The organism is Scatolibacter rhodanostii (assembly GCF_900197595.1).
Classification (GTDB): domain Bacteria; phylum Bacillota; class Clostridia; order Oscillospirales; family Acutalibacteraceae; genus Scatolibacter; species Scatolibacter rhodanostii.
In genome coordinates this window covers 115,344-173,014 of the sequence record NZ_FZLO01000004.1, presented here as the reverse complement: position 1 = coordinate 173,014, position 57,671 = coordinate 115,344, and the positions used below count along the sequence as shown (strand labels likewise).

53 protein-coding genes, 1 tRNA gene and 1 riboswitch (2 of these 55 cut by a window edge) are annotated in these 57,671 nt (G+C 38.4%); of the genes, 40 read left to right on the top strand and 14 right to left on the bottom strand.

Annotation, left to right across the window (positions count from 1 at the left end; all coding sequences use genetic code 11):
- Positions 1-456 carry the 3' portion of an ABC transporter ATP-binding protein gene (locus CS931_RS09650; protein ID WP_099205576.1) on the top strand. The gene continues 483 nt to the left of window position 1, outside the view, so the window shows 456 of its 939 coding nt (coding positions 484-939); the start codon falls outside the window, past its left edge; it ends in the stop codon at positions 454-456.
- A 204-nt stretch (positions 457-660) separates the two neighbouring features.
- Here the strand turns inward: CS931_RS09650 and CS931_RS09645 are convergent, their stop codons facing one another.
- Both CS931_RS09645 and CS931_RS09640 read right to left on the bottom strand, forming a co-directional pair.
- Positions 661-1,194 (bottom strand): dihydrofolate reductase family protein, encoded by a 534-nt coding sequence (locus CS931_RS09645; RefSeq protein ID WP_099205575.1) that lies wholly within the window; start codon positions 1,192-1,194, stop codon positions 661-663.
- A 25-nt stretch (positions 1,195-1,219) separates the two neighbouring features.
- Positions 1,220-2,716: a glycoside hydrolase family 43 protein gene (locus CS931_RS09640; protein WP_099205574.1), complete on the bottom strand. Its 1,497-nt coding sequence runs from the start codon at positions 2,714-2,716 to the stop codon at positions 1,220-1,222.
- A 326-nt stretch (positions 2,717-3,042) separates the two neighbouring features.
- On the opposite strand from CS931_RS09640, the gene CS931_RS09635 reads away from it, so the two are divergent.
- Positions 3,043-4,974 carry a methyl-accepting chemotaxis protein gene (locus CS931_RS09635; protein ID WP_159459799.1) on the top strand — a complete coding sequence of 644 codons (1,932 nt, stop codon included), beginning with the start codon at positions 3,043-3,045 and terminating at the stop codon, positions 4,972-4,974.
- Between the two features lie 185 nt (positions 4,975-5,159).
- Here CS931_RS09635 and CS931_RS09630 read toward each other — a convergent pair whose 3' ends face one another.
- The 4 genes from CS931_RS09630 to rpsD all read right to left on the bottom strand — a co-directional run bounded on the left by CS931_RS09630 (position 5,160) and on the right by rpsD (position 8,864).
- Positions 5,160-5,900 carry an amino acid ABC transporter ATP-binding protein gene (locus tag CS931_RS09630; protein WP_099205572.1) on the bottom strand — a complete coding sequence of 247 codons (741 nt, stop codon included), beginning with the start codon at positions 5,898-5,900 and terminating at the stop codon, positions 5,160-5,162.
- Positions 5,901-5,918: 18 nt separating this feature from the next.
- Positions 5,919-6,689 (bottom strand): amino acid ABC transporter permease, encoded by a 771-nt coding sequence (locus CS931_RS09625; RefSeq protein WP_099205571.1) that lies wholly within the window; start codon positions 6,687-6,689, stop codon positions 5,919-5,921.
- Positions 6,690-6,784: 95 nt separating this feature from the next.
- Positions 6,785-7,615 (bottom strand): transporter substrate-binding domain-containing protein, encoded by an 831-nt coding sequence (locus tag CS931_RS09620; RefSeq protein ID WP_099205570.1) that lies wholly within the window; start codon positions 7,613-7,615, stop codon positions 6,785-6,787.
- Between the two features lie 112 nt (positions 7,616-7,727).
- Positions 7,728-7,911, bottom strand: a riboswitch (Lysine riboswitch).
- 353 nt (positions 7,912-8,264) lie between these two features.
- Positions 8,265-8,864, bottom strand: a complete 600-nt coding sequence (gene rpsD, locus CS931_RS09615) for a 30S ribosomal protein S4 (protein WP_099205569.1) — start codon at positions 8,862-8,864, stop codon at positions 8,265-8,267.
- 361 nt (positions 8,865-9,225) lie between these two features.
- Here rpsD and mnmA point away from each other — a divergent pair, with 361 nt between their 5' ends.
- Complete coding sequence (gene mnmA / locus CS931_RS09610) at positions 9,226-10,335, top strand: tRNA 2-thiouridine(34) synthase MnmA (protein WP_099205568.1); 1,110 nt, start codon at positions 9,226-9,228, stop codon at positions 10,333-10,335.
- A gap of 69 nt (positions 10,336-10,404) precedes the next feature.
- Here mnmA and CS931_RS09605 read toward each other — a convergent pair whose 3' ends face one another.
- Together CS931_RS09605 and yfbR are read right to left on the bottom strand one after the other, a co-directional pair.
- Positions 10,405-11,328, bottom strand: coding sequence for a YihY/virulence factor BrkB family protein (locus CS931_RS09605; RefSeq protein ID WP_159459798.1), 924 nt, complete (start codon positions 11,326-11,328; stop codon positions 10,405-10,407).
- Positions 11,329-11,449: 121 nt separating this feature from the next.
- Positions 11,450-12,031: a 5'-deoxynucleotidase gene (gene yfbR / locus CS931_RS09600; protein ID WP_099205566.1), complete on the bottom strand. Its 582-nt coding sequence runs from the start codon at positions 12,029-12,031 to the stop codon at positions 11,450-11,452.
- A gap of 357 nt (positions 12,032-12,388) precedes the next feature.
- On the opposite strand from yfbR, the gene CS931_RS09595 reads away from it, so the two are divergent.
- The 22 genes from CS931_RS09595 (at position 12,389) to CS931_RS09490 (ending at position 42,394) form a co-directional block, all read left to right on the top strand.
- Positions 12,389-14,941 (top strand): YfhO family protein, encoded by a 2,553-nt coding sequence (locus tag CS931_RS09595; RefSeq protein ID WP_242964965.1) that lies wholly within the window; start codon positions 12,389-12,391, stop codon positions 14,939-14,941.
- A gap of 14 nt (positions 14,942-14,955) precedes the next feature.
- Complete coding sequence (locus CS931_RS09590) at positions 14,956-15,927, top strand: glycosyltransferase family 2 protein (protein ID WP_099205565.1); 972 nt, start codon at positions 14,956-14,958, stop codon at positions 15,925-15,927.
- A gap of 422 nt (positions 15,928-16,349) precedes the next feature.
- On the top strand, positions 16,350-17,486 hold the full coding sequence (locus tag CS931_RS09580; protein ID WP_099205634.1) for a glycerate kinase family protein: 1,137 nt from the start codon (positions 16,350-16,352) through the stop codon (positions 17,484-17,486).
- A 36-nt stretch (positions 17,487-17,522) separates the two neighbouring features.
- Entirely contained in the window at positions 17,523-18,203 is a 681-nt protein-coding gene (locus tag CS931_RS09575; protein WP_159459797.1) for a GntR family transcriptional regulator, read from the top strand.
- 338 nt (positions 18,204-18,541) lie between these two features.
- Positions 18,542-19,201, top strand: coding sequence for a GntR family transcriptional regulator (locus CS931_RS09570; RefSeq protein ID WP_099205562.1), 660 nt, complete (start codon positions 18,542-18,544; stop codon positions 19,199-19,201).
- Between the two features lie 44 nt (positions 19,202-19,245).
- A complete protein-coding gene (locus CS931_RS09565) occupies positions 19,246-20,679 on the top strand; it encodes an ABC transporter substrate-binding protein (protein ID WP_099205561.1) in 1,434 nt (477 codons plus the stop codon).
- 198 nt (positions 20,680-20,877) lie between these two features.
- Positions 20,878-21,798, top strand: a complete 921-nt coding sequence (locus CS931_RS09560; RefSeq protein WP_099205560.1) for a carbohydrate ABC transporter permease — start codon at positions 20,878-20,880, stop codon at positions 21,796-21,798.
- A gap of 11 nt (positions 21,799-21,809) precedes the next feature.
- On the top strand, positions 21,810-22,637 hold the full coding sequence (locus CS931_RS09555; RefSeq protein ID WP_099205559.1) for a carbohydrate ABC transporter permease: 828 nt from the start codon (positions 21,810-21,812) through the stop codon (positions 22,635-22,637).
- Between the two features lie 37 nt (positions 22,638-22,674).
- On the top strand, positions 22,675-24,633 hold the full coding sequence (locus CS931_RS09550; protein ID WP_159459796.1) for a family 10 glycosylhydrolase: 1,959 nt from the start codon (positions 22,675-22,677) through the stop codon (positions 24,631-24,633).
- 12 nt (positions 24,634-24,645) lie between these two features.
- A complete protein-coding gene (gene garR, locus CS931_RS09545; RefSeq protein ID WP_099205557.1) occupies positions 24,646-25,524 on the top strand; it encodes a 2-hydroxy-3-oxopropionate reductase in 879 nt (292 codons plus the stop codon).
- Between the two features lie 24 nt (positions 25,525-25,548).
- Positions 25,549-27,678 carry an alpha-amylase family protein gene (locus CS931_RS09540; protein ID WP_099205556.1) on the top strand — a complete coding sequence of 710 codons (2,130 nt, stop codon included), beginning with the start codon at positions 25,549-25,551 and terminating at the stop codon, positions 27,676-27,678.
- A gap of 14 nt (positions 27,679-27,692) precedes the next feature.
- Complete coding sequence (locus CS931_RS09535; protein ID WP_099205555.1) at positions 27,693-29,717, top strand: family 10 glycosylhydrolase; 2,025 nt, start codon at positions 27,693-27,695, stop codon at positions 29,715-29,717.
- 36 nt (positions 29,718-29,753) lie between these two features.
- Complete coding sequence (locus CS931_RS09530; RefSeq protein WP_099205554.1) at positions 29,754-30,671, top strand: sugar phosphate isomerase/epimerase family protein; 918 nt, start codon at positions 29,754-29,756, stop codon at positions 30,669-30,671.
- A 5-nt stretch (positions 30,672-30,676) separates the two neighbouring features.
- On the top strand, positions 30,677-31,630 hold the full coding sequence (locus tag CS931_RS09525; protein ID WP_099205553.1) for a D-2-hydroxyacid dehydrogenase: 954 nt from the start codon (positions 30,677-30,679) through the stop codon (positions 31,628-31,630).
- 262 nt (positions 31,631-31,892) lie between these two features.
- Positions 31,893-32,069 (top strand): hypothetical protein, encoded by a 177-nt coding sequence (locus tag CS931_RS12695; RefSeq protein WP_159459795.1) that lies wholly within the window; start codon positions 31,893-31,895, stop codon positions 32,067-32,069.
- A 432-nt stretch (positions 32,070-32,501) separates the two neighbouring features.
- Positions 32,502-34,226 carry a sensor histidine kinase gene (locus CS931_RS09520; protein WP_099205552.1) on the top strand — a complete coding sequence of 575 codons (1,725 nt, stop codon included), beginning with the start codon at positions 32,502-32,504 and terminating at the stop codon, positions 34,224-34,226.
- A 3-nt stretch (positions 34,227-34,229) separates the two neighbouring features.
- Positions 34,230-35,252, top strand: a complete 1,023-nt coding sequence (locus tag CS931_RS09515) for a response regulator transcription factor (RefSeq protein WP_099205551.1) — start codon at positions 34,230-34,232, stop codon at positions 35,250-35,252.
- A gap of 184 nt (positions 35,253-35,436) precedes the next feature.
- Positions 35,437-37,146: a type 2 periplasmic-binding domain-containing protein gene (locus tag CS931_RS09510; RefSeq protein ID WP_099205550.1), complete on the top strand. Its 1,710-nt coding sequence runs from the start codon at positions 35,437-35,439 to the stop codon at positions 37,144-37,146.
- Between the two features lie 69 nt (positions 37,147-37,215).
- Positions 37,216-38,118 carry an ABC transporter permease gene (locus CS931_RS09505; RefSeq protein WP_306341541.1) on the top strand — a complete coding sequence of 301 codons (903 nt, stop codon included), beginning with the start codon at positions 37,216-37,218 and terminating at the stop codon, positions 38,116-38,118.
- Between the two features lie 18 nt (positions 38,119-38,136).
- Positions 38,137-39,069, top strand: a complete 933-nt coding sequence (locus CS931_RS09500; protein WP_242964964.1) for a carbohydrate ABC transporter permease — start codon at positions 38,137-38,139, stop codon at positions 39,067-39,069.
- A 27-nt stretch (positions 39,070-39,096) separates the two neighbouring features.
- A complete protein-coding gene (locus CS931_RS09495) occupies positions 39,097-41,112 on the top strand; it encodes a glycoside hydrolase family 31 protein (protein ID WP_099205548.1) in 2,016 nt (671 codons plus the stop codon).
- Positions 41,113-41,341: 229 nt separating this feature from the next.
- Positions 41,342-42,394: an NAD(P)-dependent alcohol dehydrogenase gene (locus tag CS931_RS09490; RefSeq protein ID WP_099205547.1), complete on the top strand. Its 1,053-nt coding sequence runs from the start codon at positions 41,342-41,344 to the stop codon at positions 42,392-42,394.
- A gap of 270 nt (positions 42,395-42,664) precedes the next feature.
- On the opposite strand, the gene CS931_RS09485 is transcribed toward CS931_RS09490, so the two are convergent.
- Positions 42,665-42,892 carry a DUF1643 domain-containing protein gene (locus CS931_RS09485; RefSeq protein ID WP_159459794.1) on the bottom strand — a complete coding sequence of 76 codons (228 nt, stop codon included), beginning with the start codon at positions 42,890-42,892 and terminating at the stop codon, positions 42,665-42,667.
- 22 nt (positions 42,893-42,914) lie between these two features.
- Here CS931_RS09485 and CS931_RS12690 point away from each other — a divergent pair, with 22 nt between their 5' ends.
- A complete protein-coding gene (locus tag CS931_RS12690; protein ID WP_159459793.1) occupies positions 42,915-43,085 on the top strand; it encodes a hypothetical protein in 171 nt (56 codons plus the stop codon).
- A gap of 85 nt (positions 43,086-43,170) precedes the next feature.
- On the top strand, positions 43,171-44,835 hold the full coding sequence (locus CS931_RS09480) for a recombinase family protein (RefSeq protein WP_099205545.1): 1,665 nt from the start codon (positions 43,171-43,173) through the stop codon (positions 44,833-44,835).
- Positions 44,836-44,992: 157 nt separating this feature from the next.
- On the opposite strand, the gene CS931_RS09475 is transcribed toward CS931_RS09480, so the two are convergent.
- The 5 genes from CS931_RS09475 to CS931_RS09455 form a co-directional block, all read right to left on the bottom strand.
- Positions 44,993-45,069: transfer RNA gene (locus tag CS931_RS09475), tRNA-Met, on the bottom strand.
- 129 nt (positions 45,070-45,198) lie between these two features.
- Positions 45,199-46,116 carry a thioredoxin-disulfide reductase gene (gene trxB / locus CS931_RS09470; RefSeq protein WP_099205544.1) on the bottom strand — a complete coding sequence of 306 codons (918 nt, stop codon included), beginning with the start codon at positions 46,114-46,116 and terminating at the stop codon, positions 45,199-45,201.
- Between the two features lie 64 nt (positions 46,117-46,180).
- A complete protein-coding gene (trxA, locus tag CS931_RS09465; protein ID WP_099205543.1) occupies positions 46,181-46,504 on the bottom strand; it encodes a thioredoxin in 324 nt (107 codons plus the stop codon).
- Positions 46,505-46,955: 451 nt separating this feature from the next.
- On the bottom strand, positions 46,956-47,219 hold the full coding sequence (locus CS931_RS09460; protein WP_099205542.1) for a DUF6171 family protein: 264 nt from the start codon (positions 47,217-47,219) through the stop codon (positions 46,956-46,958).
- Complete coding sequence (locus tag CS931_RS09455) at positions 47,216-48,691, bottom strand: alpha-N-arabinofuranosidase (RefSeq protein ID WP_099205541.1); 1,476 nt, start codon at positions 48,689-48,691, stop codon at positions 47,216-47,218. Before CS931_RS09455 ends, CS931_RS09460 begins: the two co-directional genes overlap by 4 nt.
- Positions 48,692-49,058: 367 nt before the next feature.
- Here CS931_RS09455 and CS931_RS13075 point away from each other — a divergent pair, with 367 nt between their 5' ends.
- From CS931_RS13075 to CS931_RS09400, 13 genes are all read left to right on the top strand, one after another.
- Positions 49,059-49,193 carry a hypothetical protein gene (locus CS931_RS13075; protein WP_278277665.1) on the top strand — a complete coding sequence of 45 codons (135 nt, stop codon included), beginning with the start codon at positions 49,059-49,061 and terminating at the stop codon, positions 49,191-49,193.
- Between the two features lie 97 nt (positions 49,194-49,290).
- Positions 49,291-49,560, top strand: coding sequence for a hypothetical protein (locus tag CS931_RS09450; RefSeq protein ID WP_099205540.1), 270 nt, complete (start codon positions 49,291-49,293; stop codon positions 49,558-49,560).
- Positions 49,561-49,649: 89 nt separating this feature from the next.
- A complete protein-coding gene (locus tag CS931_RS09445) occupies positions 49,650-50,447 on the top strand; it encodes a ParA family protein (protein ID WP_099205539.1) in 798 nt (265 codons plus the stop codon).
- Entirely contained in the window at positions 50,440-51,435 is a 996-nt protein-coding gene (locus CS931_RS09440; RefSeq protein WP_099205538.1) for a ParB/RepB/Spo0J family partition protein, read from the top strand. The genes CS931_RS09445 and CS931_RS09440 overlap by 8 nt, the downstream gene beginning before the upstream one ends.
- Entirely contained in the window at positions 51,432-51,707 is a 276-nt protein-coding gene (locus CS931_RS09435) for a septation protein SpoVG family protein (RefSeq protein WP_099205537.1), read from the top strand. Before CS931_RS09440 ends, CS931_RS09435 begins: the two co-directional genes overlap by 4 nt.
- A gap of 127 nt (positions 51,708-51,834) precedes the next feature.
- Positions 51,835-52,704, top strand: coding sequence for a sce7726 family protein (locus tag CS931_RS09430; RefSeq protein ID WP_099205536.1), 870 nt, complete (start codon positions 51,835-51,837; stop codon positions 52,702-52,704).
- A 6-nt stretch (positions 52,705-52,710) separates the two neighbouring features.
- Positions 52,711-53,634, top strand: a complete 924-nt coding sequence (locus CS931_RS09425) for a sce7725 family protein (RefSeq protein ID WP_099205535.1) — start codon at positions 52,711-52,713, stop codon at positions 53,632-53,634.
- The gene (locus CS931_RS09420) at positions 53,631-54,662 is read left to right on the top strand and encodes an RES family NAD+ phosphorylase (RefSeq protein ID WP_099205534.1); all 1,032 of its coding nucleotides are present in this window, start codon (positions 53,631-53,633) and stop codon (positions 54,660-54,662) included. The genes CS931_RS09425 and CS931_RS09420 overlap by 4 nt, the downstream gene beginning before the upstream one ends.
- 185 nt (positions 54,663-54,847) lie before the next feature.
- Positions 54,848-55,087, top strand: coding sequence for a septation protein SpoVG family protein (locus tag CS931_RS09415; RefSeq protein WP_099205533.1), 240 nt, complete (start codon positions 54,848-54,850; stop codon positions 55,085-55,087).
- 52 nt (positions 55,088-55,139) lie between these two features.
- Entirely contained in the window at positions 55,140-56,048 is a 909-nt protein-coding gene (locus CS931_RS09410) for a DUF6017 domain-containing protein (RefSeq protein WP_099205532.1), read from the top strand.
- Positions 56,049-56,060: 12 nt separating this feature from the next.
- On the top strand, positions 56,061-56,237 hold the full coding sequence (locus CS931_RS12685) for a hypothetical protein (protein WP_159459792.1): 177 nt from the start codon (positions 56,061-56,063) through the stop codon (positions 56,235-56,237).
- A 267-nt stretch (positions 56,238-56,504) separates the two neighbouring features.
- Positions 56,505-56,909, top strand: a complete 405-nt coding sequence (locus CS931_RS09405; RefSeq protein WP_099205531.1) for a hypothetical protein — start codon at positions 56,505-56,507, stop codon at positions 56,907-56,909.
- Positions 56,872-57,671: the 5' portion of a hypothetical protein gene (locus tag CS931_RS09400; RefSeq protein WP_099205530.1), read on the top strand. 427 nt of this gene lie beyond the right edge of the window; only the first 800 of its 1,227 coding nucleotides appear in the window; it begins with the start codon at positions 56,872-56,874; its stop codon lies beyond the right edge, outside the window. The genes CS931_RS09405 and CS931_RS09400 overlap by 38 nt, the downstream gene beginning before the upstream one ends.

Below are 57,671 nucleotides of genomic sequence, written 5' to 3'. Positions count from 1 at the left end.
CGTGTGGGTATTGCACGTGCATTGATTATGAACCCTAAACTGGTGATTGCAGACGAATGTATCAGTGCATTGGATGTTTCTATACAAGCACAGGTTGTCAACTTGATGAAAGACTTGCAAGTAGAAACCGGGACGACTTATCTATTTATTGCACATGACCTATCAATGGTTAAATATATTTCAGATCGTATCGGTGTTCTTCATTTGGGCCATTTAGTTGAAACAGGAACTACCGACGAGATTTTTGAAAACCCAGTTCACCCCTATACACAGAGCTTGCTTAGCGCTATTCCTCGTCCAAACCCACAATTGGAAAGACAAAGAGTGGCTAAGGGATATGATTATAAAGCAGAGGGTGTAGACTATACCAAGGGTGTTCGACATCATCTGGGGGGAGAACATTTTGTGTTAGCAACTCCTGAAGAGCTAGAGCGTTGGACAGCAAATCAAAAATAAGCTGATTTCTGATGAGTAAATCTAACAAAGATTTAAATAGATAGCAATAAAATACGCCTTTTGATTGGTAAGCGGATAGCCAATCAAAAGGCGTATTTTTTATTGTCTACAGAAAATGAGTGAAAATAAATCTACATATAGGTTAATAGGTTTTGTAGAGTAGCGGTGTCCTTATTTTACTTTTTGCTTTATAGTTGTAATTTTCTACGACAAAACCTCATAAGAAAGTTCTATGAATTGATTAAACTGACGTGTCTGCTTTAAAACAAGAGAGGATTCAAAATCATTTTTATGAAATAAAGGAATGCCGTCACCCAGTAATTTGGGGGCGATATTGAGGATGATTTCATCTACCAGTTTTTCTTTAAGAAAAGTATCAACCAGTTTTCCTCCGCCAACAAGCCAGATTTTTTTGCCGTTTCTCGCTTTTAAATCTTTTATTAACGGAATGATATCTTTACAGATAAAGCGTACATGTTCAGTATCCTCTTTGGGAGTTGAGGAAAAAACATAGCATTCCTTTCCTTGATAAGGAAAATTGCCGTTTTCCTGCTTAATAATCCAATCATAGGTGGTTCGTCCAATTAAAATAGTATCGATGGTTTGATAAAAACTAGAATAACCGTTATCACCTTCGCCTTCAACAGCAAATAGCCAATCTAAATTTTCATCTTTAGTAGCAATATATCCATCTAAACTGGCAGCAATATATAACACTATTTTACGGTCTTGTATCATAAAATCCTCCCTAAAATATACAGATTTAATTTGATTTTATTTCTTTGAGGCTGAAATAGGAATAATGGCTGGTTTTTTCTTCTGCAAATAATCCAATATAAGTGCCAGTAAAAGTCATGTGCATATTAGCTTCGGTGCAAAGACCAGCTGTGGCTGCATGACCAATATCAATCCATATATTTTCATGCTCGTAGTAGAATGAATATTTTTCAGGACCCGTCATTATTTTTAGTTTTACTGTACGAGTATAGGGCAGAGAAATACGTTTTACTTCAGCAGTAAAGCCGTGAACGGTACTGCGCAAGACAAGATAAGAACTGTTGTCGTCTGTTTCTAGGAAAAGGTCGTAGTGATAGAAGCGAGTGTAAAAAGCCGTAATCCCGCCTAGTCCTATTCCCTTGGATAGGGTAATCTCGGTTTCAGCTTCCATATGGAATTCTTTTTGCCTAATTCCAATAAAAGTAGGTTGGTTGTCATTGAGAGTTTCGCTGCTGGCTGTCAAAGATAGACCATTCCCTGTTTGATAAAGCGATAAGTCTGGATTTCTAACATAATTCCATTCTAAATTCAAGCTTTGAGTTTGGAAATTATCTTTAAAATCAAAGCAGACAGGTTCAGGTGTGCCGGGCAGAGGACCATTCATAGCCAATTCAATCGTGCCACCTTCTCCCACAATTGGCCAACCGTTATTGTCCCAGTGGATGGGAGCTAAAAAGGTTTCTCTGCCTAAATTGTGAAGCATGGCTTGTTTTAAAGGGCGAATACCTAAGCAAACAAGCCACCAATTACTTTTTTCATCTTCTACTATATCAGCGTGACCTGTTGCTTGAATAGGAGAATTGCCGTAATTGCGATGAGAAAGAATGGGATTATACGGACAGGGTTCAAAAGGCCCATAAGGTGAAGAGCTTCTTTGCATAGTCACCATGTGGCCAAATTCAGTGCCACCCTCGGCTATCATGAGATAATAGTATTTCCCAATCTTGTAAAGGTGAGGTGCTTCACAAAAACGTCCTCCACAACCGTAATTAAGAAGCGTGGTGGGGGTGAGTTTTTCACCGGTTTGCGGATTGATTTCACAAATACAGATACAAGCTTTACCGTTGGCGTCAGAACCAGTAGAAGTAAAATAGACTTTGCCGTCGTCAAAAAGCAAAGAGGGATCAATGCCGCCTTGATCAACCCAAATGGGCTCAGACCATTTTCCGTAGATATCATCGGTATAGACAAAGAAATTACCTTTGTCGGTAATGTTGGTGGTCACCATATAGAAAATGCCATCATAGTAGCGAATGGTGGGGGCATAAATTCCACCAGAGCAACGGCAATCTTTCAAATTTAATTGAGATTCACTGGAAAGACAATGGTTGATTAGCTCCCAGTTTACAAGGTTTTTGCTGTGGTAAATCGGCACGCCGGGAAAAAATTCGAAGGTAGATGTTACCAAATAAAAATCTTCACCAACTCGGCAGATACTGGGGTCGGGATTAAAGCCTTTAATAATTGGATTTTGGTAATTCATAAAGTACGGCCTCCTTCTCATGCACAATAAAGACTGGAATGGATTGTGATAAATCAAGTGTAAACTTATCAAATCAAAAAAATATAATTAATTTTAGTTAGATAATAAAAACTCTAACTTACATTATAACATGTATTTAATATATTTTCTCTATATTTGGTAATTTTTTTATATTAATTCACAAATGGTAATCAAAAAATAAAAATGTTATTTACGAAATATTTTCTGAAATACGATAATATAATATTGAAAAAATATGGGTAATTTGGTAAAATAATAACAGATTTTGTGTTTTCATGTCAGATGTCTTAAGAATAGAGGGTATCATGAAATATTTAAAAAACAAGTTGTTAATCTATACATCAGTTGTGCTGGTAATTACTGTGACACTGCTCACAGCAATTTCTTCTATACTTTATTTTCAAAGCACGATGAAAGAAGAAAGAGAGCTCTCATCTAATTTAGTTTCTGCTTATGCACAAGGAATAAACATTAAGATGGATGAATATCGTAACAGAATTCAAAGCTTGGCAAGCAGCAAAGATTTATCTTCTGGCTCAACAAAGTTGAAAGAGAAAGCACTTGCTGAAGAAACAGAAGAAAACGGTTTCCTCTATTTAGGTATAGCAGACGCTGAAGGGAATAACAGCCGCGGCGATGTACTGGCTGGACAAACTTTCTTTGAACAAGCCAAAAGCGGAACTCCTTATATCTCTAGTCCAATTACAAATGAAGCGGGTGAAGTGACTTTGTTTGTGGCAGCCCCTCTTGAAGGAAAAGAAGATGTTTTATACGGAGAATTTTCTTATGCTGTCTTGAGCACAATTTTGGATGAGATTAAAATTGGAGAAGGCGGTTATGCTTTTGCCATTGGAGCAGATGGTTTTACGGTTTTACATCCTGACATTGAAAGCGTGAAAGAACCCGTTAACTACTTTGAGCTGGCAGAAAAAGAGCCGAGTTATAAACCTACCGCAGAAATGTTTGGGAAAATGATAGAAGGACAAAGTGGTACAGCACAGAGCTACTATAAAGGAGTTCGCCGTTTGGTAGGATATACACCTTTAAATGGCGTGGAAGGCTGGTCGATTGCCGTCACAAGGCCCATTACACAGGTTGAACAGGGCTTGCGGTCTACCATGATGGTTTGTGTTGGTGTAGGTCTTATTTTGCTGATTATTACTTTTGTCATTACGCAGATTTTCGCCAAAAAAATTACGAACCCCATTGTAAAAGCGACAGAACGAATTGAACTTTTTGCAAAAGGCGATTTGCAGACAGAAGTAGAAAATTTGAATGGCAAAGATGAAAGCGCAAGACTCATGCAAGCTTTGCAGCATACCATTGGAACACTTAGGGAATATATTCATGATATTTCTTTTGTATTAAACGAGGTTGCAGAGAAAAATCTAACAGCACGCAGTGCAGTTGAGTACCAAGGTGATTTTGTTCCGATTCAAGGGGCTTTGAAACAAATAGTAGAATCGCTGAGTGTCACTTTGGACGGTATCTCTCAAGCCACAGTACAGGTACAGGCAGGGGCAGAGCAAGTAGCGCTGGGCGGCCAAAGTTTAGCGCAAAATTCTACAGAACAATCAGCCACGACCGAACAATTGCTGAACTCATTGGAGCTAGTATCAAGCAGTGTACAAGAAAATGCAGAGTATTCTGAGAAGATGCAGGAGATGACACAGGGTGCGTTGAGCGTGACGCAGCAAGGCAATAAGGATATGCAGAAAATGCAGGAATCAATGCAAAGTATTGATGCATTCTCTAAAAAGATTCAAGGTATTTTGCAGGTCATGGATGATATTTCTTTCCAGACCAATATTCTTGCCTTAAATGCGGCAGTAGAGGCTTCTCATGCCGGTGCAGCAGGCAAAGGATTTTCTGTGGTGGCAGATGAAGTTAGACAACTGGCGGCTAAAAGTGCAGATGCTGCAAAGAACACGGCAGAGTTGATTGAAAATACAATTCAGTCTGTTGGACAAGGCATGAAAAATGTGGAGCAAACAGCAGGTGCTTTTGAAAAGATAGTTGAGCAGACCACTATGGTGGATAACTTAGCGCAAAGAATGGCCATGTCTCTAGAAGAACAATCAAACCAAATCAATGAGCTAGACCAAGGCATGCGGGGAATTGCCGATGTTACACAGGCAAACTCTGCAACAGCAGAAGAAAGTGCGGCAACCAGTGAAGAACTGCTTAGCCAAGTGCAGAATTTAGAGCAAATGGTTTCTACCTTTAAAAGAGAATAATAAATGAACCCAAATAATAAAAAAGATTTTCTCCTGAAACTAGGAGAAAATCTTTTTTTGTAAGGGGAGAAATCTTTTATTACAGAGAAAATGGATAAGCAATTTGTGTGGCTTAATATAATAAAGAAATGGTTTAACCTGTTTTTAAAATAGAATCTGCGAGAAACTCAACTAATTTTGTAAAATCAGTTTTTTGTGAGAACACGGCTCAAAAATTCTCTGGTTCGTTCTTGTGTAGGCGTGTTAAAGATTTGATCTGGATGCCCTTCTTCAGCAATGACACCTTGATCCATAAAGACTACTCGGTCTGACACTTCTTTGGCAAAGCTCATTTCATGGGTAACAACTAGCATGGTAAGCCCAGATTCAGCCAGCTCTTTCATGATTTTAAGCACGTCACCAACCATTTCAGGGTCGAGAGCAGAGGTAGGTTCATCAAATAACATGACATCGGGTTCCATGGATAAGGCTCTTGCAATGGCCACACGTTGCTTCTGTCCACCTGACAATTGCTTGGGTTTGGCGTGAATGTAATCTTCCATGCCGACTGTTTTGAGATATTTTATAGCCGTTTCAGAAGCTTCTTTTTCAGAGCGGTGCAAGACTTTTTGCTGTCCCACCATACAGTTGCTAAGAACATCCAGATTGTTGAAAAGATTAAACTGCTGAAATACCATGCCAAGATGGGTGCGATAGGTGTAAACATCGTGTTTGTCGTCTAAAATATTTTCACCTTGATAGATGATTTCACCGCCGTCTGGTTTCTCCAAAAGATTCACGCAGCGGAGAAGTGTGGATTTTCCCGAACCAGAAGAGCCGATAATGCAAACAACTTCACCTTTTTGAACAGAAAAGTCGATGTCCTTTAGTACCTCATGGCTGCCAAAGGATTTACTCAAATGTTTGATTTCTATAATGTTTTCCATTTTAATGTCCTCCTTTGGTTATCCTTTTTTGCTGTTTTTCAAAGCATCTTCAGGTTTTTGTACTTGCATTTGATTGCCGCTCATGATGTAGTTATCTGGCCCGTCCATCTTTTTCTCAATAAACCGCAGAATTCTCGTGACCGTAAATGTCATCACAAAGTAGAGGACACAGGCAATACCAAAAGATTCATAATAACGGAAGTTATTTCCTGCCACAGATTTTGTGTTGAAGTAAAGTTCAGACACAGAAATAACATTTAAAACAGAGGTGTCTTTGATGTTAATCACAAATTCATTGCCGGTAGCAGGCAAGATGTTTCGAATGACCTGCGGTAAAATGATATTGGTCATAGTTTTGACGTGATTCATACCCACAGCAGCAGCTGCTTCGAACTGACCTTTGTCAATAGAAAGAATGCCGCCTCTGACAATTTCAGCCATATAAGCACCCGTATTAATGGATACAATTAAAATAGCGGCAAAGTTACGGTTCATGTCAATATTAAATGCTTCTGCCAAGCCGTAGTAGATAACCATAGCTTGAACAATCATAGGTGTACCGCGGAAAAACTCAATGTAGGCACTGAGAATGCCATTCACACATTTCAAAAAACGTCGTTTTGCCCCTTTTTTGTCGGGAATGGGAATTGTTTTGATAACACCAATCAATAGTCCGATAACAGAACCGATAATGGTACCAATCAGCGAAATATAAAGCGTAATGCCTGCCCCTCGTACAAAGGACATTCCATTTTGACTAACAATTTTTAGCAGCCATTCCAGGCTCATAATAAGTCCTCCTCCAATAAGTTAAAAACCGGCTGTAACAAGCAACCGGTTTTATAATCAATATCTTTGCTGTTTTTCTTTTACAAACTTAAGTCTTATTCCTGTGACACAGATGCAGGCTGATTTAGAATAGCATCATCCATGATTTTGCTGCGTTCTTCCTCTGAAATTCCAGACAAAATTTCGTTAATTTTATCGGCCATATCGCTTCCTTTTTTGATGCCCACAGCAATAGCAGTGTCATCGTCAGAAGTGACAAAGCCGTCTGTAAATTCGACCATAGCAAGATTGGCATTTGCAGCAGAAGCACTGACACCTTCAGGTCGTTCAGAAACATAGCCGTCAATTACGCCTGATTCCAAAGCTACTCGCATAGTAGGAAAGTTATCCATAGCAGTTTCTTTGGTTACACCCTCGATTTGGTCGATAACAGAATAGTGGAAGGTGTTGAGCTGAGCAGTAATTTTTGCACCGCTAAAGTCTTGAATACTGGTGGCATTTTCGTAGGCACTACCTTTTTTCACGACCATGACAAGGTGAGAAGTGTAGTAATTGTCAGTGAAATCAATACTTTCTTTTCTTTCGGCTGTGGGGGACATACCAGCGATGATGGCATCAATTTTGCCGGAGTTTAGTGCCGGAACCAAGCCGTCCCATTCTGTTTTCACAATAAGCAGTTCTTTGCCTAGGCCTTCAGCAATTTTCTTGGCGATTTCAACGTCATAACCACCGGCGTACTCTACGCTGCCATCAATTTTAACGCCGCCATTTTTGTCATCTGCTTGTGTCCAGTTAAAAGGGGCATAACCAGCTTCCATACCGACACGAAGTACATTGTCAGTTTTACTACTATTTTGAGAACAGCCAGCCAAAAGTGTCAAAGCTGTTAATGCAGCAAGAACAAATACCAATACTCTTTTTTTCATAAAATCTATCTCCGTTTACTATAAGATTAAAAGACCTGAAGCCTAAAAAGGCATAAATAAAAAGACCCCAAGGCAAACTCCAGGTCTTTCAAAAAGTCGCCCCACTTTATCCACAAGAGATAGCACAACTCAATAGCTTGGGAAGTCTATTGAGACAGTCCTGTGATTCTTCACCACAGACCCAGCTCTATAATATAGAGAGATATTATAAAACTTCGGCGATATTTCCTTCTCAAAAGCGTCATTGCTTCTCGGCTCAGCTCAAGACTGTTAAATACCGCGCCTCTACCTCACTGACAAAAGTGAGGTCTATCTTATTCATTTGTTACTCATAATACTACAACAAAGAGATTCATCTGTCAATTAGTAAAAACAAGAAAATCAAGAATATTTGTCAAAAACTTAGGGATTGCAGGATAATAGACTATATATTTTTCTATATTACCAATAGGTTTACATAATATTTGTATAAACTGAAAAACTAAACCAGATTCAAATGTTTTCAACTTATTATCATGTTATTGTGAAAAGTTATTTTTGGGCTAAATCTAAAATCTAACAAATATAAAAAAACCACCGGCAACACCGATGGTTTTTCATAACATCCATATAAGAAATAATAAAGTTTCGATATGAAACCGAAAAGCTATTATTTAGAGTACAACTCAACGATTAGACGTTCATTCAGCTCAAAGTCAATATCCTCTTTGGTAGGGATAGCAAGGACTTCTGCGCTGTGCTTGTCTCTGTTGACATTCAGCCATTTTGGCACAAGTGTTTTCTCTGTTTCAGCCAAAACGTCTTTAACGTGTGTAGAAGCAATAGATTTCTCACGAATAGAAATCACATCACCTGGTTTTACACGTACAGAAGCGATGTCAACTTTTTTGCCGTTTACAAGTACATGACCATGGCAGACAAACTGTCTGGCTTCTGCACGAGTTCTAGCAAAACCAATTCTGTAGATTGTGTTGTCAAGGCGTTGTTCGAGCAAAGAAAGAAGGTTTTCACCAGCCATGCCAGGCATTTTAGTAGCTTTTAGATACAGATTATGAAACTGTTTCTCAAGCAGGCCATAGATGAATTTTGCTTTTTGTTTTTCACGCAGCTGCAAACCATATTCACTTACTTTGCGGCGTGTGTTTACGTTCTTACCTTTTTTAGAAGGTTTTTTCGTAATGCCAAGCACAGAAGGTTCGATTCCCAGTGCACGGCACTTTTTCAGTACCGGAGTACGTTCTCTTGCCATTTTAAATAGCTCCTCTCAAATCTAAATCTGTCATTCAACAGATACTTGTCTTATTGTTATTAAACAAGCTTATTAAGTTTAGCATAAAACACAAAAATTTGCAAGAAAAATCTTGTTGAAAAAATCGACATACGCATAAAAAATCATAATTTGAAAAAATAAATTGAAAATTTGCTATATAATGCTTGTTTTTCGGTCAGCTCTACTCTTTTCTAAGTGCAGAAAATATGTTAAAATAAATAGTAGCAAAAATAGCAGTGAAAGACAAGTTAATTCGTAGCGTTGTTAAAACAAAAAACAGATTATAACATTTTAGATAAAATGAAATAGACAAGGATAGAATTGCGAAAGGATAAAGAAAATGACCAAAAAAGCGGTTATTGCCATGAGCGGAGGCGTAGACAGCTCAACAGCGGCCTTGCTGACGCAAGAGATGGGATACGAAACCATAGGCATTACATTAAAATTATACACCAACGAGGGCATTTGTCTGACAAAGACACGCACTTGCTGCTCGCTTGATGATGTTGAGGACGCACGAGCTGTGGCGGCCAAACTGGATATGCCCTTTTATGTGCTGAACTTCACTGATGATTTTGAAGAAAACGTTATCGAGCGATTTGTAGAAGCATATGAGTCGGGTTACACACCGAACCCCTGTATTGACTGCAATCGATATATCAAGTTTCAAAGCTTGCTGACTCGGGCAGAAAAATTAGGATTTGATTATATTGTGACAGGGCATTATTCCCGAATTGAGCAGGACAAAGTAACAGGCAGATATTTGCTGAAAAAAGGATTGGATGATACCAAAGACCAAAGTTATATGCTTTATACATTGACACAAGAACAACTGGCTAAAACGCTTTTTCCATTGGGCAATATGAGAAAAGAGCATGTGCGTGAAATTGCAGAAGAGCATGGACTTGTCAACGCCAGAAAACGAGATAGTCAAGATATTTGCTTTGTGCCTGACGGCGATTATGCAGGGTTCATTAAGCGGTATAAGGGAATAGAATTTAAACCGGGGAACTTTGTTGGTACAAACGGGCAAATCTATGGTCAGCATAAAGGAATTATTCATTATACGATTGGTCAACGAAAGGGTTTGGGAATTTCTTTTCCGCAGCCGATGTTTGTCGGTGGAATTGATACAGTCAAAAATGAAGTTTTGCTTTGTAAAGCCGAAGAGCTTTTCAGCACAGAACTCATAGCAAGAGATATCAATTTGATTTCTTGCGAAAGAATTGACGAACCGATGAGAGTGTTGGCAAAAGTTCGATATCGCCATAAAGAACAGCCGGCCACTGTGATTCAGACCGGTGAGGATGAAATTAAGATTGTGTTTGACGAGCCGCAAAGGGCCATTACTAATGGACAAGCAGTGGTAATGTATCAAGACGATGTAGTGGTCGGCGGCGGTATTATTAAAGAAACGCAGCCGGTGCGGGCAGATTATACAGGGGATTAGGCACAGGTTCTTCGTACAAAGCGGTTACAAAAGAAAAAAGGAAGCAAGCAGATTTTCGCTTGCTTCCTTTTACTTATAATCACTAGCCTCTGCTTTTTCTTTACAATTGTCTGTTGGGCTTGATTGTGTTTGTAAGGTAATTGTTTTTTTTGCTTTTTTACGTCTAGAAAAAAGAGATTTTATATCAGCAAAAACTGTATTTTTTTCAAGCCAAACAGAAACTTCTGCCCCTAAAAACAAGATGTACATACAGGTGTGAAGCCAAAACATCAATACAACTAAAGTAGCTAAACTCCCATAGACAACAGAAAAGTTAGAGAAATTGTTGACAAAAATGGAGAAGAAGAAAGAGAATAGCACCCAGCCCGCGGCACTAAAAATAGCTCCAAATAAATTATTGATAAAGCTGGCACTTTTTCTGGGAAAAGTGTTAAACATAGCAGAAAAAAAGACCACCAATAGGACAAAACCAAAAAGCGACTTAAAATTTATTAGAATAATCGCAATAAACGGCGGAGCTTTATCCAAAATATGCTGATATAAGGTAGAACCAAAAACCAGCGTGACGGCAGTAATCAGCAGGACAAGTGCAAAAGCTACGAGATAGAGAATAGACAGTAGTCGAAGCTTTAAAAAACTGCGCCTTTTTTCTACACTATAAATGGTATCTAAACCTTTGATGACGGCCACCATACCACTAGAGGCAGACCATAAAAAGGTGATAATTGAAACGGAGAGTATACTGGAAACCGGTGTACTTTCTGCTAAAATGCCCTGGATATATTGTGCAACACTTTCAGGGAAAATTTGAAGCATTTCGTTGATAAGAGTTGTACCTGAAAAGTGGATTTGCTGAAAAAGCGTTAGTAAAAAAGTGAAAAAGGGCAAGAAAGAAATAATAATAAAATAAGCGCTGTGGGCGGCGAGAGAATCTAACTGGTCTTTTTCCAGTCTGTCACCGAACCAGTACAGGTGTTTTTTGAGAATGTCCAAAATATTTACCTCCATAGGTTAAAAAGACAACCGATAGGTGAGATTTTAATTTGAGATTGGTGATTAAGAGTGATTCTTATTATACATAGAGAGGATAGACTGATTTTGTCGAGAAAAGCCGTCATTTTAACTTGTCCAAAGTTAAAAGATAGGAGGGGAGAAATTCTTGTAGGAAAAACTCAGCCTCTGGCAAACAAAAATCATGAATGGCCAGCAACAGAGAATGCTCAGCGTCATAGAATTCGGTGTTACCGCTCTTTTTTTCTTCCATGCATTTGGCAAGAGCGGAAAGCTTATCAGCGGCTTTGACTAACAAAAGATATTCTTTCTCGGTGTCACCGGGAGCCAACAAGGGCTCATAATCTTTTTGCAGTTCCTCTGGTAAAAGTTCTAAAAGACGATTGGCGGCAATTTTTTCTACTTCTTTATAGGCATTGCGAATGCCAGGGGAATGATATTTGACAGGGGTTGGCAAGTCTCCTGTGATAATCTCAGTGCAGTCATGAAATAAAGCAAGCATAGCGATGTGCTCACTAGGGTAGCTTTTTCCAAAGTACCGATTGCCAATTAAGGCAAGCGAGTGAGCAATCATAGCAGTATCAAGGCTATGTTCACTAATATTTTCAGCACGTGTGTTCTTCATCAAACCCCAGCGATTGATATATTTCATGCGATAAAGCATAGCAAAAAAATGATGAGGCATAGTCAGTTTTTATCCTTTTCTTTATATTAACCGAAATAAAGCACTATTTCTTAGGAAAGGTACAATTTCTTTATGAAAATCGTGAGAAAGAATTAAGAAATTTCCTTTATCCAACAAAAAATTTATGGTATAATAGAGTCCAACTATGTTGGACTCATTGGAAAAATGGATTGTCGGCACGAGGTGCCTCCTGCCGCAGATGTAAAGAGTGAAAAAGGGATATGATATTTTATCTATCATATCACAAAAAGTAAAACTTTGCATATTTTTGTTTTGCTAAGCTAAGGAACAAGGGCTAGCAAAATTAAATACGGATAAAAGTTGAGATAAAGTTTAAAAGTAAGGAAGGGTGAGAGTTTGAACTCCATTATGCCGAAATCGCCGAAACCCACATGGCGGGATAACTATTTTTTGAGGACTTTTTTAATAGCACTGATGCTTTCAAGTATTGTATTTGTACCCTTTATCTTCATTAATGGGGGACGTTTTTTATTTTACGGCGATTTTAATGTTCAGCAGGTTCCTTTTTATAAAATTGCACACGATGCGATTCGTGAGGGGAATATTGGATGGAATCATCTAACGGATTTGGGCGCTAATTTTATTGGCTCTTATTCTTTCTATCTGTTGGGCAGTCCGTTCTTTTGGCTGACCATTCCTTTTCCCTCTGAGTGGCTTCAATACTTGATGGGCCCTCTTTTTATGCTCAAATTTGCCTGCGCAGGGCTAACGGCCTATATTTATCTTCACCGATATGTGAAAAATCAAACCTATGCTATGATTGGTTCTATTCTTTATGCGTTTTCAGGTTTTTCACTTTACAATGTGTTTTTTAACCACTTTCATGAGGCCATTGTGTTTTTCCCTCTTATGCTAGCGGCACTAGACGAATATATGGAAACTCGCCGTCGGGGTGTGTTTGCATTGGCGGTAGCAGCTTGTGCTATCGTCAACTACTATTTCTTTGTCGGACAAGTTGTTTTTACGTTGATTTATTTTTTCTTACGGCTCATTTGCAAAAGCTGGAGAATTTCACTAAAAGATATTTTGCTTTTATTTTTAGAAGCTGTGTTGGGAGTAGCTCTTTCAGGTGTTATTCTTCTGCCGTCAATTTTCACGATTTTGCAAAATAATAGGGTTAATAGCCCCATTAACGGGTGGGATGCGGTATTCTATAATAAAACGCAACGCTATCTGCATATTTTGCAGAGCTTGTTCTTCCCGCCTGATTTGCCGGCACGTCCCAATTTTACGCCTGATTCAGGCTCAAAGTGGGCGTCTTTGGGTGCGTGGCTGCCGTTATTTGGCATGACAGGCGTAATAGGCTGGCTGCAAATTCGCCGCAAGCATTGGCTGAAAAAGTTTTTGTTTATTTTGTTTTTCATGGCACTTGTGCCGGGATTGAATGCTTCTTTTCAACTATTTAACAGTGCTTATTATGGCCGTTGGCTTTATATGCTGACACTGATGATGTCATTGGCTACTATTATGGCATTTGAATACCATCCGGTAGACTGGAAACGTGCTGTCACTTGGACTGGTGCTATTACTGCAGGAGTTGTATTAATTGTCGGATTCATACCTAAAATTGAAGAAGCTGAAGACGGCACAGAAAAAACTTATTCATTTGGTTTAATGGAATATCCAGATAGATTTTGGACCTATGCTGCAATTGCTTTTATCTGTTTGGCTATAACGGTATTTTTGCTTCAATGTTATAAGAATAAAGAGAAGCGATTTGCCAAAAATACCATTAGAATGGTTTCTCTTGTGGCTGTGCTGTATTCTGCTTATTTTATTGCAATTGGAAAAACACAGACCGCATCACCTTATACCCATATTATACCGTATGCACTGAACGGCGGCAAAGATGTGCAGATTAGCGATTTGCGTGATGATGCTGTGCGCACAGATTTTTATGAATCACTCGACAATTCAGCTATGTTCTGGGGCGTGCAATCGATTCAGGCTTTTCACAGTATTGTGCCGGGCTCGGTTATGGAGTTTTATGAAAGCATTGGTGTGCAAAGAGATGTGGCTTCACGACCGGAGACATCACATTATGCGCTGCGAGGCCTTACCTCTGTAAAATGGTTGTTTGATGAATCGACAGATACGGAGTATTTTGCGGGTGAAGCAAATGACGAACCCCAGATGCCGGGTTGGATTTATCACGGCTATGCCAACGGATTTGATATCTGGGAAAATGAGTATTATATCCCTATGGGGTTTACCTACGAGTATTATATTTCTCGTTCAGATTTCGATGCGCTTTCTGAGTCGCAAAGAGAACTTGTTATGCTGAAAGCCATTGTTTTAGAAGACTATCAAATTGAGAGATTGTCGGGAATCTTGAAGCCTTTGCCTCAGAAAGAAAAAGTATATACGCAAGAAGCTTACTTTGAAGATTGTCAGAAGAGGGCGAAAGAGTCTTGTTACTCTTTCCACTATACCAACACTGGTTTTACGGCAGAAATTCAATCTTCCCGTTCAAATTTGGTCTTTTTTAGCGTGCCATATGAAAGCGGCTGGTCTGCTGAAGTTAACGGAGAAAAGCAACTCATTGAGAAAACAAACGTTGGGTTTATGTCGGTACAAGTCCCTCAAGGCGAAAAAGTTGTGATTGAGTTTACCTATCAAACGCCGGGGTTAGTAGCAGGTGTAGTCTTAACACTTTCTGCGATGATTGCTTTGGTTGCTTACCTTGTGATGATGCGTCATCTAAACACCGGAAAGGGAAACCGAAAAAAGTTGTCGTCTAAAATATTGGAAAGACAATCGTTTGCGCAGTACAGAAAGAGAAAGAACGTAAATTTTTCAAGAGAGGGCGCAATGGTCCCTTTACAATATAAGTTGCCCGAACCGCAAAAAGCTTTTGCGGAGATAGAGAAATCCGATATAGATCAATAAAAGGGGAAAATCTGATGTCTGTTGTTTATTTTGTGATTCCTTGTTATAACGAACAAGAAGTGCTGCCTGAAACAGTGAAAGAGCTGTCAGCCAAATTTAATAGCATGTTGGCAAAAAATCTATTGGATGAAAGCAGCCGCATTCTTTTTGTAGATGACGGCAGTAGAGATCAAACATGGAATCTAATTGAAAAATATCACAAGGAGAATCCCTATATTGAGGGCGTTAAACTAGCCCACAATAGAGGACATCAATTTGCGTTGCTGGCCGGTTTAGAAACAGCCGCTGATCGCTGTGATTGCGCCATTAGCTTGGATGCAGATTTGCAGGATGACATTGAAGTATTAGACGAATTTATTGAGAAATATCAGGACGGCTGTGACGTGGTTTACGGTGTCAGAAAAGAGCGCAAGACAGATACGTTTTTTAAAAAGACAACAGCCGAGGGATATTATAAAATAATGAATCGGTTGGGTGTTGAATTGGTTTTTAACCATGCTGATTACCGCTTGATGAGTCGCCGCGCGCTGCATGCTTTGAGTGAATATAAAGAAGTCAATCTCTTTTTAAGAGGGGTTGTGCCGCTGATTGGTTTTCGCAGTGACTATGTCTACTACGGAAGAAAAGAGCGTTTTGCGGGAGAATCCAAATATCCTTTGCGCAAAATGATTTCATTTGCCATTGATGGCATTACGTCCTTTTCTGTTAAGCCTATGAAAATTATCTCCAGCCTAGGTATTTTGATTTCTGTTCTCAGTGTTTTTGGCCTGTTATATGCTCTTATTTCTTATTTCTCGGGAAATGCTGTGTCAGGTTGGACAGCAACAGTGGGGTCAATTTGGCTTTTGGGCGGATTGCAAATGCTTTCGATTGGTGTTGTTGGAGGATATGTCGGCAAAATTTATACAGAATCTAAAGGCAGACCGCGCTATTTAATCGAACAGTTTCTAGAAAGCCAGCCAGAATCAGAAGAAAATCAGCCATAAATGTCGGAATAAAAAATATAAATATGGTTTTCAATATTTTAACAAGAGGTATCTGCGCCAAGCAAATATCTCTTGTTTTTTACGATTTTATTTTGTGAGGGCAAAGAATGGGAAAATACAGGTATAGAAATAGGAAAACGAATACATAAGCAGTATTATTTTAAAGGGATTGTAAAAATGTCAGCTAACAATAAGACGAGAATAACTTTTTTTGTAACACGAAAACCATTGGTTAAGCTAAGCCGAAATGTTAGGACTATACTTTTACAGATTGAATAGTGTATAATCATTTTGTGGTAGTCATTTTTATACAATTTAATTTTCCGTTTTAAGAACATAATTTGGCCGCAAATTATGCAGAAAGGGGTTTCTTTTTTGCCGAAAGGCAAAGTTTGCTGCAAAGCAAACAGAAACATAATAAAATGAAAAAAATTGTTTTAATTCCCGATTCTTTTAAAGGAACGATGAGCTCTCTCAGAATTTGTGAAATTATGAGAGATCAGATTCTGCTGCATGACCCGCAAGCAGAAATAATAAGTGTGCCGGTAGCCGATGGAGGCGAGGGCAGTGTGGATTGTTTTTTATCTGCAATTGCTGGTGTAAAAATAACAAGTTCTGCTCAAAATCCATTAGGAGAGGAAATGCAGAGCTTCTATGGAGTAATTGATCATGGAAAAACGGCTGTCATTGAAATGGCCGCCTGTGCAGGACTCCCGTTAATAGAAGATCGCTTAAACCCTCTAGTCAGCTCCACCTATGGTGTGGGGATGCTGATGAAAAATGCCATAGAAAGCGGTGTTGACAAAATAATATTGGGTTTAGGAGGCAGTGCTACAAACGATGGTGGGTGCGGTGCTGCAGCTGCATTAGGAGTTCGCTTTTATAATTTTTCAAATCAAGAATTTATCCCTGCTGGAGGGACACTTACCGAAATAGACCGGATTGATGTATCCCAATTGGATGCGCGGTTAAATAAAATAGAACTGGTGGCAATGTGCGACATTGAAAGCCCCATGGCGGGTGAAAAAGGTGCTTCTTTCATGTTTGGCCCTCAAAAAGGTGCTACGGCAGAGATGCTTCCCTTTTTGGATGAGGGTGTGCGGCATTTGGGCGATATTATTCTGAGAGATTTAGGCAAAGACGTTAGAACGCTGCCAGGTGGAGGGGCGGCTGGCGCAATGGGTGCCGGTGTAGCGGCTTTTTTTGACGCTAAATTAAAACGTGGAATTGATGTAGTGCTAGATACTGTTCATTTTGAAGAAATTATACAGGACGCTGACCTGATTTTTACAGGTGAGGGTAAAATTGATGCACAGAGCCTGCAGGGGAAAGTCGTTATTGGGGTGGCAGAAAGAGCTCGCCTTGCTAACGTTCCTGTGATAGCGATTGTGGGTGATATTGCGGATCCTATAGAGGAGGCCTATCAAAAAGGTGTCACTGCTGTTTTCAGTATAAATCGAATGGCTATTCCTTTTTCTGAAGCACGGAAAAGAGCAGAAAAAGATTTATCTCTTACAGTAGGGAATTTGATGAGACAGTATAAAGGACTTGGTCTTTGAGTTTAGATAGAGAAGTTTTTAGGAGGAATGAGTAGGATGGATCACCCCGCAAGAATTATTCAGTCTTCAACAGCTGAAATGGTGGCGCAAAGAATACGAGATGGCATTATGAGCGGTCAGTTGAAATCTGGTGATAAACTCAAAGAAGTTGAGCTAAGTAAAAGCATGAGTGTTAGCCGAACACCTGTCAGAGAAGCCTTCCGTATTTTGCAGTCAGAAGGATTCGTAATTCATAATCCCCGAGTTGGAGTAGTGGTAGCTTCGATTGAGCCTGAAGATGTTGTGCATCTTTATCAGGTGAGAGCGGTGTTAGAAGAGCTTTCAGCCTATAATGCGGCCAGTAGAATTAAGCAAGAGCATATCGATGAGCTTCGCAGAATCAATCAAAAAATGCTGAGTTGTGCTGAAAATGACCCAGCGCGCGCGCGCGAGTATGATTTGGATTTTCACATAGCTTTAGCTAGACATGCCGGAAACCCTATTTTAGAAGAGCAGTTGGCGATTGTACACCGAAAAACACATATGATATTGAATTTTGTGCCTTTCCAGAAAAAGCGTATTCCTTATAGCTGTAAAGAGCATGATGACATTATTGCAGCACTGGAACAGCATGATGAGTTTGCGGCCAGAAAGTATATGGAAATCCATTTCCATAAGAGTACACATTCTTTGAAAAACAAGGTAATTGAATACAATTTGAAAAAGAACGACGGATGATGTCATAGGGGAAATAAAATATCAAAAGAAATACGGATTTTCGCAAATTAAACGCGAAAATCCGTATTTTGTATACAGTTTAAAGAAAGCAGCAATAAATTGGCAATTATGTAGAATATGAATTACAAATAAGAATTATAAAATAAAATTTAAAATTTTGTCCTAATATTAGTGCAAATTGACTATATATAATACATAATTTATATAAATATCATGAATATACAAGACAGTTTTTTTATGATAATATAAATTTGTTCTTAAAAATGGGAGAAAAAACAGCGGCCGTTTTTTCTGAAATCTCTGGATTTTGTATACAATTATAAAATCCGATAGGAGGAGTGATTGATACGCAGATAAATTCAGAGGAGGCAGCACCACCACAAAATACTATGGATAAGCATTTACCGATTGTACACACTTCCATTGCAGATATCGTATCAGACCGGTTGAAAACTTTTGTTATGGAGGGTTTGTTCTTACCAGGACAAAAACTAACCGAAACTGAACTTTGCGAGCAAATGGGAGTTAGTAGAACGACAATTCGAAAGGCATTTTCACTATTAGAAGCAGAAGGCTTTTTGGAGCGTATTCCTGGCTCAGGGATGATGGTACCTTCTTTGCCAGAAACAGAGAGAAATATTTTTCGCGAAGTGCTGGATTCTCTTTTTTATGCAGCACAACGAATGGCAAAGGGCAGAATTCCTGCTGAATCTGCACAAGAGATAGAAGAAAGTGCCAATCAAATTTTCTTGATTTGGGATGAGTTGGAACAAAGAGAGTTGGATGTTGAGGAGCTTTATCATCTACAAGAGTTAGATTTCAAGTTCCATAAACAGATTTTACAAGCAGCACAAAATCCACTTCTTTTGGAATGTGCCGAGTTGGTCATGGAAAAGCCGGGGGCTTTAGAATGTTATCAGCATGAAGATGCAGAAACCAGAAGAGAACACAGAAAAAATCATGAATCAATACTTTTGAGTCTGGGAATAAACGAATAAATTAGTTTGGTTTATTCCGTGTATAACAAGGAGGAATAAGTAGTATGAAACTAGCTAAAAGAATGATGGCTGTTCTATTGAGCCTTTCCTTAACACTTTCGTTGGCAGCATGCGGAGATTCTGCCCCGAAAGAATCATCATCAGGTACTTCTGAAAAAGAAGCTTCTGCAAATGTATCAGAAGTTGCAAATGATGAAGAACCCATCACTTTAAAATTAGTAGGACCTGGATTGTTTACCACAGTGGGAGAAACAGGTTCAATGGACTTGGTAACAGGTCTTGAAAGACCAGGTTATCAAGTCGTTGTAGAGCGTTGGAATGAGCTTCATCCCAATGTAAAGCTTGAAATTGAAACAAGTCCGTGGGATAACTGGAAAGCAGTTTTGCAGACAGCAGCACTTTCCAATGACGTTGATGTACTTCTTCATGGTTCTTCTATTACGGCCATTGCAGAGCCTATTGGAAAGTGGCTGGATGAAGACCCATCTTTAGACGGCAAGTTTAGTATGCTGGCTATGAGAAGAACAGAAGAAAACGGCGGAGATTTTTCAAAATATATTCCTTATGGATTGACCATTACGGCTAACCCGCTACTCATGGTTTTAGATAAAGAGATTTTTAATAACTATGGTGTGACACTGCCAGATGGAAACTGGTCTTTGGAAGATGTAAGAAAAGTAGCAGAGAGCACCACTGGTATTGACCCTGTCACAGGCAAGCAGACTTATGGCATTAGCATGCTTGGTGCAGGCAGCGCAAACAAAAATTATATCTGGGTTTCAAGAGCAATGGATGTACCAGCGATTGACTTTGGTCCGACACTTAAAGAAACCAAAGTGAATTACAATACACCAGAAACAGCAGCTGTTTTTGATTATATCAACAGCCTATATCCGTTTAGCAGCCCTGACTATCTTGAGGGCTTAGATATGGAAACCTCTGCAACGGCTGACAGTAATTTGGCGATGTTTATCACAGAATCTTCTTATGATGTGTATAACAAACTGCAAGCAGGCGATTTGCTTGATCGTTTTATGTTCTTACCGTTGCCAAATATTGAAAAAGGCGAAAATGCAGGCAATACTTCCAGCCACATGGGAGATTGGAACATGGCTGTTTGCAACACCAGTGAAAACAAAGAAATGGCTTGGGAGTTCATCAAGTTTATGGCGACAGATCCTGTTGTGCAAGAATGGTTGGTTGAGAGCAATAACATTCCGAACTATCTTGATGGTTTAAGTTATTTGGAAGAAGCCATGGAACCCGCTTACTATACAGCCATTGAGCAGGTTTTGAAACAACAGCCACTAGAATTTTCAGCTTCTACCAACGTTTATTATGATAGCGGAAATTTTGGAACACTGGCAAACGACTTGACAACGGTTATCAATGAAATCTTTGTAGGCAACATGACTTCACAGCAAGCCGCTGAATTTGTTCAGAAAAATGCAGATGATTTCATGAAGGGATTACAATAAACATAGCAAGACAATTTCACCGCAAAACAATATTTGATTCTTAAATCATTCGTTTTATGTGGCAGAAGACACGGATAACCCTAAGGATAAAACCGCAGGAGAACTTCACTGACAGTATAGAAACAGGAGAATAAATTGACATCAAACAAATTGGCTTGATGTCAATTTCCGTGTTATTTCATTCCGAAGGAGTTAAAGATGAAAACAAAAAAAATTACGAAAGAAAGACTGAAAACAGAGCTGGTATGGTACTCTTTTATTATCCTCAGCCTTGTAACCTTGCTGGTGCTGACCTATTTACCCATGCTCACTTCTGTGAAATATAGTTTTTATGATGTTTCTGTACTGGGATATGGGGAAACTTTCAGTGGATTCAAAAACTACAGTTTGATATTACAAAATCCGGCTTTTCACCGTTCTGTTGGAAACACAGTGGTGTTGGCCTTGATGAGTTTGCTGTCCATACCAATGGGCTTCGTTTTGGCCTCTCTTATTAATGGTCTGGGAAAAGGTAAGACGCAAAGCTTTTTTAGAGTGGGTTATTATCTGCCCAATATTGTCACGGGTGTAAGTGTTATTTTAGTTTTTCAGGTTGTGCTGAAATCAAATGAGGGACTGCTGAACAACGTATTATCCACTTTCACAACGCAACCTGTTTCTATTGGGTGGCTCTCAGACTCGAATTTTGCCAAATTCGGGGCAACGATCATTTCTGTATGGGGAAACTTGGGATATGCCATGCTGATCAATCTAGCGAATCTTCAGTCCATTCCATCAGAAATTTATGAGGCTGCCGAAGTAGATGGCGCCACACCGATTAAAGCGTGGATTCATATTACCATTCCGCAGATGGTACCTTGCTTCTCTTTCTTATTAATCACCAATATTATCGGTGGATTGGCTCGATTTACCGATTTGTTTATTTTAGGCGGCAACACATCGGCTGGCAGACCGGGCGGCACACTGCAAACTATATTGATGTTTATCTATCAATTCAGCTTTGAAACGCCGCAATATGGTATCGCTTCAGCAGGGGCTATGATTTTATTTGCGATTACGCTGGCGATTACAATGGTTAATTTAAAACTAACCGGTTTTTTCAAGAAAGATGAAAGGTAAGGGATATTGCGATGAAAATGAAGAAAGTAAGAAAAGGAATTACGATTTTTTTCTTAGTAATTTTGTTGGCGGTTATCTTAATACCGCTTTATTGGGCAGTCGTGCTTTCGTTTGATCGTGCAGCAACAACGACACTGCCTCCTTTTTCACTGACACCAAAAGAATTCAGTTTATTCAACTATGAATATGCGTTTAAAACGATACCTCTTGTGAGACTGTACATAAACACTATTATCGTAACAGTTACCAATACATTTATTTCTGTATTTACAGCAATGATGTGTGGATATGCCTTTGCTAAAGGTAAGTTTGCCCTAAAAAAAGTATGGTTCCTGTTTATGCTGGCTGTCATGATGATTCCCTTTGAATCACGCATGGTTCCCCTGTTCATTCAATATCGAAACTGGGGTTTGCTCGACACATGGGCACCGCTGATTTTTGGCAGTTTTGCCTATGTTTATGGCACTTTTTTTGCCAAGCAAAATATCGAGACCATTCCCGATTCGTTGCGAGAATCAGCCTTTTTAGATGGAGCAGGAGAATGGACAATTTTCTTGAGAATTATCATTCCTCTTTCAAAACCACTCATTGCTACACTTTCAATTTTGCAAGTACTTTCTAACTGGAATAACTATTTGTGGCCGCTTGTTACCATAAAAAGTACAGAAAAGCAATTGATTTCAGTCGGTGTGGCAATGTTCAATGCACAGCAAGATAATATTTATTATGGGCCTCGTATGGCGGTCGCCGTCATTAGTGCGATTCCTTTGACCATTATGTTTTTAATTCTACAGAAAAATATTGTACAGAGCATAGCAGTCAGCGGTATCAAACAATAAAATCAGCAAAAGGATGTTTTGGGAAGGAGAAAGGATTATGGGTTGGTGGCATTCTCGTGAACTAAGAATGATACAGAATAATTTGCGTGATATAGATGTGGGTATGGACGTGGAGCAGTATGTGAAGCGGTTAAAAGAATTTGGTGCAAATGCCTGCATGGTAGGTTGTGGAGGAATCACCTCTTTCTATCCAAGCCAGTTATCCTCTCAAACACCTAGTCCTTATTTGGCGGGAGATTTTTTTGGGGAGCTTATCAATAAATGTCATGAAGAGGATATTAAAGTCATCGCCCGCTTTGATTTTAGTAAGGCGCATGAAAGATTCTATCATACTCATCCGGAATGGTTTTCTGTTTCGGCAAGCGGTACACCGATTCGCTATCACGATACCGTTGCCACTTGTGTAAATGCACCGTATCAACAAGAAGAAAGTATTCGTATCTTAAACGAAGCACTGGATTTATATCCGGTAGATGGTGTGTTCTTCAATATGTTTGGCTATCAGACCTACGACTACACCGGTAACTATGTAGGGATTTGCCAGTGCGAAAGCTGTAAAAATAAGTTTCTAGCGCAGACAGACCACGTTTTACCCACTGAAGAAGAAACAGTAAATCCTGTTTTCCAAGAATATGTACACTTTAAAAAACAGACGGTCAATGAATTACTTAGAAAAATTCAAAGTTTTGTTCATAATAAACGTCCGGATGTGGCCGTGTGTACCTATAATCTTGATGGTGCGGACATGGTTCGCAACGAGTCAAATTCTGCAGTCGACCGTCCTCTTCCTTTTTGGATTTATAACAGCGAATATAATGTATCGGTAGTTCAAAATAGCTTTGTTGATAAGACAGCCAGCAATTGTGTGATTAATGCCGTTGACATTCCCTATCGCTTTATGGGTGTGTCCAAATATTTAAATCAAATGCGTCTGTACGGTAACATGGCGGCAGGGGGAACGCTTGACTGGTGTATTATCGGCTCTTTTGAAGATTATCCAGATCAGGAAAATTTTGATACCACAAAAGAAGTCTTTCACTTTCATAAACAGCATGTGGGTTATTTTAGCCGATTACAAAGCAGAGCTCAAATTCTTTTGGTGACTGAACGTGCTTTTGGCATACAAGCGGCAGAAAATCATGAGTGCTTGGGCATTTACAAAATGTTGAAAGAGGCGCACTTGCTGTTTGATTTAATCGAAGTTGGACAGTTAGAATCACAAAGTTTAGCAAAATATCAGTGGATTATTTTGCCGGGAATTAAAGAATTATCCACTAAGCAGCTAGAAGCTTTGCAAAACAGCAAAGCACATCTGCTGGCAACCGGTTTGGCACTGGAAGGACAGCCCGAACAAATTCAGGAACTTTTCGGTATTCAATTAACAGAAGAAGTAGAGTCTATTCGAGGGGCTTATTTGGGGACATATCCAAAAGAAATCTTCACATCTTTTGAAAAAAGAAATTGGGTCTATTTAGATTTACGGTATCGAAAAGCTGTGGCAGAAAAAGAAACGCAATCGGTTTTACCTTTTATTCCTCCGCAGCGATATGGGCCTCCTGAGCGCTGTTATGGTTATCATCTTTCGGAAGATTTTTCTGCTTTTGCTTACAAAGGAAATGCCTATTTTTCATGGATGCCCGGCACACTTTATTACCGTCAAGGCTATGAGGACTTCAAAAATATTGTGTTGAATTTTATGGAAAGCATTAAAAAGTTTGCATGTGAGGTAGAAAGCAATTTGCCCGAACAGACAGAAATGTTTTTTGATAGCGTAGGAGAAGGCAAGTATCTATTGCAAATTTTGAACCAAACAGGGTTTAATGGAACGACTTTTTTTGCACCAATACCTTTATCTGATATTGAAATTCGGTTTGCCAATAAAAAGATAGCAAAAGTCAAAAAATTGACTTTAACAGGAGAGAAAGCATATCCCTTTGTAAAAACACTGAAAATAGACAGACTAGGCATGTATGAAGCTTTTATCGTGGAAGAATAAGGAGGATTTATCATGAAAATTGGTTTTATAGGGCTGGGTATTATGGGTAAGCCCATGGCTAAAAACTTAATCAAAACCGGACATCAACTCGTGGTTTTTGATATTAATGAAGAGAGCGTCAGAGAATTGGAAAACGAAGGGGCTTTAGCTGTATCTTCAGCAAAAGAAGTAGCCGAAGAATCTTCTGTCATCATTACGATGCTGCCAAACTCACCTCACGTGAAAAAAGCAGTTTGCGAAGAAAATGGTGTGCTTGAGGGTGCAAAGTCTGGCAGTATATTAATCGATATGTCCTCTATTGCGCCAACAGCTTCACAAGAAATTGCACACGCCTGTTTAGCTAAAGGCGTGAAAATGCTAGATGCCCCTGTATCAGGTGGAGAGCCAAAGGCCGTTGACGGTACATTGTCTATTATGGTAGGCGGCCAAAAAGAAGATTTTGAAGCAAATAAAGAACTGTTGCTTTGTATGGGTGCTTCGGCCGTTTATTGCGGTGCAGTTGGGGCTGGCAACACCACAAAGCTTGCAAACCAAATCATTGTGGCACTTAACATTGCAGCAGTGGCAGAGGCGTTTACATTGGCCTCCAAAAGCGGAGTAGACCCACAGCTTGTGTTTGAAGCGATTTGCGGCGGCTTGGCGGGCTCAACAGTAATGAATGCAAAAATTCAGATGATGATTAAAAAGAATTATAAGCCTGGATTTAAGGTAGATTTGCACGTAAAAGATCTTTTGAATGCAATGGATACGGCTGATAAAACAAAAATACCGTTGCCGCTGACAGAGCAGGTCATGAAAATGCTGCAAGATTTGCAAGAAAATGGTTTTGGCTCAGACGATCACAGTGCACTGGCTCGCTATTATGAAAAAATTTCCGGAACAAGCATCTGACAGCTTTGCGTAAGGAGGAAAACCATGGCGGAAAAAATAAAACCTTGGTATGAAAATACATTTCGTTTTGCACAGACAAATTTTACAGAAGATGATCCAGCGTCTTTTGATGTTGACTTTTGGAGAGAGCAGTGGAAGAAAACAAAAGCGCAGGCAGTTGTGATTAATGGCGGAGGGATAGTGGCGTATTATCCCAGCCGCTATTTGCTGCATTATCAAGCTCAGTTTTTAAATGGTACGGACTTTTTCGCAGAAGTGGCAGCTGCGGCCAGAGAAGATGGCTTAAAAGTAATTGCCAGAATGGATACTAACCGTGCGGATAGTCGATTTTTGCAGGCATATCCGTCTTGGTTCTGCAAGGATAAACAGGGAAAATATATTGAAGCCGCTGGGCGTTATTATTCTTGTGTAAACAGCGGATATTACACCGAGTTTGTTCCAGATATATTAAGAGAAATCATAGAACGCTATCACCCAGAAGGCTTTACGGACAATAACTGGAAAGGCCTTGACAGAAAAACAATTTGTTATTGTGAGAACTGCCAAAGAAAATTCAGAGAAAAGTATGGCAGAGAATTGCCGGAAAAGCCTGATTGGAACGACGAAACATATCGGATATGGGTTAGATGGAACTATGAAATCAGACTGCAAATTTGGGACTATTTTAACGAAGTCGTGCAAGAAAAAGGCGGAAAAGACTGCGTATGGTGCGGTATGCTCAATGCCGACCAAATTGAGCAGGGCAATCGCTTTGTAGATATTAAAAAACTTTTGGGCAAAAGCAAGATAGTCTTTTGTGATCAACAAGGCAGAAAAGCAAACACAGGCATGGAAGAAAACGCAGTGAATGGGTCTTTGCTGAGATTGGCATCAGAAGAAGGTATGATTGTGCCCGAGAGCATGGCCAATTACGTGAGAGGAAGAAGAACCTTTCGTTTGTCCGCTAACCCCAAAGAAGAAACTCGACTTTGGATGATAGAAGGAATTGCCGGAGGAATTTCTCCGTGGTTTCATCATGTGGGTGCAAAAGGATATGACAGACGGCAATACGAAACGCCGGTCCCTGTTTTTCAGTGGCATGAAGCCAACGAAAAATATCTATATAAAAGGCAAGAAGTAGCACAAGTAGGTATTCTTTGGAGTCAGGAAAACACGGATTTTTATGGCAGGGAAAATCCAAAAGAACGCTGTGAACTGCCATGGATTGGTTTTACTAAAGCATTGACAAAGCATAGAATTCCTTTTCTTCCGATTCATGCAGATGATTTAAGAAAATATGCTAACAGAATTAACGTGCTCATTCTGCCGGATATTGCCATTTTAAGTGAACGGCAGACACAAAGCATAAAAGAGTTTTGTGAAGCCGGTGGCAGCTTGGTGCTTTCAGGACTAAGCGGTACGTTGTCGCAAGACGGTGAACCATTGCCAAATCCTAATTTATGGGAATTTTTGGGACTGCGTTTGCAAAAGGGATATCAAGGCCCTACGACAAATGATTCAGGAAATTGGGAAAAGTATGAAGCACACAGCTATATCAGGATTTCAGAAAACAGACACGACATTTTCAGTCGGTTTGAAGACACCGATATTTTGGCTTTTGGGGGCAGATATTGTACGGTAGAAAGTGTTGAATCACTGAAACCAATCGGAAGTTACATTCCTCCATTCCCGATTTTTCCGCCTGAATTCAGTTGGATTCGTGAAGAACAAAAAGAGTTGTCTTTACTTTGGGCAGGTGAATTGGCAGGGGGAGGAAGATGTGTTTATTTAGCAGGAGATTTTGACCGCTGTTATGGAAAAGACAGACTGCCTGATCATGGCGATTTGCTGGCAGACGTTGTAAACTGGGCAAATCGAGATGAACCTCTGCTTACTGTGTCAGGGCCTGGACACCTTGACTGCAAGTTGTATCGTCAGGGCGAGAAATTCATTTTACATCTGGTTAACTTGACGGGTGCCGACCCTGAACCCGGTTATATGCAGGAGATTATTCCATTAGGCCCCTATACGATTTCATTGCAGGTGGAAGATAAAAATATAACGACAGCGTTCCTAACGGTAGCGCAACAAACCATTCCAGTTAGAAGAAATGGGAACAGAATCTCATTTACCGTCGAGAATATAGCCATGCATGAAATGCTGGTTTTGCAGTGAAAGGGGAGAGTTCAGTGAACAAACTTTGGTGGCAAAAACCGATGCGTGTGATTCAAACGAATTTACAGGTGAAAGACACGCCCCTAATGAATCCTGATAAAATAGCAGAAGAAGTGTTGCAGCTTTGTGGTAATACGCTAGTTATGAATGTTGGGGGAATTTATGCATGGTATAAGAGTAAGATACCCTATCATCATATCAACGAATATCTGCCCAAAGATAGGGATATTCTGGCAGAAATAATTGAATCGTGCCATCTAAGAGGAATAAATGTGGTAGGCCGATTTGATTTCAGCAAAACAGATGATGTTGTCTATCAACAAAAGCCGTGGTGGTTTGTGCGCAATCAACAGGGCGAACCAACTATTTATGGAAAAGAACGACCTGGGGAGTGGAGCTTGCTTTACAGCACTTGTTTGAATAGCGGGTATCGAGGCGATGAATTTGCTGTTCCGGTAATTCATGAAGTGCTTTCCCACTATAATTTAGACGGAATCTTTCTAAATGCGCCTCACTATGAATTTTGCGGTTGTCAGACTTGTCAAGATAAGTATCAAAATAAATATGGGGAAAAAATTCCTGAGAAGCCTGAACTATTGAAGTCTGATTGGGCAACAGAATCAATACGGGAGTGCACAGAGAAAATTTACCGAGCCATTAAAGAAGAAAGAGAAGAACTCCCCCTGATTCTTTATTACAATCCTATCGGCAAAGAAGACTTAAGAGAACAGCTAGATTATTGTGATTTAATTTGTACGGAGTCACAAGATATTCTTTCTGCCGGACAAAACAATTTGCCGCCTATTTGGAAACCGGCGATGACCATGAAAGTGGGTCGTTCTTTGGAAGAAAATCTGCCTTTTGGCATTATTCATTCCTGCCCCGGTATGGATTGGCGGCATACAGGACTTCCAGAAGCAGAATATCAGTTTTGGATGTCACAAATTCCGGCAAATGGCGGTTACATTTGGCACTCTATTACTGGATTTAGTGATACAGTCCCCGATAAAAGCATTCTAAAAAACATAAAAGAAATCAATACTATGGCGTCTTTATCAGAAGAGATTATGCAAGAAGCAAAGATACTTTCTGATTCAGTATTGCTTTGGGACGGAAAAGAAAGTGGCACCGGTTGGTTTGAAGGGTTAACAGCAACCCAAAGACAGTTTGATGTTGTAAAGGTACATCAAGTGACAGAAGCAAAGCTGCAAAGTGCTCCGTCTATAATTGTTTCGGAGGGTTTTCAGACACAAGAAATTGGTGAAAAATTAATTTCTTACGTGAAGCAAGGCGGACGTCTTATTATAGAGGGGACAAACAAAGATTGTCTGCAACCGCTCATGTCCATTTTAGGTACAGAGGCAATACTAGAAACTAGCGAGAATCTGACAGCTGCTTATTTGAGAATGGAGAAAGCGAAACAAAATCTTTTTAAGGGATTGTCAGAGAAAGAGCTGCTGCCTTACCGTGGGAAAACAGCTTACATAAAGCCGTGCCAAAACGCAGAAGTTTTCGCCACTCTTGTGCCGCCGTTTGCTCCGCTAGATGCCGTGGGAGCACCACCCGAAAGAGCATCCATTCTATCACCCAAAACCGATATCCCATTGATTGTCACATCGAAATGCGGAAAAGGGGAAGTGTTGTTTCTGCCTTTTCAGCTTTCATGGTTGGTGCAGAAATATGGATTGCCGGAACACTTGACACTGATGAAAAACTGTGTAAACTGGGGAGTAAGTCAAAATCCTATAATAGAGGTGGAAGCACCTTATGGTTTGCAAGTTAGTGCGTTCCAAAAAGAAAGTGAAATTTTGTTGCACTTTGTGAACGGAGTTGGCAAACGACCTCTGACAGCCATTATACCCTTTCATCAATTGGCATTTTCTGTGCGATTGCCGGAAAACGCGAAAGATATATCAGTTTCATCTTGTTTGGCAGGTCAAAAAATTGCTGTTGAAAATAAGGATGGAAGATTGTTTTGTGTGTTAGAAAAGCTTGATGTATGGGATATGATAAGAATCTATTTTCATACCAAAAATTGATTTAATAGAAATAGTGATAAAAGGAGTTGAAAATCAATGCAAGAATCTATAAAAAGGTATTTTAATATTGGCATTGTGTCATTTATGGCTTTTCCCGCATTAGGAAAAGGAGAATGTCCTGAAACAGTGGATTGCCTCAAAAAAATAGCTGTTGATGACTATTTTGATGCGATAGAAATTAACTGGATTAAGGATAGTGAAATCAGAGAAGAGGCTGCCAAAATGCTGAAGGCTTCTCACATGCAGATTTGCTATGGTGCGCAGCCAAGACTTTTAACGACAGGACTGAATCCCAATCATATAGAAGAAAGTGAAAGACAGAAAGCGGAACAAACCTTGCTTGAGGCCATTGATGAAGCTGAATCGCTTGGTGCCAAGGGAATCGCTTTTCTTGCTGGAAAATGGGAAGAAGATACAAAAGATAAAGCATATGCGCAACTTATTAAAACCACTGAAAATCTTTGCCGATATGCGCAGACAAAAAATATGAGCATCGAGCTGGAAGTGTTTGATTATGATATTGCGAAGGCTTCTTTAATTGGCCCTGCACCATATGCGGCAAAGTTTGCGGCGGATATTCGTTCTAAGTTCAGCAATTTCGGCTTGCTGGTAGACTTGTCTCATATCCCCATGTGTTATGAGGACGGTAAATTTACTGTGCAGACCTTGCGTCCGTATATCACACACTTCCATATTGGTAACACGGTTTGTCAAGATAAAGCGGTGGAGGGATATGGAGATGAGCACCAGCGTTTTGGTTTTCCGGGAGGCTCAAATGACACAAAAGAAGTGCTTGATTTCTTACGGGTGCTAAAGCAAGAAGGCTTTTTTTGCGCTGAAAACCCTTATGTCCTCTCTTTTGAAGTTAAACCGTGGAAAGAGGAAGATTCAGAAATTATAATAGCAAATGCCAAGCGTGTCTTGAACCGAGCTTGGGCTATGTTGGAGGAGTGAAGCAGATGAAAATTGTAATTTTAGATGGATATACCGCTAATCCCGGTGATTTGAGCTGGGCAAAATTTGAGAAAATTGGCGAATTGACAGTGTATGATCGCACATCAGCGAATCAGATTGTAGAACGAATTGGTGACGCTGAGATTGTGTTGACCAATAAGACTGTTTTGGGAAAAGAAATCTTTAAGCAGACATCAAATTTGCGTTATGTAGGAGTGTTAGCAACAGGATTTAATGTTGTTGATGTTGCGGCTGCACGTGAATTTGATATTACAGTTACGAATATTCCCAGTTACAGTACAGAAGCAGTAGGGCAGCTAACAATTGCCCTTCTTCTCGAAATTTGTCATCACGTAGGTCATCATGACAGAGAGATTCATGAGGGACGCTGGGAAAATAGCGAGGATTTTTGTTTTTGGGACTACCCACTTATTGAGCTGAAAGGTAAAACAATAGGCATTATCGGCTTTGGAAAAATCGGTCAAAGTACAGGTAGAATTGCAAAAGCATTGGGCATGAATGTAATTGCCTGCGGCAGTCGGCCATCAGAAGAAGGAAAGACGATTGCAGAATATGTAGACGAAGAAGAATTGCTGAAGCGTTCAGATGTCATTAGCCTGCATTGTCCTCTAACAGAGCGTACCCAAGGTATTATTAACCAGAATAGTATTGGCAAAATGAAAGACGGCGTAATTCTGCTAAACACTTCTCGTGGTCCCCTGTTAGTGGAAGAAGAGGTAGCAGCCGCACTGAATAGTGGTAAAATATATGCCGCAGCGGTAGATGTGGTTTCGCAAGAACCCATTTTGACAACAAATCCACTTTTGAAAGCTAAAAATTGCGTGATGACTCCTCATATCGCATGGGCGCCTAAAGAAGCACGACAAAGACTGGTGAAAATAGCAGAAGAAAATGTAACAGCTTTTGTACAAGGTAATCCTCAAAATGTGGTGAACTAAGGCTAATTTGCTGTCCCGATAAATACATGGTAAAAATTTATTGAAATAAGGGGTATTCACAGTAGTGAGTGCCCCTTGTTTTATATTATAAAGACAATAATGAGAGAAAATCTTTATATCCCATGCAAAACTTATAAAAAAAGGTGAGTAAAAGTCGTGGAAGGTTTTCGAGGAAAAATAGTTTTTAAAATTTAATTTTAAGCATAAAAGAAGTTTATCAATTCCTGGTTTTAATAGCATAGTATGGTGAGAGGTGATTTTTATGTCTTGCTCATCTGCTAACAATTTAATTCTTTTGTCCGCATCATTTGCCATTGCAATATCTGAAAAGCTAACAGTTGATGAAGTGGCTACATTAAGTGATTTTTTTAATGCTGTCAGTGACAATCTTGCCATTATCGCAACACAACGCGATATTTGTCGTGATAAACTTACATAAAATTCAGTTAAGAAAAAGATTGTTTTGTAATGGCTTTTTACACAATCTTGATTATGTAGAGGTTACCGTTGTGGTAACCTCTTTAACTTATTTATAAGTTTTTTGTATAGTAACAAAAAAGATAAGAAAGCATAGCAAAAAAATAGAAAGTTGTTTATGTATTACCCACTAACGTTAAATAGAAGGCAATTTTAATACAAGTTTATTGTGAAAAGGGAAATCAACTAAATTGGATAACAGAATTATTTTGTCTACACCTAAAAAGAATGTGAGTTTTTATTTTTTGGAGAAGCAGACTAAAAAATAAATGGCAGAGCAAAAAGAATTTAAAATATAAACATTATGAATATAGGATATTTGCATAAATTTAATATACATGATACTATTTATTGATACAATATAAATACATAAATATTAATTTGGTGTAATATAATGAAAAAGTTTGCTTTTTTGCAGAAATTTAAAATCAATACACTTAGAAAACGTTTCTTTTTAATTGTGACGGTAGGCACGATGCTTAGTCTGACATTGGTAATTGCGGTATCGTACGTATCGCTAAAAGCGATTGAAAAAACGAAAATAGAAACATCCATGGTAGCAGACCTAAAAGAGATGAGCGATAACATGGATTCGGTTTACTATGCCTTGCTTCAAATTTCTCAGCAAATGATTTCAACAGGGAGTATCGGGCATAAGTATGATCAATATCTGACAGCCGAAATCCAGTATGATCGAATTGATTTATATAAACAGTTTTCAGAAAGTGTAAATATTGCTGTTTTTGGCAGTAAAAATATTACGCTGGTGACATATCTATCTTTTGATTCTGTCTCAGAAATTCCACCTAACTTGCTGTTTTCTAATTTCATGGTCAGTGAAAATTTTGACCCCAGAACGATTCCCTCACTGCTAAACACAGATCAGATTTATTTTCAAGCACTCCATACCAGTCATAACAGTGTAATGGAGAGAGATGTTTTGTCGGTCATGCGTCCCACTGTTTTTGAAAATGGAACACAAGCCTCTATTTATATTGAAGCTTATTCCGATATTTTGTCCTCCATAGAACATCGCTCTCAACTGCAAGAAACGCAATATGTGCTTTTACAGTTAGATCCTCAAAATACCGTTTGTTTTAGTAATTCTGAAGATTATCGGTTAGGTGAAACGATTGAACTGGCGTCGAATGAAGTGATACAAATTGAAAATTATATAGGAGTCACACAGAAAAGCGGTTTTGGGTATACCAATATTTTGTTAATGCCAGCCACAGACTATAAGCGTGAGATGAACAACTGGTTTTTTAGTATGGCAGTTGTGGTTTTGATTGCTTTGGGCATTTTGGTTAGTACCGCTACACTTCTTATTTGGCTAATTTATCATCCCCTAAGGACGCTGCAGAATGAAATGCAAAATTTCTCTGAAGGAGATTTTGTCATTGAAAAATATAACTTTGACATAGAAGAATTTGACAGCTTGTTTCACACATTTAATGTCATGAAGCGGCAGATTAAATCGTTGGTAGATGAAACGCAAGAACAGGAAAAAGTCAAGGCAAAATTAGAGCTTGAAAAACTCTATTATCAAATTAATCCTCATTTTTTAATGAATACACTTAACTCGGTGCATTGGCTGGCAGTAACCAACCATCAACCTGAAATTGATGCTTTTATCAATCGCTTAAATTATATTTTGGGATATAGTTTAGGGAAAGCCGATAGACGAGCCACCTTGCGCACAGAATTAAAGGCATTGAAAATGTATCTGGATTTGCAAAAGATGCGCTATGATTTTGACTATATTTTAGATATAGAAGAAGGACCATATTTAGACAAAGAAAGTGCCCGTTTTATTTTGCAACCCATTGCTGAAAATGCCGTTTGTCACAATATGGATGAATTTGGACATTTATGGGTGACAGTTAGAGAAACCCCCGAGTATATAAGCATAAAGATTAAAGACGATGGAAAAGGGTTTCAGATTACAGATGGAGCCGATTTAGGAACTCGCGAAAGCCGTAAAAATAAAGGAATTGGTTTGCAGTATGTAAAGATGTCATTGGAGGCTTTTTATCAAGGAAAAGCAGAAATTAAGATTCAGAGTCAAGATGGTGCAGGGACAGAGGTAGAATTAATTTTACCTCAAGGGAGGGAGTAAGCGATGTATCAGGTTCTAATTGTAGATGATGATAAACTGGCAAGAAAGGGGTTGATCTCCATTGTCCCTTGGAAAGAGTGCGGCCTTCAAGTGGCAGGTGATGTATCAAACGGTGTGATAGCACTGGACTTTATCGCGAATAATAAAGTGGACATGGTGGTGGTAGATCTTTCAATGCCGGCACTGTCAGGATTAGATTTTATTAAAGAAAGCAAAAAAAGATATCCTAACCTTAACTATGTAGTATTGAGTTTTCATGAGGGATTTGAATATGTACAAAGTGCGCTGCGCTTAGGTGCATTAGACTATATTTCAAAATTAAGGTTGGAACAGGAAGACTGCACGGAAGTGTTTTTTCGTGCCAAGGCTCTTTTAGATCGGGCACACCAAGAAGACATGGGACAAGAAGAGACAACATCAAATGAAGCCGTAGTTGATTCCATTTGTGAAAAAATTGAACAGCTCTATTGGGTTTACCATAAAGATGTTTTTGAAGAAATAATGGATACCATTCAGCGAGAACATATTACAGGAAAACCGCTCTACCGTATCATGATTAAAATGCTGAACATCATCAAGAATACATTTTCGATTGTTTTGGATGAACACTATTATGAAAAAACCGGGAATGAAGTGGAAGCAATTCGGAAAATTAATCGAGACCTATATGAACAAGTAGGCCAGATGCAAGATAATACCCGTCTAGAAATATTGATTTTAAAATCAATTATTTACATTCATCAACATTTGGTATCACATCATTTAAAGTCAGAAAAAATAGCCGATGCCGTAAACATTAGCAGAGGTTATTTTTCGATCAGTTTTAAAAAATTCACAGGATATACGGTCAGCAATTATATTCGCAAGGAACGGGTAAATTTAGCGAAAAAAATCATGAAAACCGAGAAGATGTCTGTATCAGAGCTAGCTTATCGAGTAGGCTACAAAGATGAAAAATACTTTTCGCGGATTTTTTATGAACAAGAAGGGGTCAGTTGTTCTGAATTTCGGAAACAAATGACCTGATTTAAGCAAGTTTTTTAATACAATTACAAATGGAGGGCGTTTGTTCAAAAAACGCCCTCCAATACTACTGTAATTGTTATACAAAAACATGATTAATATCAGTTGTTTTTATGTACTTTGCCATATTATAATGAGGGCAGTTCTTTAAGAGGAAACCCTAATAGTGAGGCAGAGGAGGAAGACAATGGCAAAGAAAACAATTTCGATTATCATGGCGATGCTGATGATGGCAGGGTTACTGGCAGGTTGTCAGGCAGAACCGGTTGATTCAAAATCACCCGATAATGAGAGCGTAGTAGGATATAATGTAGCGGTCAACAGTGAAGATCTGCCGTTTCAAAAGTTTGATGAGGTGGTAGAGGTGCATATCGGGCAAAGTGTTAGCGCAACCGATACCCTTCCTCAAGGGAAAAGCGTAGACAACAACCAGTACACAGATTATCTTCTCGAAAACTACAATATCAAGGTGATTTGTGACTGGACAGCGGCTTCTGGCAATGACTATGAACAGAAGGTTGCCTTGTGTATCGCCAGTAATACTCTGCCAGACGGCATGGCTGTAACCAGACAGTATATGTTAAAAGCGGCAAAATCAGATCAGCTCTATGACATAAAAGATTTATTTTCTCAATACGCTTCACCGCAAATTAAGAGTGTCATGGATTCTACTAACGGTCGTGCCTATGAAGATGTAACCTTTAACGACAAACAGGTAGCCATTCCAGCTGTTGAAGTAGAGACAGGCGGCGTACAGGTCTTAAATGTTCGCCAGGACTGGCTGGATGAATATAATCTAAAAGCACCGGAAACACTGGAAGATATTGAAAAAATAGCTCAGGTATTTTTAGAGAAAAAGCCAGCAGGCGATGAAACAATTGCCATTGCAGGACCGGACAAAAACGGAAAGCCATACAGCGATTTCTTAGATGCAGGAACCACTACATGCGGATTTGACCTTGCCTTCTCTGCTAATGATGCTTATCCTGGTTTTTGGCTTACGGATGAAAGTGGAGAGGTGACCTATGGTTCCTTGTCACAAAGTACCCGTGATACCGTAGAGTTGATGGCGAACTGGTATAAAAAAGGGTATATTGATCTGGAAATGGGAACAAGAGATTCTACAATTGAACTGATTAATTCAGGAGCAGTTGGCATGTATTTTGGAGCTTGGTGGATGAGTGGTTATGGAACAGGTGATGCTTACCGCAACAATCCAGATGCAAACTGGCAGTCTTACCCAATTTATACAAGTGACAAAAAATGGAATGTTAAAATGGGTTCTACCACGACAGGTTATACCATTATGAATAAAAACGCTTCTGAAGATCAGGTAAAAGCCATGATTATTATGTCAAATGCACTTTTGAGAGATGAGAGCACATTTGATGTATCAGAGCAACCGCTAGTATTTTGGCCGATTCGTAACCTAATGGCTCCTGCCGATGAATGCGAATATACATACAACGAATTAATTAAAGTCTTGAACGGAGAGACAAAGCCAGAAGATTACGCAAAAGAACTTAGTGCCTATAAACTTTTGGCAGACGACACCAGTGTGGTCAAAGAAACTGTTCCCGGCTATGAAAAAGGAAAGCAGCTGACTGTTCAAGATTTTAGTATGGAGAATTTTGGAAATTTCCAAAGAATGTACTCCTTGTTAATTGGTGACAGGCCTTACTCGACAACACCAGTTGAAAAGAAAGTATACAGTGCGGTGTATAGCCAGACTGAAACTATGGAAAGCAAATGGTCCAATCTAAAATCTATGGAAGAAGAAGTGATGATGAAAATTATCACAGGAAAATCGGATATTAGCGAGTTTGATTCATTTGTACAAAAATGGAAAGCCGAAGGCGGAGATGACATTACCAAAGAAGTGAAAGAAATAATGTGAGTTTAGGAGAAACAGCTGCTCTAAAACGGGCGGCTGTTCTCAAAATAAAACAAAGGGAGCGTGGGTATTTTGCGTCAATCAAAAAGAAAATCACGCACAATGTTAAGCTATCACATTATGATTTCTGCGGGAATGCTCTGGCTGATTTTTTTTAATATTGTGCCAATGTTTGGTATCGTCATGGCTTTTCAAGATTTCAATCCCGGTCTTGGCTTTTTACATTCCAAATTTGTGGGATTGGGGAATTTTGAATATTTATTTTCAATGAGTGATAGCCGCAGAGTTATTGCGAATACGTTTATTATTGCTGTATCAAAGTTAATTTTAAATGTAGTTGTACCCCTGACTTTTGCGCTTCTGCTGAATGAGGTAGGAAATCTTAAATTTAAAAAAGCCGTTCAGACAGTGGTGTATTTACCGCATTTTTTATCATGGGTAATTCTAGCCAGTGTTCTGTTGCAAATTTTTAGTTTAAAGGGTTCAATCAATGGTCTCTTATCTGTGTTTGGAATAGAAGGAAAAATTTGGTTTAGTGAAGATGTGTACTTTAGAAACCTGGTGATTGGATCAGATGTCTGGAAGGAATTTGGATTTAATGCAGTAATCTATCTTGCTGCCTTAACAGGAATTAGTCCGGAATTGTATGAAGCGGCCGCCATTGACGGTTGTGGAAAGCTGAAATCAATCTGGCATATTACCCTGCCCGGCATTGCGGGTACGGTGGTTTTATTAAGCGTTTTAGGGCTTGGAAATGTTTTGAATGCTGGGTTTGATCAGGTTTTCAATTTATACAGCCCTCTGGTCTATTCTACGGGAGATATTTTGGATACTTGGGTGTTTCGAATGGGTCTTGTCGATGTCCAATTTTCATTGGCAACCACAGCAGGTCTCTTTAAATCAGTGATTAGCTTTATTTTAGTGGTCACGTCTTATCTGGTTGCCTACAAAGTAGCTGATTATAAAGTCTTCTGATGCGAGCTAAAAAAATTTTTGAAAGAAGGGAAAGAGAAAGAGCTTGCTCTGTCTTTTGGTGAAGATATGGTTATCAGCAGAACAAAAGGCCGCAGAGTGTTTGTGGCGGCCAATACTTTAATTATGATTATATTATCGCTCAGCTGTTTATACCCTCTTTGGTATGCGTTGTGTCTATCTATTTCTGATAAAGCTGCGGCGAATTCGGGAGCAGTTACTGTATGGCCGGTAGGATTTTCACTTGATTCTTACCAACAGATTATGGGGGATTGGAAATTCTTTAATTCTTTTGGGATTTCTGTTCAGCGAACAGTTTTAGGGACAATTGTTACCATATTTGTTTTAATTATGTTTGCCTATCCATTATCTAAACCCACTTCGGAATATAAATATCGGGACATTATTATGTGGATTGTTATTTTTTGCATGATTTTTAGTGGGGGGACGATTCCGTGGTATATTACCATGATGAAATATGGCTTGATTGACAAAATTTGGGGATTGGTTCTCAGTGGAGGCATGCCAGTATTTAACCTGATTCTGTTGGTAAACTTCTATCGGGGAATTCCTAAAGAACTGGGAGAGGCCGCTGTGGTAGATGGAGCCGATTCATGGACAATTTTGTTTAGAATTATTGTACCATGCTCTATTCCGGTTTTGGCAACCATTATTCTTTTTACCAGTGTGGGATATTGGAATGAATTCTTTCAGGGATTGGTGCTGTCTAGCGGTGATACACATTATCCGCTCCAAACCTATATTAAACAAATGGTTGTCAACGTGCAAACCACCAATTTGTCGATGGATCAAATTGAAAAGCTAGATAAGCTATCGAATAAATCACTGGATGCAGCAAAAGTATTTATTGCGATGATTCCCATGCTAGTGGTTTACCCATTTTTGCAAAAATACTTTGTGACAGGAATTATGCTAGGGGCAGTAAAAGAATAAAGGTCTTTATAGAAGGAGGAGAATCAAATGGCTATATTAAAACAACAGCAAAATAAGTTGGTAATTATCAGCAATAATGAAAAAGTTTGGATTGAGGCGTGGGGAAAAGATTCTCTGCGTATTCGTTCTACCAAGCAACCCTCTATGCCGTTAGAGAACTGGGCATTGGAGGAAAAGGTAGAAAGTGAAAGTAAAATTACCATTCATGAATCAGGCGCTGTGATTCAAAACGGAAAAATTCAGGCGCAGGTCAGCAAAAGTGGTAAAATAACGTATTTGAATTCCCAAGGAAAAGTGTTGCTGGAAGAATTTGTGCGTAATCGCAGTGATTTTCATTCTCCTAAATGCAGTGCTTTAGATTTAGATGCAAGGGAACATCGACCTATTTTAGGCGGAGATTTTTCTACCACTGTTCGTTTTGAATCTGACCCGCAAGAGAAGTTATTTGGGATGGGACAATATCAGCAAACCATTTATAACTTAAAAGGCTGTGAATTGGAACTGGCACATCGAAACTCACAGGCAAGTGTTCCGTTTGTGTTATCTTCTTTGGGATATGGCTTTCTTTGGAACAACCCGGCTATTGGCAATGTGACTTTTGGCACCAATGTAACTTCTTGGCGCTCGATTTCTACAAAGGTAATCGATTATTGGATTACAGCTGGAGATACCCCCGCAGAAATTGAAGAAAATTATGCATCCGTTACCGGAACAGTTCCGATGATGCCTGATTATGCCATGGGATTCTGGCAATGTAAGCTGCGATATCAAACGCAAGAAGAACTCTTGAGTGTAGCAAGAGAATACAAAAAAAGAAATCTTCCCATTTCTGTGATTGTCATTGATTTCTTCCACTGGCCTTTAGAGGGAGAATGGAAATTTGATTTAGAATATTGGCCTGATCCCGATGCCATGGTAGCAGAGCTAAAAGAAATGGGTATTGAGCTAATGGTTTCTGTGTGGCCAACAGTGGATTACCAAAGTGAAAATTTCAAAGAAATGCGAGAAAAAGGACTCCTCATTAATTGCGATAGAGGGTTTCCCAATGGCCTGCGTATGTTGAATGACAGCTTGCATTATGATGCTACTAATCCAGAGGCCAGAAATTTTCTTTGGGCTAAGATTAAGCAAAATTATTATGATAAAGGCATTAAAGTTTTTTGGCTGGATGAAGCAGAGCCAGAATATAGTTTTTATGATTTTGACAACTACCGTTATCATCTAGGACCCAATGTACAAATTGGAAATATCTATCCCAAATGCTATGCTCAAACTTTTTATGAGGGAATGGAACAAGAGGGCCAAAAAAATATTTTAAATCTTTTGCGCTGTGCATGGGCAGGCTCACAAAAATATGGAGCATTGGTGTGGTCAGGGGATATCCATTCTAGTTTTAAGAGCATGCAAAATCAATTTGCAGCGGGTTTGCATATGGGTATCGCCGGCATTCCATGGTGGACAACTGATATAGGCGGATTCCATGGTGGAGACCCTAGTGATCCCGCGTTTAGAGAAGTGTTTGTCAGATGGTTCCAGTATGGCGCTTTTTGTCCGGTCATGCGTTTGCATGGAGATCGTGAACCTCATAGCAAGCCTATGAGTACTGTTGGAGGTGGACGATGCCCTTCAGGTGGCCCTAATGAGGTGTGGTCCTATGGAGAAAAAGTCTATGGAGTTTGCAAACAGTACATGACAATTCGTGAAAATCTAAAACCCTATATTACAGATTGCATGCAGCAGGCTCATGAAAAAGGTACACCGGTAATGAGTCCGCTCTTTTATGGATTCCCTGAAGATAAAGAATGCTGGGAAGATACAAAGTCGTATTTGTTTGGGTCCTCTTTGCTGGTGGCTCCGGTTCTATCAGCAGGGATGACGGCTAGAAAGGTATATCTGCCGGCAGGAAAGCAATGGATAGATGTATGGACCCGGCAAAAGTATGAAGGCGGACAACGTATCGAAGTGGATAGTCCCCTTGAAACTATACCAGTTTTCACCTGTGAAGAAAAATTAATTCAGTGTTTTGATACTTCAGACAAATAGAGAACAAAAGATACCTTCATTTTTTAGAAGGTATCTTTTTTACTTTGAGTTAGAAAGATATAAGATTAGGATATCAGTCTTTTGGCCAAATCGATAAAATCAAATATTGACCAGTATGTTCCAACTTAAACAAATGTTTTTTAGAAAATGCAAGGCCCTGACATTCTTTTAACTTATTCTATAATAAGTAATGGAATATCTATATAAAATACTCGGGAGGTTCTACAAAATGAAAGGCTTTGGAATGTTGGCCCTAAATAAAGCTGGTTGGATTGAAAAAGAAAAACCTATATGTGGTGCTTTGGATGCTATTGTGCATCCTACTGTACTTGCTCCTTGTTCTTCTGATACACATGTGCTGCATGGTGGTTCAGGTGAAAAAGAAAACTTGATTTTAGGTCATGAAGCAGTTGGTAAAGTGGTAGAAGTTGATTCACTTGTTAACAAATTTAAAGTGGGTGACACTGTTGTCGTTCCCTGCGTTACACCAAATTGGCTGGCAGAAGGAGTGCAAGGTGAATATAACGCACATGACGAAGGCTTTATGGGTAGCTTTAAGTTTTTGAATTCAAAGGACGGCACATTTGCTGATTATTTTCATGTCAATCATGCCGATGCTAATTTAGTTCTTTTGCCAGAGGGTGTCTCACCTGAAGCTGCTGTTATGACGGTTGACATGATGTCTACCGGTTTTCATGGGGTTGAAAATGCCAATGTTGAATTTGGTGATACTGTTGTAGTTATTGGTATTGGCCCTGTTGGTTTAATGGCTGTAGCTGGAGCTAAACTGAAAGGTGCTGGCAGAATTATTGCTGTCGGTACTCGTCCCAATTGTATTGCAGTTGCTAAAGAATATGGTGCAACGGATATTATCAGCTACAAAGATGGGGATATTGTACAGCAAATAATGGAATTAACTAAAGGAGGGGCCGACTCTGTCATTATTGCCGGTGGTAATCAAGATAGTTTCCGTCAAGCAATTGAAATGACAAAAGCTGGCGGTTATATCTCTAATGTCAATTTCTTTGATATACAAGAAGTTTTGTCCATGCCTGCTTTGTCTTGGGGTCTTGGTATGGCTAACAAAACTATTCGTGGTGGATTCTGCCCTGGTGGTGCATTAAGAATCCAGAAAATGCTTGATGTTGTTAAATATGGACGTGTGGATACTACCAAATTAATCACTCATCGTTTTAACGGTATTGAAAAAATTGAGGATGCATTCTATTTGATGGACGAAAAGCCCAAAGATTTGATTAAACCTGTCATTTTTATTGACTGATTTTAATTTTAAACTCTTGTCTAAAAATAAGAATTATCCAAGCTATGCTGTTTGCTCCATTCAACGGGGAGCTTTCAAAACCTAATATTTGACATTGAGAAAAAGAATCTTTATTAAGAGATTCTTTTTCTTTTGTTCAGAAAACCATTAATTCTTGACAAAAGTGGAAAACATATATAAGTATATGGGCTATGTTTGCAATAATTGTTTTATTTATGACTAAATTCAAAAAGAGTAAAGCTATATTTGTTGGTATTCGTATAGCTCTCCTTACACAGGAGGGCTATACGGCTGTAAAATCCAATTGTTGCGGATAGAAGGTGTGAGGGGATGAAGCATTTCTCTGTCAGTCATGTTAACAATGACTTGTAGTTTGTCTTGATAAGGCTTGAGAATATTCAGTACATCTTCTTCACGGTTCTGAAAGGCCTTGTTCATAGAAGCAATTCTGCCCCACGCTAAAATTGTGGTTTGAGTTCGCTGAACACTTTTGACCAAGATTTTAGGAAGGAGAAAAGGTGTGAATCAGTACATACAAGAAATAGTCTACCAAGCAAACCGAGTTCGCAGAAATAAATCGGTATTGGAAGACCGACAGGTGATATTGAGTGAAAAAAGAGCGATGAAAAGTGCAAGTTTGTTTTTCGGAGCAGCAACTCATTTGGTTGCCAAGATGATGAAAAGCCAGTAATGAATAAAAAAAGCTATCCAGAGATATTTTTCTGGATAGCTAAATATAAAATCAAATTTTGAGAAATGAGAAAGAGGTATTTTGTATGAAGAAGAAAAGTTTTGCTGTAGCCTATATGAGGTTTTCCAGTGAAAAACAGGCAGACGGATATAGCATTGAAGCACAAAAGGAAAAGATTGATGAGTATGCCGAAAAGAATCACATTGATATTTTAGAATATTTCATTGATGAAGCCAAAAAGGGTAGCAATGACCGAAGAGAAGGCTTTCAGAAGATGAAAGACTACATAGAGGAAGAAGAGTCCCTTTCCTACGTTTTGTGTCACAAGAGAGATAGAGTATTTCGAAGCAAGAGATTAATTTCTAACTTTGAGCTTTTCTTGGAAGATTTTGATATTGAACTCGTTGCCGTCAATCAAATCTACCAAAGCCGAAAAGAAAAAATCATCATGGAAAGCACAGAAGATATGCTGGCAGAGTTCTACCTCGCCAATCTAGCGGAAGAAACCATGAAAGGCTTGATGATTTCAGCGAAGCAGTGTCTTCACAATGGAGGGAAACCGCCCATTGGGTATGATGTAGGGAAAGATAAAAAATACATCATCAATGAAGCAGAAGCCAACATTGTTCGTGAATTGTTTGAGGAATACGCTTCAGGAAAAAGCATGGATGCTCTTCTAAAACATTGTCAGCAAAAAGGATATCTGACCAAATGGGGTAAGCCTTTTGGAAAGAATTCTTTCAACAGTATTCTAAAAAATGAGAAATACCGTGGGGTGTACGTTTGGAATCGAAGAGAATCCCGAAACAGTCATGGACGGTGTAATCATCACAGAAACAAATCCGATGACCAAATCATTCGGGTAGAGGGTGGAATACCTAGAATTGTCAGTGATGAACTGTTCTACAAGGTACAAGAGCGAATGAAGAAAAACAAAGAAAGTGCAGGAAGATTCACTGCTAAGCATGAATATCTTTTTAGCTCCAAAATCTTTTGTGGGAAATGTGGGCATGCTTACACGGGCAACACAAGGACGTCAGGCAAAGGGATTCCATATACTGGGTATCGATGTGGAGAACGTTGCAGAACGAATGCTTGTAGCAACAGGGAAATTGAGCGTACGCACTTAGAGAAGTATGTTTTAGAAAAGCTCAAGAATCATCTTTTCACCAAAGATGGTATGGTTCAAATTGCTAAACAGCTCAATGTTTTTCAGAAAGGCAAGCAAAGAAATGGTGAAGCAGAGTTAAAACTAGCCAAACAAAGGCTTTCCAATGTTGACAGAAAGATAAACAACGTCACCAATGCGATTACGCAAGGCATGTTCAACGAATCCATGCAAAGCAAAATGACAGAATTGGAAGAGTCCAAAACAGCGATACTGGAAGAAATCAAAGAACTTGAAAGCAGTCCAGAGGTCATTCCTGAAATCACACCAGAACAAATCAAAGAAACGCTTGAAAACTTCGAGGATTACATGCAAAACCATACCGAAACAGCAGAAGTCAAAGCATTCATTGAGCAGTACATCAAAAGAATAACCGTATATCCTGACTATGTAGAGGTCACCTTCGTGGTGACCTTTCCGACTGTTCAGAAAGTTTTTCCTGCACTAGAAATTACTGTCATTGCGACAAGAGGGGAAATAATGGGAAGAAGCAGAAGAATTGAAAGCTTCCTAAATGTAGCTAGTCAACATCATTTGAAGAGAATCTCCACCCAAATTGTCTTGCAGGAGCGACCATACTAACAAAGGTAAAAGGAGAAATAAAGATACATGAGAAACCGCAACCGTCTAGTCCATACCATATTGATTGATGTACGATAAGGCTAGGGGATTTCAGTAAAAAAAGAAGTCTGAACGCAAAAAAATAACGATCCTCTTCATAGAGAATCGCTATTCACTGTGGTTGCGGGAGCCAGATTTGAACTGACGACCTTCGGGTTATGAGCCCGACGAGCTACCAGACTGCTCCATCCCGCGATATATGCTTGATTCAGCTTTATTATTATACTACAAGAATAAAGAGAATGCAAGCATTTTTATTTTTTTATTTCCAAACTTTATTAGAATGAGGTAAATTAAACGTTTTAAGCCCATCTAAATAGAATTTTATTTATCTAGTTGAGCAACATATTCTTCCGCACAATAGGCTGCTACAGCGCCATCAGACGCAGCAGTGACAATTTGACGAAGCGGTTTTGCTCTTAAATCGCCAATAGCATAAACGCCATCAATATTTGTTTTGGTTGTTTCATCAGCCGTGCTGTACCCGCTTTTGTCAAGCTCAATTTGCCCTTTAAAGAGGTCTGTGTTTGGAATGTTGCCAACAGCAACAAAAAGGCCGTCAACCGCAAGCTCTGATTCAGTTTCATCAACACGATTAAAAATTCGGATGGAGGAAACTTTTTGCTCAGCTAAAATTTCTTTTACTTCACTGTTCCAAACAAATTCAACGTTTTCAGCACTTTCAAGTGGCTTTAGATAAGATTTAGAGGCACGCAGCGTATCACGGCGATGAATCAGGTAAACTTTTTTTGCAATTTTGGCCAAGTATACAGCATCCGCAGCAGCTGTATCACCGCCGCCAACTATCGCAACAGTCTTGTTGCGATAAAACATACCATCACAGGTGGCACAATAAGATACGCCCTTACCACGTAAGCTACGCTCGTTTGCTAGACCTAGTTCACGAGGATCTGCTCCCGTAGCAAGAATCACTGCTTTTGCTTCAACAACACCGTTACTGGTAATTGCTTTCTTGATAGATCCCTGTAAATCTAATTCCTTCACATCAGCAAAAATGGTTTGTGTGCCGAACCGTTCAGCACCTTTCTGCATTTGCAAAGCTAAATCAAATCCATTTATGCCTTCTGGAAATCCCGGATAGTTGTCAATTTGATCGGTAGTACCCATTTGACCACCGGGGGCCATTTTTTCTATTAAGGTCGTTTTGAGGTTTGCCCTGGCACAATACAAAGCTGCAGTATAACCAGCCGGGCCGCCTCCAATAATTAATATATCTTCCATGCGACTTCACCCTTTCATAAGGTAGATATTCATTTTTCCTTTCATATAAAAGGGAATAAGAATTTTATTTGCTGTTTTCTTCAATCATGGTAATCAGGTCGGCTTTTGGCTGAACACCGACAGATTGCGCAACGACTTCGCCGTCTTTAAAAAGAATCAAAGTAGGAATACTCATAACGCCAAATTGTTCAGCGAGTTCTGGGTTTTCGTCAATGTTAACCTTACCAACACGTACAGAATCGCTCATTTCAGCGGCGAGTTCATCCACGATGGGAGAGAGCATACGGCAAGGTCCGCACCAAGAAGCCCAAAAGTCGACCAAAAGAGGTTTATCTTCTTCTTGTAATTGATTGTTAAAGTTATCTTTTGTTAAAGTAATTAAATCCATAATAGTAGCTCCTTTATATATCAGTATTTTAATAAGTTCTTATATATATATTTTCCACATTTTAGAGCAAAATGCAAGCCCTAAACCGCTCTTTTTATTATTTTTACAAATTAGACATATTTTACAAGAACGACATCTTTATTATACCTGAAAAAATGATATCTAATCATGCGCTCTGCTAAAATAGATTTAATCTTCTATAATAACTTTTGCTGCTACGATATAATATAAAAACAATTAAAATATAGATTGACAATATTTTTAATAATTAATATTGTTTTTATTTTATTATACAACTTATTTTGACAAATATAATTCCTTTTTATAAATATAAATATGCTTAATCCTTAGAAATCATGTATCAGGATTGACATAAATTATAGCCATGTTTATCTTAAATAACGAAAGAAGCAGTTCTCTTTATTGACAAGAGAACTGCTTCTTTTATATGTTACCAAATTTCAGAACTTTGCGCACAATGAGATTGGCGTTTAATCGCACGTACCTCAACAAAACAACCGCAAAGTTCGCACATTCCGTTTACAAGATGATCGCAGCTACGGCAGCTGTCTAACCGTTTTTCATATTCATTACTTGATACTTTCTGTGATGCATCTAGGTTTTCGATATATTCATAGATGGTGTTAAAATACTCATCACTTGAAATATCTTTCAGCAGACATCGTCTGCAAAATTTCGGACTATCTGTGTTCATCCTTTTACAGTAATGGCGATTACGCTGCAAGGAGGCAAAGTGAAAGAAAGAGTATCGCCCTCTTTTTCAATAGCAGTGAAATCAACAATCTGCACTTTGTTAGGATCTTCAAAAGTATTATAGTCTTGAGCAGAGCCAGCCAAAATTCTAGCTGTGATATTACCAAGATTTACGCCCTCTAGTTTGCAAGAAACAGGAGCATCACTATCCAAAGAAAAGTTTGATGCGGTCACTAGGATAGAACCGTCATCTGCTTGAGAAGCAGTGCAGTGAAGTTTGGGGCAGGAGAATTCTTCAGTGCCAACCGTTTCATTTTCTACATAGCTATAAAGTAAGGTAGCGTCATGGTGACCTTTGTACAAATCAAATACGTGATAAGTGGGAGTTAAAACCATCTTATCTGCTTCTGTCAAGATAACAGACTGCAAAACATTAACAGTTTGTGCTAAGTTAGCCATAATAACACGGTCACTATGTTGGTTAAAGATGTTTAATGTTGCGGCGGCCACCATAGCATCACGCATGGTATTCTGCTGATAGAGGAATCCGGGGTTTGTGCCGGGTTCAACATCATACCAAGTACCCCATTCGTCCACGATAAGACCAACACGGTGGCTTGGATCATATTTATTCATAATTTGCACATGGTTAGAAATAATTTCATCCATTTTCATACTTTTAGCAAGGGTAGTGTAATATTCTTCGGCTGTGAAATCTGTTGCACTGCCTTTTTTCGGCCAGTTATGAGGAACGGTGTAGTAATGTAATGTAATAGCATCTGTATAGGTGCCTGCAATTTGCATCAGTTTATCGGTCCAGTTGTAGTCATCAGAGTTTGGGCCGCAAGCAATACGGAAAATCTGGTTGTCTCCGTAATTTCTTAAATAAGTTTGGAACTGACGATAAAGATCAGCATAAAACTCTGGGCGCATATTGCCGCCGCAGCCCCAGCTTTCATTACCAACGCCCCAATATTTGACTTTCCACGCATCTTTTTTTCCATTCGTTTCACGCAGTGCAGCCATGGGAGAAGTGCCGTCAAAAGTGAGGTACTCAACCCACTCACTCATTTCTTGCACAGAGCCACTGCCGACATTGCCGTTGATGTATGGCTCACAGCCCAATTGAGAGCATAATTCCATAAATTCATGAGTGCCAAAAGAGTTATCCTCTACAACACCGCCCCAATGAGTATTAATCATTTTTTTGCGGGATTCTTTTGCGCCAATACCGTCTTTCCAGTGGTACTCATCAGCAAAACAGCCACCGGGCCAACGCAAAACCGGAATATTGATATTTTTAAGCGCCGACACAACATCGTTGCGCATACCCTTTGTGTTAGGAATATCAGAATTTTCACCAACGAAGATTCCGTTGTAGATACATCTGCCAAGATGTTCAGAAAAATGTCCATAAATATTTTTATTAATCACACTCTTGCGGTCAAGGGCATTAATAACAATTTTGTTCATAAAATATTCTCCTTTTGAACTGAAATTTAATAGTAGATTTATATTATCACAAACATATTAATTTTTCTACTGATTTGATAGTTCTTCTTTATTTTTGTTAATATAGATAGTATTTTTAAAAAATATAGTTTAAATTGTCAGGAAAATCTTTTTATTAATGGATAGACGCCATCTTGTGTCTTGGGCAACCATAATATACAAATAAAAAATAACTAGGTCGTATTGGGTGAATCTGCGACGTAGTCATTTGTGATTGAAAAACTGATTTCTGAAAATGGAAGAAACATAAAAGCTAAGTTGTTGTGGCATTGTCAATTAAGCTGAGAAAGTTTCTATATCGAGCATGTTGTTATTTTGTAGGTAATAAATGAATTCTACAAAAAGAATCGACTGTGCAATTACTACGACACAAAACAAAAAAGATTCGCATAAATCTGAAAATATCAGCATTTATGCGAATCTATTGGTCGGAGTGACAGGACTTGAACCTGCGGCCTCTTGACCCCCAGTCAAGAGCTAGGAAGTACACTTACATATTCAATTACATAGTTTACTATGATTTAATGTATAAATCAAGAATATTAAAGGAAAGGAAGAGAATGATGATAAGGAAAATTTATAAGATAACTACTGGAAATCGTATAACTATTCCAAATGAAGTAATGCTAGAAGCTGACGTCATGGTTGGTGATACAGTTGTTATTTGGAGTAATGGAGATACAATTGTTATTGAAAGAGAAAAAGAAGTAGTTGAACTGTCAATACTTATTGAACGTATAAAATCTAGTGTTAGAAATACAAAGAATCTAAAAAACCGTTTATCTTTGCTTGATAAGGTAGTTGAATTAGAAAATCTGATATATGAATAATAAGAAAGCTACCTATTAAAATTATATACTAGACATTCTCCCGACTATAAACAGTAGTCGGCATTTTTATTTTTAAAGGAGATTTTGTTATGTCAAAAGTAATCGCAATCATGAATGAAAAGGGTGGATGTGCCAAAACCACAACGGCTACTGCTCTAGCTTATCTGTTAGCCAAACAAGGCAAGAAAACGGCTCTCATAGACTATGACGGACAGGCGAATGCAAGTCTACTCATGGGGGTTCGCAATCCCTTGACACTACAAGTGACAGTTTCTAACTTGTTAAATTGTATTATTCAAGAAGAGCAGCTACCCGAACCTAAGACCTATATTATCAAGACAGATTGTGGTGTTGATTTGATACCTGCCAATCGAAAATTAGCTTCCTTGGAACGTGACCTTGTTAGTGTGAATTTCCGAGAATATATTTTGAAACAGTATGTTGACACAATTAGAGATAATTATGATTATGTTCTTATTGACTGTATGCCGCAAATGGGAACACCTATGGTGAATGTTCTAATGTGTGCCGACAGTTTAATTATTCCCACACAGACAGAAATTTTATCACTGCAGGCAGTGCAAGAGCTAGTTAAACATTATGTGAAAGTTAAAAGTAAGCCTTTTCCATTTGGAAATCCTAAAATAGAAGTTGAGGGAATACTTGTTACTATGGACACGCAGCGTACAATTGTATCGGCTCAAATGAAAGATATGATAGACGGTACATTCGGCGGTAAATTGCCGATATTTGATACTTGTATTCCTCGTTCATCCAAGGTGGCCGAAGCTGCTATGTATGGTAAAACCATTTGCGAGTATATGCCTAGAAATAAAGCAGCTCTTGCTTATCAAAACTTTGCAAAGGAGCTGATGAAGCATGAGTAAAGTTGACAAATCAAAAATGTTGACACTGGATGTATTGGACGATATCCTTAATGATTCATCAAATACTCCTATTATAAATGGAAATATAGAAATGCCGATCAACCAATTACAGCCGTTTCCTGACCATAAATTTAAGCTGTACACAGGTGAACGGCTGAATGATATGGTGGAGAGTATCAAAGAATTCGGTGTGCTTATGCCGATTATTTTATGGCAGGAAGACAATGACTACTTTATTCTAAGTGGCCATAACCGTGTCAATGCTGCTAAACTGGCAGGACTTAAAAGTGTACCAGTCATTATCAAAGAGAATATTACTTATGAAGAAGCTGTTTTAATTGTAACAGAAACCAATCTTAGACAGCGTTCTTTTTCTGATTTATCGGAATCGGAAAAGGCTTATTCTTTGGCACAACACTATGAAGCTATGAAATCTCAAGGTAAACGAAATGATTTGCTAGAAGAAATTGACACACTTTTTAAGAAGGATTCAAAAGGAGTTCAACTTGAACACACGTCGGATATGACTAGTGTTCAAGTTGAACCTCGACTTAAAAGTAGAGATAAAATCGGTGAAGAGTACGGTTTATCCCCAACAAATGTCACTAGATATATTCGTATTTCTTCACTTGTTCCTGAACTGATGGAGCTACTTGATAATAAAAAAATCGCTTTTTTATCGGCCTATGACCTATCGTTTATTACCGATACAGCCATACAACAGGAAATTTATAAGGCGGTCAATTATGGATTCAACTTGAATATGAAAAAGGCTGCTTTATTACGGCAGGAGTTTGAATCAGGAACACTCGATAAAGCTATGATTGATGATATCTTTTTCGGAAAGGCTGAAACAAAAGCAACAAAGCCGAAAATAATTAAAATAAAACCTGAACTTACTAAAAAATATTTTTCTGATAAAAGCAAAGAAGAAATAGATAATATCATTGAAAAAGCTTTGGGTTTATATTTTGGGGGTAAGCTATGAAAATTAGAAATGTAAAAATTTATTTGAATCCTGACAAGCTGTCTTCTACTAAAGCTACTGCAGATGTGACAATAAAAGATGGATTTGTTGTTAGAAATATCCCTATTGTTCAGGGAGAAAAACGGTTATATTTGGATTTTCACTTTGATAGTACGGAGGTATCCACCTTTATGCCATTTAGTCCAGTAGCCAATCATATGATTGAAAGAATTGTGATTGCTGCTTATCTGCAAAAAGTTATAACACAACAGAATGCAATTGAATCTACGTAATTGTCATGGTATAATATTTGTAATAAATAAAAACATCTTTTACATTAAGATAAAACGCTATACTTAAAAAACAGCAATCCATAACTAAAGTTCTTAATCAAAAATGCAATAAAAGGAGGTGTAGAGAATGCCAGATACAAATAGAGCTATTAATCGTGTATTTACTCGCAAAGTGATTATTGATTTGCTTCAAAATGGACAAAATGATGTTTTTGACTATGTAGTTAAACGATATATTGATGACCCTGAAAGCAAAAATCACGGTCAGCTTATAAGCGAGATTTACGCTCATCTAGGAAAGCAACAACGTAATGAATATTATTATATGAATACTCTTTTGAACAAATTACTTGATGGCATTCATAATGTAAATACTACATCTGCTTTTTCTCAAGTACGTATTGGTCATTCGGTTGCAGACTTTGTTATGATAAACGGTGAGGGAAGGGTTTATGAAATTAAATCCGAACTTGATAATTTTGACCGTCTAAATGATCAATTACGAGACTATTATCGAGCTTTTAGCAAAGTATCCGTGTTAGCTTCTATACATGAACTTGATAGAATAAAGAACATTCTATCAAGTTTTGGTGATATGGGTGATGCTGTCGGAATATATGTACTCTCTGACCAAAACACAATATTTAATAAAAATCGTAGTCGAGAACCTCAACGATATGATGACTTGCTTGATCATGCAAATATTTTTAAATTATTAAGAAAACGTGAATACGAAAATATTATTTCTAAATATTTTGGTAACTTACCACAAGCCGAACCTGTTTTTCATTTTAAAGCTTGCCTTGAAAAATTTCATGAAATTCCAATTCATTCTGCGCAGAAATTAGTGTTTCAAGAATTAAAAAAACGGAATAAGATAACAATAGAAGAATTCGAAAAGATACAGCCAGAATTAAAATCAGTTGTTTATTTTTCAGGACTCGTCCGTGAAATGCCTAAGATAGAACAATTACTTCAAAAAGAATATGGAGGGTAGTCAAAAATGTATTTCCCATACTTCAGAGGCCGACAATATGAACTTCTTGCACTGAGAGATCTTGCGACTAAAGGGTTAATAACCAATTCTGTTCATCCTATTATTGAACCTGTAAAACTCATTCCAGCTTTAAAAAATTCTCTGGCTGCATTTAATACTTCGAACTTATCTATTGGATTAATTTTAAATCCTAATGTTGGAGATTTAGCAGATGAATCAGAAACCATCGACCAATTATTGAATAATCTTGAAACAAACCCAGTTATTATTCCTTCTATACTTCTGAATGAGAGTACAGAAGTTATTTTACGAATGTTATCTAACAAAGGAATTCAAAAAAGCAATATCTTGACTGTGCTAGATGATCGAGATTATCTAACAACTTACAGTGCTTTATTTAAAACTACTTCCCCTAAATATACCCTTTGTCCTGATGATAGACAAATTCGCCGAGCAAGTCATCACAAAGTTCTATTTGAAGATAAATTTAAAAAGCGTAGTCGAAATGCAGATTATCCGGAAGATGAATTTTTTTCTGACAATCATATTTATTATGATTCAGAGGATTATTTGGGATTTGGTGACTACTCAATTGTTGGGAACGAGTATACCGAGTCAGGATTTGCCCCTTATGCTGTGGCAATTCATATTGTATATTTTGCAGAAGATGATTCGCTTAGAATAAGGCACTTCATTTCAGATTCTAACGATGATATTTCGGACGTTGCAGGAAAATTTTATGAAGCGGTGTCCAAACTCTATAGATGGTACAGTGATGGTAACCATCACCAACTAACAACTGGTTTGCAGACATTACTTGACCATTACCATAAACGTACATATCCGGGATTGCCTACACTAAAGAAATTATCCATTATGCATCATTTGGAACTGGTGGGCAAATATCTTGATGAGAGATTGCCTGTATGAATTGTTGCATAGAATGTTTTCAGGACACCGAAATTCGGGCAATGATATCCGCTAAAGATCAAACTGGTGAGTGTAGCTTTTGCGGCAGTAAAGATGTTTTAATTTATCCTGTTGATAAACAAACAGATTTATCTGATTTAATTTCTGCAGTCATTAGCACATATGAAGAATCAGACGTTGGAAAACCTCTTTTTCAAGTACTCCTTAACGATTGGAGTATTTTTAATCCACTAGTTACTTGTTCCAATAAGCTATTAGAAGCATTTTGTTTAATAATCTTTGGAGATTCTGAAAATAGCCATAATGTAAAGGTTAGAATCCCACGTAGTTCTACTGAAAATTATGGCATATTGGGTGGACATACTTGGCAAGAATTTTCAACAAATATAAAAAACGAAAACCGATTTCACAATGGTTTTTTCAAAGCAGATCGATTGGCTACATTTTTAACTTATGCAGCAAAAAGATATGCAAAAGACACATTATTGTACCGCGCACGCATATGGTCTGATAATAAGGGATTTTGTACTAAGGAAATGGGTGTTCCTCCATTTGATAAGCGTAGATCTGGACGTGTAAATCCAGAGGGAATTTGTGCACTTTATTTATCTTCTAAGGAAGAAACTGCAATTAGCGAAGTAAGAGCAAATGCTTTTGACTTTGTAAGTGTTGGAAAGTTTCGGCTTTTAAAAAATATATCTATCATTAATCTATCAAAATTAAATAATATTAGCCCAGCTATATATTCTGCTGGTTTGGAATCGCTAACAGCAAATATATCAATATTTAGAGATATTTCAGAAGAAATATCAAAGCCACTTAGGAGAAATGATAGTCATTTAGACTATTTACCCACCCAATATATCACTGAATTTATTAAAAGTAAGGGTTACGCTGGTATTGAATTTTCAAGCACAAGAGCAACCAGTGGCGATAACATTGCCGTTTTCGATGAATCTCTATTTAAGTGTGAATCTGTCCATAATTTTGAAATTGAAAAAATAGAGCATACCTATAAAAAATTATAATTACTTAAATGAGATATCATCATTTACAAATGACTTTTTTAATTAAGATTGGATTAAAAGGTTTGTAACAAGAATTTTATGGTTGCAAGCCTTTTTAATTGTATAAGCTTTACACTTACTATTTATTTTTTGGCTAAGTATGATAGCATCCGAAAATTTGAAACATTCTAAAAAGGAGGCATTAAGTGAACATCACAGACATCAGAATACGCAAAAAAACAAACCACGGTGATTTAAAAGCTGTGGTTTGTTTAATTATTGACGGTGATTATGCTATGAATGATATTCACGTCATACAGAATGAGGAACGTTTATATGTACAGTTCCCTAAATGGGCAAATGGTAAAAGCATTTTTGCACCACTCAATCATCAAGCTAGACAAAAAATTGAAGATAGCATTTTAAAGGTTTACCGAACAGTGTAAGCCTTATTTTTTTACCCTTATTCATATTTTATTAGACACGGAGGAAAGACAAATGGCAGAAAACAATATTTTCAGAGTAGAAAAAACAAAGGATTTTACGGTAATGTCTAATCACCATTTTAAAAACCGTAGGTTATCATTAAAAGCAAAAGGCTTGCTATCTCTTATGCTTAGTTTGCCGGATGATTGGGACTATTCCTTATCAGGACTTGTGAGAATTTGCACAGAGGGAAAGGAAGCAATTAACAAGGCTCTAAACGAATTAGAGAAGGAAGGTTATCTTACACGTAATCAGATTCGTGCAGAAAAAGGTCGTTTTAGTCGGACAGAATTTATTATTCGAGAGATTCCTGTTTTACCGTGTACCGGAAATCAGGTTACGGTGAAGACAGAATCCATAGCTTCATCGCAACAACAGAAATCACCGTATACCGAAAACCCGTCTACGGAAAAACCGGATACGGATAATCCGGCAGCGGAAAAACCGTGTCCGGAAAATCCACCACAATCAAATACTAAAGAAATAAAAGAACTAAAGGAATCAAATACTTATCAATCAATCTATCAGCAAGAAAATGCTGAACAATATGAAGAAGATATGATTGAAGATATTTTGCGTGAAAATATTGAGTATGACATACTTATCCAAGACCCTGATTACTTTGGTAGTAGCTCCGGCAGAGAATTACTTGATAGCTTCGTGGAAATTATGAAGCAGCCATTTATTAGCTGCAAGCTAAATTATCGTATTGGTAAGGAAGAAATCAGTATAGCAGCTGTGCGAAGTCGTTTGATGAAAGTAGATTGTGAACACATAAAATATGTATTTGATTCGGTTTTCAATGCAACCGAAAGAACGGTTAAAATAAAAAACATGCAAGCTTATCTGTTGACAACATTATACAATGCTCCTGTCACTTATCATGCATATCAAGCCGATTTGTGCAAGGACGTAGGATAAGGAGAAATTTCAGTGAAACAACTCAATCTAACTAACAGCCAAGCAGAAATATTAAAAGAGTTTTTAATTTGCACAAAATCATATCGGCTAGGTGAAATTGCCTATCATGAAGCTAAATGTGATGAAAAGCGTGCTGAACCATTCCGGCAGATTGATCAATTAGCAGATGAAATAATTCCTTGTTTATAAAACTGTGATTTAGTGAGAAAAAGAGAGTTTGACCTTTAGAGAATCGAACACAAGATATTGTGTTTTTTCTTAACCCTATAGCTACTCGTCGAACATTGAAAAAGTGAGATAAATGAAAAAATCGCAGCTTGACTTTTTAAGATGAGCTGGGCGGTAAGCAATTATACAAAATACTTATTATTACTAATTATAAAAATAGACTTGTTTTTTAATTCAAGTATAGAATAATTATAGAGTAAAAATATTTTATATTGAGGGGTAAGTATTATGAAAAAGTTTGCTAAAGTTGTATTTGGAAGTTTGGATATTAGTTTTTTAATTAAATATTATGTTTTAGGCGCACTAGTTCCAGTAATCATATATTTTTCATCGCAAGGAACAAGTAGCGGTATAAATGCAGGAGTTATTGTTTTTATGATACTTTCTTTTCTGCTTTTTCCGTTTACGATGTACGTTTATAAAAGTATATTAGGAATTTTCTTTAATGGAGTTTCCTTTCTTACGTCAATAATATTTATGGTGCTTTGGGTGGCAGTAAGGACAATTATACTTTTTATGTTTAGCATTCCAGTTGGTATTATTGGGGCAACTGTTATATATTTAACTCAAAAAAATAGAATAGTAGGTGGAGAGTATGAAAACGAAATGGACGAATCTACAGAAGAAATATAAGGTACTTATTGTCGCTGCACTGGTGGTTGTACTAGTCGGAGGCAGTACGGCAGGAGTATATGCTTACGGCAATCATCAAGAGGTGTTAGCTAAACAAGCGCATGAACAGGCTGTCACCGCCTTGTCAGCTGAATTTGACACACAATCGGCTGAACTCGATAAACTGCAGAAATCAGCCGCAGAACTGCTTGTAGACAGCTACTTAAAAGGCGATATTACAGACGAAGATATTAAAACACTGGAAACAGCTTTTGCCAGTGTGAAAGATATCGACATAGATGATACGTATAAAACTGATTTGCAAAAACAGCTTGATACGATCTCTGCTAAGAGGTTAGAGATTGATGAGCAGCTGAAAGAAATCCGCACCAAGTTTGACACACAGACAGCTGTTAACGCTTTGTTTTCAGCTCCGGCACTCTCTGGCAACAAAACGGCTGAAAATCTTGTCATTGCTGATACGGTTGATAGTAAAAAGATAGAGGAACTCAAATCCAAATACTCCCACAACGAAAATCCTGACGAATGGCAGAAGTCCATTAATGCCATTTTAGAGCAGGCTAAAAATCAGACAAAGCAAGCTGATACCGTCAAAGTAGAAGTTGAAAAGTATCTGAAAGACGGCAAGCTTACAGCTGATATTACACCTGAAATCATTGTTAACCTGAAAGCCGAGGTCGGCAAGCTCAAAAATGAAAAGCTGAAAACCAAGTGGTCAGATGAAGCAGTTAAAATTGAAAATTTGCAAAATGAAAAGGTGAA

Coding starts and splice junctions, on each gene's coding strand:
- CS931_RS09645 (WP_099205575.1), bottom strand. CDS start 1,194: ATGATACAAGACCGTAAAATAGTGTTATATATTGCTGCCAGTTTAGAT.
- CS931_RS09640 (WP_099205574.1), bottom strand. CDS start 2,716: ATGAATTACCAAAATCCAATTATTAAAGGCTTTAATCCCGACCCCAGT.
- CS931_RS09635 (WP_159459799.1), top strand. CDS start 3,043: ATGAAATATTTAAAAAACAAGTTGTTAATCTATACATCAGTTGTGCTG.
- CS931_RS09630 (WP_099205572.1), bottom strand. CDS start 5,900: ATGGAAAACATTATAGAAATCAAACATTTGAGTAAATCCTTTGGCAGC.
- CS931_RS09625 (WP_099205571.1), bottom strand. CDS start 6,689: ATGAGCCTGGAATGGCTGCTAAAAATTGTTAGTCAAAATGGAATGTCC.
- CS931_RS09620 (WP_099205570.1), bottom strand. CDS start 7,615: ATGAAAAAAAGAGTATTGGTATTTGTTCTTGCTGCATTAACAGCTTTG.
- rpsD (WP_099205569.1), bottom strand. CDS start 8,864: ATGGCAAGAGAACGTACTCCGGTACTGAAAAAGTGCCGTGCACTGGGA.
- mnmA (WP_099205568.1), top strand. CDS start 9,226: ATGACCAAAAAAGCGGTTATTGCCATGAGCGGAGGCGTAGACAGCTCA.
- yfbR (WP_099205566.1), bottom strand. CDS start 12,031: ATGCCTCATCATTTTTTTGCTATGCTTTATCGCATGAAATATATCAAT.
- CS931_RS09590 (WP_099205565.1), top strand. CDS start 14,956: ATGTCTGTTGTTTATTTTGTGATTCCTTGTTATAACGAACAAGAAGTG.
- CS931_RS09580 (WP_099205634.1), top strand. CDS start 16,350: ATGAAAAAAATTGTTTTAATTCCCGATTCTTTTAAAGGAACGATGAGC.
- CS931_RS09575 (WP_159459797.1), top strand. CDS start 17,523: ATGGATCACCCCGCAAGAATTATTCAGTCTTCAACAGCTGAAATGGTG.
- CS931_RS09565 (WP_099205561.1), top strand. CDS start 19,246: ATGAAACTAGCTAAAAGAATGATGGCTGTTCTATTGAGCCTTTCCTTA.
- CS931_RS09560 (WP_099205560.1), top strand. CDS start 20,878: ATGAAAACAAAAAAAATTACGAAAGAAAGACTGAAAACAGAGCTGGTA.
- CS931_RS09555 (WP_099205559.1), top strand. CDS start 21,810: ATGAAAATGAAGAAAGTAAGAAAAGGAATTACGATTTTTTTCTTAGTA.
- CS931_RS09550 (WP_159459796.1), top strand. CDS start 22,675: ATGGGTTGGTGGCATTCTCGTGAACTAAGAATGATACAGAATAATTTG.
- garR (WP_099205557.1), top strand. CDS start 24,646: ATGAAAATTGGTTTTATAGGGCTGGGTATTATGGGTAAGCCCATGGCT.
- CS931_RS09540 (WP_099205556.1), top strand. CDS start 25,549: ATGGCGGAAAAAATAAAACCTTGGTATGAAAATACATTTCGTTTTGCA.
- CS931_RS09530 (WP_099205554.1), top strand. CDS start 29,754: ATGCAAGAATCTATAAAAAGGTATTTTAATATTGGCATTGTGTCATTT.
- CS931_RS09525 (WP_099205553.1), top strand. CDS start 30,677: ATGAAAATTGTAATTTTAGATGGATATACCGCTAATCCCGGTGATTTG.
- CS931_RS12695 (WP_159459795.1), top strand. CDS start 31,893: ATGTCTTGCTCATCTGCTAACAATTTAATTCTTTTGTCCGCATCATTT.
- CS931_RS09520 (WP_099205552.1), top strand. CDS start 32,502: ATGAAAAAGTTTGCTTTTTTGCAGAAATTTAAAATCAATACACTTAGA.
- CS931_RS09515 (WP_099205551.1), top strand. CDS start 34,230: ATGTATCAGGTTCTAATTGTAGATGATGATAAACTGGCAAGAAAGGGG.
- CS931_RS09510 (WP_099205550.1), top strand. CDS start 35,437: ATGGCAAAGAAAACAATTTCGATTATCATGGCGATGCTGATGATGGCA.
- CS931_RS09495 (WP_099205548.1), top strand. CDS start 39,097: ATGGCTATATTAAAACAACAGCAAAATAAGTTGGTAATTATCAGCAAT.
- CS931_RS09490 (WP_099205547.1), top strand. CDS start 41,342: ATGAAAGGCTTTGGAATGTTGGCCCTAAATAAAGCTGGTTGGATTGAA.
- CS931_RS09480 (WP_099205545.1), top strand. CDS start 43,171: ATGAAGAAGAAAAGTTTTGCTGTAGCCTATATGAGGTTTTCCAGTGAA.
- trxB (WP_099205544.1), bottom strand. CDS start 46,116: ATGGAAGATATATTAATTATTGGAGGCGGCCCGGCTGGTTATACTGCA.
- trxA (WP_099205543.1), bottom strand. CDS start 46,504: ATGGATTTAATTACTTTAACAAAAGATAACTTTAACAATCAATTACAA.
- CS931_RS09460 (WP_099205542.1), bottom strand. CDS start 47,219: ATGAACACAGATAGTCCGAAATTTTGCAGACGATGTCTGCTGAAAGAT.
- CS931_RS09455 (WP_099205541.1), bottom strand. CDS start 48,691: ATGAACAAAATTGTTATTAATGCCCTTGACCGCAAGAGTGTGATTAAT.
- CS931_RS13075 (WP_278277665.1), top strand. CDS start 49,059: ATGAATTCTACAAAAAGAATCGACTGTGCAATTACTACGACACAAAAC.
- CS931_RS09450 (WP_099205540.1), top strand. CDS start 49,291: ATGATGATAAGGAAAATTTATAAGATAACTACTGGAAATCGTATAACT.
- CS931_RS09445 (WP_099205539.1), top strand. CDS start 49,650: ATGTCAAAAGTAATCGCAATCATGAATGAAAAGGGTGGATGTGCCAAA.
- CS931_RS09440 (WP_099205538.1), top strand. CDS start 50,440: ATGAGTAAAGTTGACAAATCAAAAATGTTGACACTGGATGTATTGGAC.
- CS931_RS09435 (WP_099205537.1), top strand. CDS start 51,432: ATGAAAATTAGAAATGTAAAAATTTATTTGAATCCTGACAAGCTGTCT.
- CS931_RS09430 (WP_099205536.1), top strand. CDS start 51,835: ATGCCAGATACAAATAGAGCTATTAATCGTGTATTTACTCGCAAAGTG.
- CS931_RS09425 (WP_099205535.1), top strand. CDS start 52,711: ATGTATTTCCCATACTTCAGAGGCCGACAATATGAACTTCTTGCACTG.
- CS931_RS09420 (WP_099205534.1), top strand. CDS start 53,631: ATGAATTGTTGCATAGAATGTTTTCAGGACACCGAAATTCGGGCAATG.
- CS931_RS09410 (WP_099205532.1), top strand. CDS start 55,140: ATGGCAGAAAACAATATTTTCAGAGTAGAAAAAACAAAGGATTTTACG.
- CS931_RS09405 (WP_099205531.1), top strand. CDS start 56,505: ATGAAAAAGTTTGCTAAAGTTGTATTTGGAAGTTTGGATATTAGTTTT.